This window comes from Streptomyces sp. NPDC001222, assembly GCF_042896945.1.
Classification (GTDB): domain Bacteria; phylum Actinomycetota; class Actinomycetes; order Streptomycetales; family Streptomycetaceae; genus Streptomyces; species Streptomyces gibsoniae.
Window position 1 is genome coordinate 55,430 of the sequence record NZ_JBIAXT010000030.1, and the last position, 54,956, is coordinate 110,385.

A 54,956-nucleotide genomic window follows, 5' to 3' on the forward strand; every position below is an offset into this window, starting at 1 on the left:
CGGGGGGTGGTCCACAGCGAGAAGCCCGGCGACCCGCGGCCGCCGGGCAGGGGTGTGCCGTACAGAGGGGCGCCCTACATGTTGATCATGTGGCCGGACAGGCCGTGGACGGCCTCCTTGACGGCTTCGCCGAGGGTGGGGTGCGCGTGGACGTTGCGGGCGACCTCGTGGATGGTGAGGTCCCACTGCTGGGCGAGGGTGAGTTCCGGGAGGAGCTCGGTGACCTCGGGGCCGATGAGGTGGGCACCGAGCAGTTCACCGTGGGTGTCGTCACTGATGATCTTCACAAAGCCGACGGGCTGCCCCAGGCCGTGGGCCTTGGCGTTGGCGGTGAATGGGAACTTGGCGACCTTGACGTCGAAGCCCCGCTCGCGCGCCTGGGCCTCGGTCCAGCCGAAGCTGGCGACCTGCGGCTGGCAGTAGGTGGCCCGCGGGATCATGGTGTAGTCCAGCTCCATGGTCTCCGCGTCCGCGATGGTCTCGGCGGCCACGATGCCCATGGACTCGGCGGCGTGCGCGAGCATCAGCTTGGCGGTGACGTCCCCGATCGCGAAGATGTGCGGCACGCTGGTGCGGCAGCGCCCGTCGACCTCGACCGCACCGCGCTCCGTCAGCCGCACCCCGGTGTTCTCCAGGCCGTAGCCCTGGACGTTCGGCGCGAAACCGATGGCCTGGAGGACCTTGTCCGTCTCCAGTGTCCGCCGCTCGCCGCCCTTGTCGACGGTGACGCGCACCCGGGGGCCGGAGTCGTCGATGCTCTCGACGGCGGTCCCGGTCAGGACCTCGATCCCCAGCTTGCGGTAGTGCTTGGCCAGTTCCTTGGAGATCTCCTCGTCCTCCAGCGGGACCATACGGTCCAGGAACTCGACGATGGTCACATCCACGCCGTAGCTGCGCAGGACGTAGGCGAACTCCACGCCGATCGCGCCCGCCCCGGCGATGACAATGCTGCCGGGCAGGGTCTCGCTCAGGATCTGGCTCTCGAAGGTGACCACCCGCTCCGACAGGGCGGTCCCGGGCAGCAGCCGTGGCCGGGCGCCGGTGGCCAGGATGCAGTGGCCGAACGTCACCGTCTCGGTGCGCCCGTCCGCCAGGGTCACCACCAGGGTGTGGTCGTCGGTGAAGGTGCCGCGCCCGTCGAACTGGGTGATGGCGTTCTTCTTCATCAGGTAGTGAACGCCCTTGACCCGGCCGTCGGCGACCTTACGGCTGCGCTGGAAGGCCGCCCCGTAGTCGACGGCCACCTCCCCGCCGATGCTGATCCCGTACGCCTTGGCCTCGTTCGCGACGAACTGCACCATCTCGGCGTTGTGCAACAGGGCCTTGGAGGGGATACAGCCCACGTTCAGGCACACGCCTCCCCAGTACCGCTCCTCGACCACCGCGGTGGACAGACCCAGTTGCGCGCTACGGACCGCGGCGGTGTAGCCACCGGGCCCCGCTCCCAGAACAAGAACATCAAAGTGTTGGCTCACAAGCGATCGATCCTTCTCCGATGAGCCTCGGTACGCAACCTCAACTGCCTTCCGCAGGACAGGAGATGTCTGCCCCCGCCCCTTTGGTGGACCCGCCGGTCAGGGTTCGCGGTGCTCGTGCGCCGCCTGTTCCAGCGCCGCCGCCTCGGCCTCGGCCAGCCGCTGTTCGGCCGCCACGTCGATGGACCGGGTCAGCAGCCAGTAGAGCAGCGCGGCGACCGGCAGCCCGACGAACAGGGAGATGTCCGCTCCGCCGAGTGCGCGGGCGGCGGGCCCGACGAAGAGATCGCCCACGGAGAAGAACGGCACCATGACGGCGAACCCCACCAGGTACGCGACGATGCCGTGCAGACCCCAGCGCCCGTAGATCCCACGGGGGTTGAAGATCTCGGCGATGGCGTAGTGGCCGCGGCGCACCACGTAGTAGTCCATGAGGTTCACCGAGGTCCACGGGATGAACAGATAGAGCACCAGCAGCAGGAAGTTGTTGAAGTTCTGCAGGAAATGGGACGTCGCGGCCAGCGCGCCGACGAGGGAGAGCGCCGCGGTGAGCCCCAGGGTGACCAGCCGCACGGCCAGCGTCGGCCGTACCTTCGTGAAGGAGTCGATGCCGCTGATCAGCGTGAGCGATCCGCCGTACATGTTGAGCGCCGTGACGGACACCAGGCCCAGCGCGGCGAACAGCAGCACGACGGCGCCGAAGCCGCTGAAGACCGTGTCGCCCGCGGCGTCGATCGAGCGGATCGTGTCGAAGTCCTTGCCCGCCCAGGCGGCGAGCAGGGTGCCGAGGGTCATCAGCCAGACGCCGCCGAGTGCCGAGCCGAAGTACGTCCAGTAGAAGGTCTTGCGGACCGTCACGTCCGGCGGCAGGTAGCGCGAGTAGTCCGAGACGTAGATCGCCCAGCTGATCTGGTAGCCGGCGACGACACCGAACTGGGCGAGGAACGGCGTCCACCGGAAGCCGCCGAGGTCGAACGAGCCCGGCGGGTAGTGCAGGTTGACCAGGACCCCCACGGTGAAGATCCCGAAGACGACCAGGAAGGTGTACGTCAGGATCCGCTCGGCCCGGTGGATGATGTCGTAGCCCACGAGCGCGATCACGAGGGCGACCAGGGTGACCACGACCACCCACAGCTTGACGCTGCCGTGGACCGTGGTGTGCAGCGCGTCGCCGGCGAGGATGGTGTTGAAGACGTTGAACCCCGCGTACTGCACATAGGCGAACAGCCACACCAGAAGGGCCCCGACATATCCGAACTGGGGCCGCGACTGGATCATCTGGGGCAGGCCGAGCTGGGGGCCCTGGGCCGAGTGGAAGGCCATGAAGAAGGTGCCGATGACGGTGCCCGCCACGATCGCGAGGAGCGACCACAGGAGGTTGCCGCCCTCGGTGATGCTGATCAGACCCACCGCGAGGGTGGCGATCTGCGCGTTGGACATGAACCACAGCGGGCCCAGATGCCACAGCTTGCCGTGCCGTTCGTCCAGGGGGACATAGTCGATGGACCGGATCTCGAGGCCCGAGACCCGGGGCTCTGAAGCAGTCGTCACGGCGCCTCCCGCGTGCTGATCCATCCCTGCGGCCACATTCGCCCCCCGGACGTCGCGGGTCAAGGCCGCCGACCACCCGGACCGTGAGGCGTGGTCCGGGTGGTCATGCCCTACGGCATCAGCGGGCCCTTCGTCAGGGGAACTGCGTGACCTTCGACGGAACGGTGTCGGTTCCCGACGTGGGGGCACCGGTGTCGTTGACGACGTGGGCGTACTGGCCCTTCCCACCCAGGGAGATCACCAGCAGGTCGTGCATCCTGATCCCCGGTCTGACGGGCACCTGGAAGCCGTGGGCCTGGACGATCGTCGGATCGGCCGTGTAGTTGCAGTAGCTGCCCAGGCCCCAGGCCTCATGGACGTTCACCGTGTCGGCGACCTTGTAGGCGGCGTAGCCGACGATGCCGTCGTGGGTGACGGCGGCGGCGTTCGGGGCGTCGTAGGCCTTCTCGTTCTGGAAGAAGATCGTGCGGCCCCGCTCGCCGCTCCACAGCACGTCGTACTTGTTGAAGTGCTCGACGAAGAGTCCCGTGGCCAGGACGTCGTCGCCGTTGACGCGCAGACCGTAGTCGGCCCGGTTGGTGTCCCAGCCGACCCCGTCCCCGTGGTCGGCGCGCCAGAGCCAGGTGTGGTCGATGACGACGTCGTCGCTGTTGACGACGACGGAGTTGGTGGCCAGCCCCGGGCCCGCGCCGCCGATACGGATGAAGACGTCCTGCACGGTGGTGGGATCGGCGGAGTGGTCGGCCGTCGAACCGGCCGGGCCGATCTGCAGAAGTGTGTCGGAGTTGACGGGGCCGGCGTCGATGAGGAAGCCCGCGAGCCGTACTCCGTCGACGTCCGCCACATGCATCGCGTCGATGCCGTTGTCGGGGACGAGGGTGGCCAGACCGAGGCCGAGCACGACCGTGTCGGGCCGTGTCACGTCGATGGTCCGGTCGAGGTGGTAGATGCCCGGGGTGAACAGCAGGTTGAGGCCCTGGGCCAGCGCGGCGTTGATCGTCGCGGCGGTCGCGCCCGGCTTGACCACGTAGAACTGGTCCAGCGGGATCGAGGTGCCCGCGTCGGTGGGCCAGGACACGCCACGAGCGTCGGTGCGCTTCGCGGGCACGAAGATCTTGTAGCTGCTCCCGTCCAGATACAGGAACGGCTTCTCGCGGGAGACCGGGGTGGTGTCCAGCGTGGTGTACGGGCCGGAGTCGAAGTTGGTCGCCGGGGCGCCCTGGACGCCGGTGAACGTCATGTTCCACACACCGTTGGTCCAGCCGCCGACCGAGCTGTCACGGGTGTACCACTGCTGCTGGGAGTACGGCCCCACCGTGCCGTCGATCTTCGAGTCGGCGATATAGCCGCCGGAGGCCCAGCCGTAGCCGTTCGGGGCGAGGTTGAGTCCGCCCTGAACGTGAATGCGGCGGAACGGCGCGGCCTGCGCGACGGCCCACCGGTCGGTGCCGTTGGCAGGCTTGAGGGCGAGGTTCTCCGCCGAGCGCCAGAAGTTCTGGGTGGCGTTGCCGTTGAACCAGCCCGCGTCGACGGTGATGTCACCGTTGATCTGAGTGTCGTCGGGATTCAGCCCGAGCCCCGAGATCGAGGTGTAGAAGCCGAGTTGGGCGTTGATGCCGTTGTAGGTGCCCGGCTTCAGCAGGAACTGGTACCGGCCGGAGCCGAACTGGCTCGACTCCTGCTGGGCGAAGACCTGGTCGAACTTCTGCTGGAGATTGGGCGTGGACGGATCCACGACGATGACGTTCGGTCCGAGGTCGCCACCGCCCTGGACGGGGGGAGTGCCGCCCGACGAGGCCGTGTGGACCGTGACCTCCCACAGGGAGTAGCCGTAGCCGGTCGCGCGGACCGTTCCGTAGATCCGGAGATAGCGGCCCGAGCCGCTCACGTCGTACGACGCCGTGCCACCGCTCGCGCCGGTCACGCTCTTGAGCGTGGTCCAGCTTTGGCCGTCGTCCGAGGCCTGGATCTGGAACTCCTTGGCGTAGGCGGCCTCCCAGGTCAGGTCGACCTTGCACAGGTTCTGTACCGATCCCAGGTCGACCTGCACCCACTGCGGATCGGAGGCCTGGCTCGACCAGCGGGTGCCGGTGTCGCCGTCGAAGGCGGCGGAGGCGGGGGTGCCCGCGTTCTCCGTGGAGGAGGCGGAGGCGGGCCTGCCCTTCGCGGCGTCGGCAGCGTCGCAGGAGGGCGCGGTGGTGCCGGAGGTGCCGAAGACCTGGAACTCCCAGAGGGAATAGCCCCACTGGGTGGCGCGGTGGACGCCGTACATCCTGACGTATCGGCCCTGTCCCGACACGTCGAGGGTGTCGATGCCGCCGTCGCCCCCGGTGACGGACTTGAGGTCGGTCCAGCTGCTGCCGTTCTGGGAGGCCTGGATCTTGTAGTCCTTGCCGTAGGCGGCCTCCCAGTTGAGGACGACCTTGGTGATCGTGGCGGTGGCGCCGAGGTCGACCTGGAGCCACTGCGTGTCGCCGGCGGTGGACGACCAGCGGGTGCCGGTGTCGCCGTCCACGGCATCGGCGGCGGGCGTCCCGGCGTTCTCGTCGGAGGACGACGTGGCCGTTCTGCCCTGGGACAGCGGGGTCTCGGCCGCAGCCGCGGCGGCGGCCGGGGAGGGGACGGCGGGCAGGGTGAGGAGCGCTGCCGTGGCGGCCAGCGCGACACCCAGGGATCTGAGTCTCATGTGGGGTTCCCTGCGGGTGCGGTGAACGGGTGGTCACGACGAGCGGTGGCGTGCGGTGGCGCGCGGAACGGCGATGTCTGGTGCGCAGATGGGCCCGGAACGCGGCTGCCTGTGCCGCCCCGATCGGCATGGAGTGTGAACGGGCTCAGGAGTCTGCTTAGTTCACGACTTGATTTAACTGATGAGGCTGGACACCGGGCAAGCCCCCGGACGCAGGAATCTTTTCAACTCCTGGTCACGGGGGCGTGGTTGGAGGGAGGGTGGGTGTTCAAGCAGTGGCGCCGGTGGGGGTGTCGATCCGTCCCCCGGAGTCCTTGACGCAGCCCCCCGGGAGTCCGGACGACCGGTTCAGGGCCGCGAGGGTCTGCGCGGTGACGGACGGGCGGGGGAGGGGGGCGTCGGGGCGGTCCCCAGGTCTGCGGACTGGGTCGGTTGGGATCGGGTTCCGGTCGAGTGGGATCGGGCCGCGGCCGGTTGGGATCGGCCCCCGGTCGGGTGGGAGCAGATTCTGTACCGTTCGAGTGCCTTGTTCAGCTCCATCAGGAGGGGCTCCGGCAGGACACCGTCCTGCGCGTACCTCAGGATGTGTTCCGCCACGACGCGCAACTTGGTGTTCGTGCGCTGTGAGACATCCCGCAGGACGCGCCAGGCCTCCTCGGGTGCGATCCGCCCGATGGCGACCACGGCGCCCATCGCCTGATCGATACGGGCGTGCGAGGAGACGGCCTGGTGGAGCTGTGCGTTCTCCTCGAGGAGCCGTTGGTGCTCCATTGCCAGGTCGGCGGCGGACAGCAGCCGCAGCGGGTGCCGGTCGGATATCGCAAAGAACGCCATGGTGTGTTCCCAGGTCGGACGGGCGGTCGCGGTTACAGCTTCCCCCAGGCGGGCGTCGTAGACGAATCGGTTCCGGCCTCCGTGCGCGGCCGGACGCCCGGCGCGACCCTCCCGGCGCCGGCCGCCCGGCAGCTCCGATGTCCGGGTTGTGAGTTCACACAGTGCTGCGGATCGTTACGTTCGGTCACGATGCTTCCGGGGCCCAGTTGCGCGGCTTGCGCGAAGAGGTCGTCGCTGAGGTGCTCGACGGTCTCCCAGCGGTCCCATCCAGCGAACCCGCCTTCCCGTCCCATGCGGGCGGGGGCGCCTTGCGAAGGACTGCCACCGCGAGCCGCACGGCAAGGTCGAGGCCGTCACCGGTCACGGGGGACGGGGACGGGCCGATTTCGACGGATCTACCTCGACCGGCAAGAGCCACGCCCTCCTTTGATTCACCGGGCAACCCGGCGAACGCTGGAGGTCACAGCACTAGGCGCTGCGCGGCCGACGGGCCGTCTTGCGGGCCGAGGTCTTCTTGGCCGTGGTCTCCTTCTCGGTGTCCTTCGCGGTCTTCTTCGCCGCGGTCTTCTTCGCGGGTGCCTTCTGCGTCGACTTCCCGGATGCCGTCCTCGCGGCCGCGCTCTTCTTGGGCAGCTCGTGGACCTCGGCCTCCGCCTCCTCGCCCCGGGACGCCTTCGCCTGGGCCACGGAGTCCCGGAGCGCGGTCATCAGATCCAGCACCGCGCCGGTCCCGACCTCCGGCTCCGGTGCCTCGGGCGGGGCGTGGCCCTCCCGCTTGGCCTCGATCACCTGCTCGAGCGCCTCCGTGTAGTGGTCGACGAAGTCGGGGCCTTCGAGGCTGTCCCGGGTCATGCGCCCGATCAGGTGCTCGGCCTCGGCGATCTCGTCGTCGGAGAGCGCCACCTCCTGCGGGGCCAGTTCACGGGGATCGCGGATCTCGTCCGGCCAGCGCATCGCGTGCAGCACGATCGCGTCGTCGCGCACGCGCAGCAGGCCGAGCCGCTCCCGGCCGTGCCAGGCGAACTTGGCCACCGCCACTCTCGACGATCGCTCCAGCGCCTTGCGCAGCAGCGCGTACGGCTTGGTGGCGACTGCCCCCGAGGCCTGGAGGTAGTAGCCCTCGCCGATCCGGAGGGGGTCGATGGACTCGGCCGGCACGAACGCGGCGATCTCGATGGCCCGCGCCGTCGGCAGGGGCAGTTCCCTCAGTTCCTCGTCGAGGACGGCGACGACCTGGTCCTTGGCGATCTCGTACCCCTTGCCGATCTCGTCCTGCGGGATCTCACGGTCCTCGATCTCGCAGAACTTGCGTACGCGCACCCGGCCCATGTCCTTCAGGTGGTACTGGTGGAAGCGGACACTGTGGTCCTCGGTCGCGGGGACCACGTTGATCGGGATCGTGACCAGGCCGAAGCTGATCGCTCCTGACCAGATGCTCCGGGGCATCGCAGACCTCTCCGTGACGTGCCCCGAGGCCACCAGCCTACGAAGTGCTCCGCCGGGCGGCACGGCGGAGTGCTCCGCCGGGGCGGGTTCGGTGCCGGTGGGGAGCGCTCGGTGAACTGCCGGGGAAATCTTGGTGTCCGTCCTGGCGTCCGAGCTGTTCGGGCGCGGGGTGCTGCCTAGCATGAGCCCATCGCGCCGGTGCCCTGCGGCAACCGGGCGCGTGGTCACGTTCGTACGTCGCCCGGGGAGGCGTTGGGAAATGCCGGTGCCCGGCCTCGGATCACGGCCGGCCCGACTCCGGGCGGTCGGCACACTCCTCCTGGTGCCGGCCCTGGTGACGGCGGTGCTGGTCGGCATCCTGTCCCCGGACCATCGCGCGCGGGCCGCCGCCGACGGGCTGCCGCACACCACCGTCGAGGTGTCGCCGAGCGCCTGCGGCCGCGGCTGGAGCCGCCCGGTGTCCGGTCTGCAGGTCTTCGACATGCACAACACCTCCGACGGCGCCGCCGAGGTGTATCTCCAGGACGCCCGCACCCGCGCCGTCTACGGGGAGATCGAGGGACTCGCCCCCGGCACGACCCGGCCGTTGACCGTCCGGCTCGGCGCGGGTTCGTACACGTTCACCTGTCTGCCCGACGACGCCGAAGCCGTCACCGGTCCCACCGTCCACATCGCCGGGGGGACACCCGGGCCCGCGGCGGCCCCGATCACCGAGCACGATCTCATCCCCCTCGCGATCGACTACCAGAAGTGGGTCGCCGACGGCCTGGACCAGGTCGTGCGGCTGGCCGGACGGCTCCAGGACGCCGTCGACCGCGGGGACCTCGACGCGGCCCGCAGGGCCTGGCTCCCCGCCCACCTCGAGTACGAGCGACTGGGCGCGGCGTACGACGCCTTCGGTGACGCGGACGCGCAGATCAACGGCACCGACGCGGGGCTGCCCGGTGGGGTCCACGATCCGTCCTTCACCGGCTTCCACCGCGTCGAGTACGGGCTGTGGCACGGCGAGTCCGCCGCCGGTCTGCGCGCTCCCGCGGGCGCCCTCCTCAAGGCGGTCCGCGCCCTGCGCACCGACTGGGCGCAAGCCCGGATGGACCCGGCGCAGTTGGGTCTGCGGGCACACGAGATCCTGGAGAACACCGTGCAGTTCGAGCTGACCGGACGCACCGACTACGGCAGCGGCAGCACCCTCGCCACCGCCCGCGCGGGCATCGACGGCACCCGCGCCGTGCTGTCCCGGCTGCACTCCCTGCTCACCACGCGCGACCCCGGACTGCCGGCTCTCGAAAGGGAGTTGGACCGCGCGGCACACATCCTGGACGGCTTCGCCCACGACGGCCGCTGGACCCCGCTCGACCGGCTGGACCGGGCGCAGCGCGAACAGGTCGACGCGGTCCTCGGCGACCTGGTCGAGCGGCTCGCCCCGGTGGCGACGCTCTGCGATCCCCGGAGGACGGTATGAGCACCCCGCCCCCCACGAGCCGCGTCGGGCGGCGCGGGTTCCTGCGCGGGGCGGCCCTCGCGGGCGCCGGACTCGCCGCCGGCGGAGCCGCCGCCCCGTCGGGTGACGTCGGCACCGGCGCGCCCTCCGTCGTCCCCTTCCACGGCCCGCACCAGCAGTCGGTGCTCGCCGCCCCGCGCCGGGTCACCGCGTTCACCTCCTTCGACGTGACCGTCGACAGCCGCAAGGAACTGGCCGATCTCCTGCGCACCCTCACCGCGCGCGCCCGCTTCCTGACCTCCGGCGGCACGCCCCCGCCCCTCGGTATCACCGGCCCGCCCGCCGACTCCGGCATCCTGGGCGGCCAACTGCCGCCGGGCGCGCTGGCGGTGACCGTCGGTGTCGGCTCCGCCTTCTTCGACGACCGCTTCGGCCTGGCCGCACGCCGCCCGCGCCGGCTGACGGCCATGCCCGCCTTCCCCGACGACGATCTCAAGTTCGAGTGGTGCCACGGCGACCTCAGTCTCCAACTGCACGCCGACGACTCCGACACCGTGCTGCACGCCCTGCGGGACATCGCGCGGCACACCCGCGGCGCCATGCAGGTCCGCTGGCGTCTCGACGGTTTCGCCAGTCCGCCGCGCCCCTCTGGCACCCCTCGCAACCTGCTGGGCTTCAAGGACGGCATCGCCAACCCCGACCCCACCGACGCGCGCATGATGAACCGTCTGGTGTGGGTGGACCGGGGCACCGGCGAGCCGGACTGGGCTGTCGGCGGCAGCTACCAGGTCGTACGGCTGATCCGGATGCTCGTGGAGTTCTGGGACCGGGTCTCGCTCAGCGAGCAGGAACGGATGTTCGGCCGGGCTCGGGAGTCCGGCGCGCCCCTCGACGGGAACACGGAGCACGACATCCCCGACTACCCGAGCGACCCCAAGGGTGACGTCATCCCGCTGGACAGCCATATACGGCTGGCCAACCCGCGCACGGCGGCCACGGCCGACCAGCGGATCCTGCGCCGCGCGTACAACTACGACGCCGGCACGGACCGCAACGGCAACCTCGACATGGGCCTGCTGTTCTGCTGTTACCAGCAGGACCTCGCCCGCCAGTTCGAGACCGTGCAGCGCCGCCTCGCGGGCGAGCCCCTCACCGACTACATCTCGCCCTTCGGCGGCGGCTACTTCTTCGCGCTCCCCGGTGTGCGCGACGGGGCGGACTGGTACGGACGTGCCCTCCTGAGCTGAACCTGTTCAGACAAGTGAGTGCACTCCGTCGGGATCTCGGGGTCAACAGACGGTCAAGACTTCCCCTGGCTTCCCTGACTCGCTGTTCATGTACACGCCACCATCACTCCGCCGCGTTGCCGTCCACCGGGCGGATCATCCCTGACCGTATGTGGCAATGACGTTCGTGTCCGGAAGGTGAACCAGCATGGCCAGCAGGGGAAGACGAGCAACGACACGGAGCATCGGCGCGCTCGCGGGCGCCGCCGCGCTGACGCTCCTCGGCGCGCACGCGCCCGCCTGGGCCGGCGCGCCCGACGGAGGCCGGGGCTCCTCCTCCACGGCCACGCCCATCAAGCACGTGGTCGTCCTCTTCGACGAGAACGTCTCCTTCGACCACTACTTCGCGACCTACCCCAAGGCCGCCAACTCCGACGGCACGAAGTTCACGGCGTCCAAGAAGACCCCGAAGGACGTCGACAACCTGCGCACCGCCGGGCTTCTGACGAAGAACCCCAACCAGTACGCGCCCAAGCGGCTCACCCCGTCCCAGGCCATGACCTGCGACCAGAACCACGCCTACGGGCCCGAGCAGTACGCGTACAACGGCGGCAAGAACGACCAGTTCGTGCAGAACACCGACTCGGGCAAGTGCTCCGGCACCCTGTTCGGCGAGCCGGGCCTGGTCATGGACTACTACGACGGCAACACCGTCACCGCGCTGTGGAACTACGCCCAGCACTACTCCCTGAGCGACCGCTCCTACAGCTCGGTCTACGGCCCCTCCACGCCCGGCGCGCTCAACCTGATCTCCGGCCAGACGCACGGTGTCGTCTCCATGGACCCCGCCTCCGGCACCGAGAACCCCAAGCAGACCGCCACGCCGGACTCCTACACCGTCCAGTCGCCCGACGCCAAGGGTGTCGGCACGGTCGTCAACGACCCCGACCCGGCCTATGACGACTGCGCCGGCAAGGACCACACCAGCAAGAACGCGCTCGCCTCGATGCAGGGCCGCAACATCGGCGACGTGCTCAACTCCAAGAAGGTCACCTGGGGTTGGTTCCAGGGCGGCTTCCGGCCGTCCACCGCGTGGGACGGCAAGCAGGGTGACTACGCCAAGTGCGACACCACGCACACCAACGTGGGCGGCGCCGCCGCGGTGGACTACAGCCCCCACCACTCGCCCTTCCAGTACTACAAGTCGACGTCCAACCCGCACCACCTGCCGCCCAAGAACGTCGACGAGATCGGCCACAACGGGCAGGCGAACCACAACTACGACCTGACCGACTTCGACGCGGCCCTCAAGGCGGGCAAGCTCCCCGCCGTCAGCTTCGTCAAGGCCCCGGAGTACCAGGACGGCCACGCCGGCTACTCCGACCCCATCGACGAGCAGCACTTCCTGGTCCAGCAGATCAACGCCCTCCAGAAGTCGCCGCAGTGGAAGTCGACCGCGGTCGTCATCGCCTACGACGACTCCGACGGCTGGTACGACCACGCCTACGCCAAGCCCAGCAACGGCTCGAAGGACACCTCGACCGGCTCCAACGGCAAGGCGACCGACAGCCCCGCCTGCCAGGCCGGTCCGGCGGCCGTCGGCGGCTACGCGGACCGCTGCGGTCCGGGTACCCGTCAGCCGCTGCTCGTGGTCTCCCCGTACAGCAAGGTGAACAAGGTCGACCACACGCGCACCGACCAGTCCTCGATCGTCCGCTTCATCGAGGACAACTGGCACACCGGCCGGGTCGGTGACCACTCGTTCGACGCCGCGGCCGGTTCGCTCGCGGGCATGTTCGACTTCCGGCACCCCAACAACAGGCAGGTGCTGCTGAACGCCGACGGTTCGGTGAAGTCGGTCGGTCCGATCCGCCCCGTCAAGGCGGTCGCCACCAGCATCACCCCGGGACCGGCCATGCAGAACACGGCCGCGACGACGGACGCCTCGTTCCCGGCCGTCCCGGTGGGCATCGCGGCGGGCGCCCTGCTGGCGGCCGGTGCGACGGGCACCTACCTCACCCTGCGCCGCAGGGAGCGCCGTAGCGCCTGACGCGGCACGGCTTGGGCGGGCGGCGGTTCCGGTGATCCCGGGGCCGCCGCCCGCGGCTTTCACCGGGCGCCGATGACCGCCCCGCTGTCCGCCCGCAATGCCTCTACCAGCTGCCCGTGCAGCTCCGCCGGCGCCACCAGGCAGCTGTCGGATCCGGCGCTCCAGGGCCGCCCCTCGGCATCGGTGACCAGGGCCCCCGCCTCACGGGCGACCAGAGCGCCCGGCAGCAGATTGGCGTCGTCGCGCCCGAACTCCCAGAAGGCGTCGAGGCGTCCGGCCGCCGTGTCGGCGATCTGCCACGAGGTGGGACCCAGATTGCGGACGGCGGCCACCCGCGGAAGCACGGCGGCGAGCGACCGTCCGGCCTGCGCGGCGGCCTCCGGCTGCGAGATGATGAACGGGGGATGGGTGGTGGCCACCACGGCGACGGCCGGGTCCGTCTTGGCCGACGGGTTGATCGGCACCCCATTGCGGGTGGCACCCTCGCCGAGGGCGGCGAGGTAGGTCTCCTCCAGCAGGGGCGCGTGCAGGGCCGCCGCCACGGGCTCGCCGTCCCGCACCAGCGCGAGGCTCACACAGAACTGCGGCAGGCCCTGGAGGAACTGCACCGCGCCGTCGACGACATCGACGACCCACACCTCGCCCTCGGCGGGCAGCGCGGCACGGTCCTCCCATTCGTCCGCCCAGCCGACGCCGGGCCGCAGCGCGTCCAGGTGCCGGCGCATGACGGCGACCGCCGCTGCCTCCAACGCGCCATAGACGGCGGTGAGTTCGTCGAAGGAGGTGACGGGTGCGGGCCGCGGCGTGGCCAGCAGCAGCTCGCCCACCTCCTGGACGGCGGCGGCCATGGGGGCGAGCAGGTTCCGGTACGTCATCGTGGGCTCCCGTGCGAGTTCGGATCGACGGCACGATCGTCCGCGGTTCCGGCTGCCACGGATCCTCCCGCGGGGTTCGAGTGAGCGATACTGCCATTCATGTCCCAGGAAATGGCGCAGCAGGTGCTCGACGAGCGCGATCAGCGGCTGGTCGCGGCGCTGCAGTTCGACGGGCGGCTGACCGCCGAGCGGGCGGGCGAGGTTCTCGGCATCAGCCCGCGGACCGTCCACCGGCGCTGGGCGGCGCTGATCGCCGACGGCGCCTGCCGGGTGGTCGCCCTGCCCGCCCGGCCGGACTCGGTCGGCGCGCTGTTCCTGCGGATCCGGGTGCTCGGCGGCCGGCTGGACGCCCTCACGGCCGCGCTCGCGGCCCGCCCCGACATCCCGTTCATCGATGTGTCGACGTCCGGCGACGAGATCCTCGCCATCTCGTGGACGCGCCCCGGCACCCGGGACCACCTGGTGTTCCGTGATCTGCCCGCCACTCGGGCCGTCACCTCGGTGGCCGCGGACACCGTGCTGCACGCGTTCGCGGAGGCGTCGGACTGGCGGCACGCCGTTCTCAGCGACGCCGAACGCGCGGCACTGACACCGGTACGGCAGCCGGGAGCCGCCGCGGCGGGGCCGGTGGACGACATCGACCGAGACATCCTCGCGGCGCTGGAGGACGACGCCAGGGCGCCGGCGGCGGCCGTCGCGGCCCGCACGGGCCATCCGGACTCCACGATCCGGCGCCGGATCGCCCGGCTCTCCCGGAGCGGCCGCCTGCTCACCCATGTCGCGGTCGATCCGAGGCGGCTCGGGCTGTTCATCGACGCGAACGTCATGATGCGCGTCGCGCCCGACCGCCTCGACGGGGTGGGGCGCGCGCTCGCGGCGCACCCCGCCGTGCACGGCGCGTTCGCCACCACCGGGGCGTCCAATCTGCAGGTCGCGGTCTGGCTGCGCGATCTGGAGGACCTCTACCGGTTCATCACCCGGGACCTCGGCGCCCTGGGAGTCGACGGCGCGGAGACCGTGCTCGTCGGCCAGGCGGTCAAACGCCCGGGCAGGACTCCGGCCACCCGGACCGTGTGAGCCGGGTGCGGCGGGGGACGGACCGGGTTCACCCGGTCCGTCCGGCTCCGGGCCACCTGATTCCGGCCGTCGCCGAATGCATGGCCCGTCCCCGCGCGGGTACGTGTCGGGAACGCGTCGTCCGGAGCCGGCGGTTCCGGACGCCTGCCCGCCACAACCTGGGAATCTGCCATGGACATACCCGAGAAGACCCCCCGCCCGAACGCGGCGCAGGTGGCGCTGGACACCCTTGTGGTGGACGCCGCCGACACCAAGGCGCTGGACACGCTGGCCGGAAGCGAAGTGCTCGTACCCGTGCCGGACGACGCCACGGAGGAGGACGCCACCAATCCCAACGCCGTGGCGCTGCCGGTCCTGGAGCAGCCGGACGGAGAGCAGACGGTACCCGTGTTCACCTCCGAGACGGAGATGACCGATCTGCTGCCGTTCGTCTCGCGCTACCGGCTCGTGCCGCTCGGCGCGCTGGCCTCCCAGTGGCCCACCGGCGATCTCACGCTCACCATCGACGCCGCCTCGCCGCACGGCCTGACGCTCAACTCCGACGGGGTCCGCACGCTCCTGGCCCGCCCGTAGGGTGACCGGCCGGCCGGGGTCCCGCCACAGAGCGCCTGTCCACCCGGACAGGGGCGGTGGCCCGGGCCGTCCTGGCCGCCGCACGCGATCCACCCCGCAGGGGCGGACCGGGCCCGCCTCACAATGACGCCATGAGATGGATCTCCGGCGTGGCCGGTGTACTGCTCCTCGGGAGCGTCCTGGCCAGCATCCTGCGCACCCTGGTGGTGCCCCGCGGCCTCTACTCGGCGCTCGTGTACCGGCTGTGGCGGGTGCTCCGCGTCCTGCTGCGGCTGGGGGCCCTGCGCGGCGGCTACCAGGCCATCGACCGTACGCAGACCTGGCTCGGGCCGCTGATCCTGATGGGCATGCTCGCGACCTGGCTCGGCGGGGCCCTCGTCGGCTACGGACTGCTGCTGCACGCCTTGTCCACCCTGAATTGGGCCAACTCCTTCCGTGAGGCGGGATCCAGCCTCTTCACGCTCGGCTTCGCCAGCGGTCAGCGGCTGCATCTGTCCGCCGTGGACTTCCTCGCGGCGGCCACCGGGCCCGTGGTCATCGCCCTGCAGATCGCGTACCTGCCCACCCTGTACGCCGCCTACAACCGCCGTGAGCTGGAGGTCACCCTGTTGCAGGCCCGGGCGGGCGAACCCTCCTGGGGGCCGGAGATCCTCGCCCGGCAGTGGCTGGTCCAGACGGAGACCGCGATGTCCGACCTCTACCGTGCCTGGGAGCGGCTGGCCTCGGACATCGGCGAGAGCCACTCCACCTACCCGGTGCTGGTCTCCTTCCGATCTCCCCGCCCGTACCGGCACTGGCTGATCGGACTGCTCGCCGTCATGGACGCGGCGGCCATGCAGCTCTCGCTCGCCCCGCGCTCCGCGCCGCCGGAGGCCCGTCTGGTGCTCCGGGCCGGCTTCACCGCCCTGCGGGACATCGCCCGCTCCGTACGCTTCCCCTTCGACACGGACCCGGCACCGGACGCGCCCATCCACCTCACCTTCGTGGAGTTCGAGGCGGCCGTGGCGATGGTGGAGGCGACGGGCTTCCCGGCCGAGAGGTCCGCCAAGGAGGCCTGGCCGCACTTCCACGGCTGGCGGGTCAACTACGAGGCGATCGCCTACGAGCTGTGCCGCCGCTCCGACGCCGTACCCGCCCTGTGGAGCGGCCCGCGCGACTTCGTCGCCGCCCCGCTGCCGCCGTTGCGCCCGGCGGACCGGCGGCCCGAGGACCGAGGTCGGCCGGAACTGCCCCCCAGGGCGGGGTAGCCCGGGCCCCTGCGGCGGGAAGATCCCAGGGGAGCGGCCCGACTAGGGAGGGGAATGGTCGTGAGGGTCATCCTGCTGGGCACGGCGGCCGGTGGTGGCTTCCCGCAGTGGAACTGCGCGTGCGCGCTGTGTACGGCTGCCCGTGACGGCAAACTGCCCTCCCGCAGTCAGGAGTGTGTCGCCGTCACCGGCAACGGGCGCGACTGGTGGCTGCTGAACGCCTCACCCGACATCCGGACGCAACTGGCGGCCAACGCCCCGCTCTGGCCCGGCCCCGGGCCCCGGGACAGCCCGGTCAGAGGTGTGCTGCTCACGGACGCGGAGGCCGACCACGCCATGGGCCTGGGCGTGCTGCGCGGTGGGTCGGCCCTGAAGGTGTACGCGGGGCCGCCGGTGCTGGCCGCGCTGGCGCCCCTGCGGGCGGCCCTCGGCCGCTACACCGGGTGGGAATGGGCGGACGCCCTGACCGACGGAGGTTTCGTCCTGGCGGGCGGACTGGTCGTCACCGCGCACCCGGTGGGCGCCAAGGCGCCCCGCTACCTCCCGGGTGCCGCCGCGGACGCCCCCTGGGTGATCGCGTACCGCATCGAGGACCTTGCCACCGGCAGGGTCCTTGTGTACGCGCCGTGCGTGGGCGCCTGGTCGCCGGTGCTGGACGAGCTGCTGGAGACGGCGGACTGCGCGCTGCTCGACGGCACGTTCCACGCCGCCGACGAGATGGGGGCGGCGGTGCGCGCGCCGGCCGGACAGGCGGCCATGGGGCATCTGCCGGTCGCGGGCGCGCACGGCAGTCTGCGTCAGCTGGCCCGGCATCCCGGCCCGCGCCGGATCTACACCCACCTCAACAACACCAACCCGCTGCTCGACCCGGCGTCGACGGCCCGGCGCCAGGTGGCCGAGGCGGGGGTCGAAGTCCTCGTGGACGGGGCTGAGTTCGTCGTCTGACCGAACGGTCAGGCCAGGGGTGCCCCGGCGTCCAGCGTGCGGGCCAGGGCCTCGCGTTGCAGGGGCAGCACCTGGGTGTGCAGGGCGCGGCCCTTCTCGGTCAGCGCGACCCAGACACCGCGGCGGTCCTCCTCGCACACGGAGCGCACCAGCAGGCCTTCCTTCTCCAGCCGTCCCAGCAGCCGGGACAGGGCACTCTGGCTCAGATGGACGCGTCCGGCGATGTCGTGCACCCGGTACAGCTCGCCGTGTCCGGGCGCCTCGGTGGCGAGGATGTCGAGCACCTCGAAGTCGCTGGCTCCGAGGCCGTACGGGTGAAGCACCCGGTCGATCTCGCACAGGGTGCGGGCGTGCAAGGACAGGATGTCCCGCCACCGTTCCTCGAGCCGGGCACCGGCCGTTTCCACCGCCATACCTGCACGGTAACAGAGATCGACCCTTTTGTTTATTGTGCAATTAGTGTGCGGGCAAGCGAAATCCGCAGCGAGGGGGCCCCGGCCCGGGCACGGCCACCCCCTCGTCGTGTGCGTGGTCGCCGATCTCAGGCCACCGGGTCCTGCATCAGCCCCACGAGGTTGCCGTCCGGGTCCTTCAGCGAGGCGATCAGCCGGCCGTTGCCGACGTCCTGGACGTCCTGGAGCAGCTCGGCCCCGGCCTCCAGCAGGGCCGCGAGACGCGTCCGGATGTCCGTCACCTGCCAGTAGGGCACCGGGCCGGTCATCCCCTTGGCATGGCCGTTGGGGTCGAGGCCGATGTCCTGCCCGGCGGCCTTGAACCCGACGTAGTACGGCTCGTCCGCGTAGGGCTCCACCTCCAGCAGCGCGCTGAACACGGCCTTCGACCGGGCGAGATCCTTGGCGGGGTAGATGATCGTCTGGACGCCGGTGGTCATGGGCGTACTCCTCCGGGATACGGGATCCGGGACACGGGATCCGAGATAGGTGGGTCCGGCGTCGGGTGCCGGTGGTCTCACGTTAGGACGGGGGAGTGCGGGAGTGCTTCTCCGAAACTGACCGGTCTCTCCCCGCGGACCGTCGGATCACGTCGACTCGCGCTTCACCAACTCCGTCGGCAGGATCACCGCCGGTTCCTCCCCGCCGATCTGGGCCGGCGGCACCCGAACCGTCTCGCTGCTGATCCGGCCCCACGGCCGGCGGACGGTGGTGAGCGCGGGACCGGCCGTCGGCGCCGCCGGGGAGACCTGCCGGTACCTGTCGGGCCCGGCCGACGGGAACCACGAGCTGACCGCCTGGGTACGCTCCAGCGGTGGCCCGAACGCCGCGTGCCTGGCCGTGAAGAACTGCGGCGGTGCCGAGCAGCGGACCGACCTGCCGGTGTCGGCGAGCGGCTGGATCCGGATCGTCACCCCTGTCCGGGTCACGAACAACCAGTGCACGGTCGGCATCAACTCCCATGGCCACGTGGGCAACCGGGTCAATGCCGACGACCTGAGCCTGACCCCCGGCACCTCGGGCCTGTCCGTCAAGGGCACCGACATCTCGTCCCTCGCCAAGAGCGAGGAACTCGGCGACGTCTACCGGACCGGGTCCGGCACGGCCGGTGACGAGGCCACCTGGACCGCGGTCCCCGGCAACGGCTGGGACCCCACCGACCCGTCCTCCGGCAACGGCTGGGAGAACCAGGCCCTGTTCGGCCACGACGACCGGGCGCTGCCCGCGATGAACTGGATCGGCCACCGGCTGAACCACCGTGGCCCACGAGCCGTCGTCTACCACCCCTTCTCGAACAGGCGCGCAACCTCGGCGATGCGGACCTCGTCCCGGCGGTACAGGGTGTGCCGGCAGATCCTCTTGGTGCGCAGCAGGCCGAGGGAGGCGAGGATCCGCAGATCGGTGGCGGCGACGGACCGGGCCACATGGAGCTTCTCGGCGACCGCCGCCGCCGTGACCCCGTCCTCGACGAGGTCGAGGCGGCGCTGTGGCGGGAAGTGCGCGACCGGGTCCTTCAACCACTCGAGAATCCGCATCCGTCGCTCGCTCGCGGGTGTCTTCAGCATCTCGTCCCTCCGTGCCCGCCCTCCTGACCACTGTGGCGTGCCGGTCGGGCCCGGGCCGAGGGGGGAACGGGCCGAAGTGGCAGCACGGTGAGCCACGTCACGCAGGTGGCCCGGCCATGAGCCCCTCGTCCCCGCGCCGCCTGTGCGCGGGCCGCTCGCGCACCGGGTTACCCTGTTCCCCGGCCGCGATCACGTCCCGCGGCGCGGTGGTGGGGCCCGCCGTACCCGAACCGCGGCAGTGCTGCCGCCAACGGTCCCTACTTGCGATCGAGCGTGCCCGTCCGGCAGGGCCCCGGCGAGTAGGAGCAGTACTTCCATGACAGTCCCGCACCCCAAGAGCGCCGACCGGGCCGGTACCCCCGCGCCCGAGCCCGCTCGGGCACCCTCACCCTGGCAGGGGCAGGGTGAGGTCGTGGCCGTCGTCGCCCTCGGCGGCGCCATCGGGGCCACCGCCCGCTACGCCGCCTCGCTGCTCTGGCCCGCACGGACCGGCGGATTCCCCTGGACCACCTTCGGGATCAACATCGTCGGCTGTGCCGTGATCGGCGTGTTCATGGTCGTGATCACGGAGGTGCGGGCCGCCCACCGGCTGGTGCGCCCCTTCTTCGGCACCGGAGTGCTCGGCGGCTTCACCACCTTCTCGACGTACGCCGTCGAGATCCAGAGACTGGTGGACGCGGGCGAGCCGCGCACCGCGCTCGCCTATCTGTTCGCCACCCTGGCCGGGGCCCTCGCCGTGGTGTGGTTCGCGATGAAGTCCACGCGCGGGCTCCTGGCCTGGCGGCAGCGATGAACGAGACCCCCGGACGGCGCCCCACGGAGGCGGCGATGACCCGACTGACCGGCAGGGCCCTGCGGCTGACCGTCTACATCGGCGAGCACGATCGATGGCACCGCAAGCCCCTGTACGCCGAGATCGTGCACCGGGCGCACGCCGCGGGTCTGGCGGGCGCCAGTGTGTTCCACGGTGTCGAGGGCTTCGGCGCCTCCTCGCTCGTCCACACCTCGCGGCTGCTCTCCCTGAGTGAGGACCTGCCGGTGGCCGTGGTCGTGATCGACACCGAGGAGCGCGTCAGAGCCTTTCTGCCGCAGCTCGACGAACTCGTCACCGAGGGGCTGGTGACCCTCGACGAGTGCGAGGTCATCACCTGCACGGGACGCGGGGGAACCCCGCGCACGACGGCCGGAGAAGGCGACGCGGGGGCCGGACACACCCCCGCCGAGGACCGGAACGGCGGGCGGCCGGACGAGAAGGGTAAGAATTCGTTGTGAATTGGCTGCTCGTGATCGTCGGCGCCGCGGTCGGGGCTCCCTTGCGCTATCTGACCGACCGCGCGGTGCAGCTCAGACATGACACCGTCTTCCCCCGGGGCACTCTCGCCGTGAATGTCGCGGGATGTCTGATCCTCGGTCTGCTCACCGGGGCCGCGGCGTCCGGTCATGCCTCGCCCCATCTTCAGCTCCTGATCGGCACAGGCCTGTGCGGGGCGCTGACCACATACTCGACCTTCTCGTACGAGACACTGCGTCTCACCGAGACCGGGGCGGGGTTCTACGCTGCCGCCAACGTCGTCGCAAGCCTGACGGCGGGCCTCGGCGCGGCCTTCGCGGGCGCCTCGATCGCCGGGGCGGTATGGCCCCGCTAGGCGGTCGTCGCCCGTACGTAGTACAACTTCCTGAGCACCACCGTCTACAGCACTGTCGACCAACTCCTCAGAACTGGATCCCATGAGCGTCATCAGCGTCGGTCAGGCCGTCGTCCTCGGAGTCGTCGAGGGGGTGACCGAATTCCTCCCCGTGTCCTCGACCGGTCACCTCAAGATCACTGAGGGGCTCATGAAGATCCCCGTCGACGACCCGGCCGTCGTGGGTTTCTCGGCCGTCATCCAGGTCGGCGCTATCGCGGCGGTGCTCCTGTACTTCTTCAAGGACATCGTGCGGATCGTCTCCGCCTGGTTCCGGGGCCTGTTCAACCCGCGTGAGCGGTACCACCACGACTACAAGTTCGCCTGGTGGGTGATCGCCGCGACCATTCCGATCGTCGTGGTGGGCCTGGCCGCCAAGCCGCTGATCGACGGTCCGCTCGCCTCCCTGTGGGTGGTCGCGGGTTCGCTGATCGTCGGTTCCGGTGTGATGTGGGCGGCCGACCAGATGGGCCGGCACAAGCGCGGTGAGGACGACACCTCCTTCAAGGACGCCATGCTCGTCGGCAGCTCCCAGATCCTCGCCCTGCTCTTCCCCGGCTTCTCCCGCTCCGGCGCCACCATGTCCACCGCGCTCATCCTCGACCTGGACCGGGTCGCCGCCACCCGCCTGTCCTTCTTCCTCGGCATCCCGGCCCTCACCGGCGCCGGAATCTACGAACTGAAGGACGCCCTGGGCGCGGGCGTGGGCGCCGCGCCGCTCGCCGTCGGCACCATCGTGTCGTTCGTGGTCGCCTACGCCTCCATCGCCTGGCTTCTGAAGTTCGTCGCCAAGCACTCCTTCAACGCGTTCGTGATCTACCGGATCGTCATCGGTGTGGGTCTGCTCGGGCTGCTCGCGACCGGGGTCCTGAGCTGAGCGCCGCCCGTCGTCGCTGATCACCGCCGTGTCACCCAGGGGCGGGAAGCCGTTGCCAGGCTTCCCGCCCCTGGCGTCACCCCGGCCGGGCACCCCTTGACAGTCCCGTCGCGTAACCCGCAGGATCACCCCCGTGAACCTGTCAGACAGCCAGACAGGTGGCGGGGCTCCGCGGCGCATCAGCGCGATGGAAGCGGTCCTCACCCACCTTCGCAGCGCCATCGAGCGCGGCGACTACGCGATCGGCGACAAGCTCCCCTCCGAGGCGGAGCTGTGCCGGACCCTCGAGGTCAGCCGGCCCGTGCTGCGCGAGGCCCTGCGGGCCCTGCAAGTCATGGGCCTGACCGTCTCCAGGACCGGCAAGGGCACCTTCGTCGTCGCGAACGCCGTCGAGGACCCGACCTTCGGCGACTACGCGGCCAGCGATCTGCTGGAGGTGCGCCGCCATGTGGAGATCCCGGTCGCCGGGTACGCGGCGCTGCGCCGCACCCCGGAGAACCTCGACCACCTGGCCCATCTCCTGGACCGGATGGAGCGGGAGACGGACACCACCGCGTGGGTCGCGATGGACACCCTCTTCCATCTCGCCGTGGCCGAGGCCGCCCAGAACCCGGTCTTCCGCCGGGTGATCGAGGAGATCCGTGACGCACTGGCGCGTCAGTCGACCTTCCTCAACCAGCTGGGCGACCGCCGTGAGCAGTCCAACCGCGAGCACCGGGCGATCGTCGAGGCGCTGACCGACGGTTCCGAGCACGGCGCCGTCGAGGCCATGGCCCACCACCTCGACCGCGTCGAGACGACCCTCACCGACATCCTGCGCCCCGGGCGTACGGATCTCCCCACGGAAGGCGGACCCGAGGCGTGAGCGAGCAGCACCTCAAAGACGAGACACGCCCCTCGTCCCATCACGTCGACGCCGGAGACGCGGGCTACAGCAAGTCCCTGAAGTCCCGGCACGTCAACATGATCGCCATCGGCGGTGCCATCGGCACCGGCCTGTTCCTCGGCGCCGGGGGCCGACTCGCCGACGCCGGCCCCTCCCTCTTCGTCGCGTACGCGATCTGCGGCGTCTTCGCGTTCCTCGTCGTGCGCGCGCTCGGCGAGCTGGTCCTGCACCGCCCGTCCTCCGGCGCGTTCGTGTCGTACGCCCGTGAGTTCCTCGGCGAGAAGGGCGCCTACACCGCGGGCTGGATGTACTTCCTGAACTGGGCCACCACCGGCATCGCCGACATCACCGCGGTGGCCACGTACACCCACTACTGGGGCCTGTTCTCGGACATCCCGCAGTGGGTGATCGCGCTCGTCGCCCTGGCCGTGGTGCTCACCGTGAACCTCATCTCGGTGAAGATATTCGGCGAACTGGAGTTCTGGTTCGCCATCGTCAAGGTCAGTGCCCTCGTGGTCTTCATGGCGATCGCCATCTTCCTGCTGGTCACCCGGCACCCGGTCGACGGCACCACCCCCGGACCGTCCCTGATCAGCGACCACGGCGGTGTGTTCCCCCATGGCGTGCTACCGATGCTGCTGATCATCCAGGGGGTCGTCTTCGCCTACGCCTCCGTCGAGCTCGTCGGTGTCGCCGCCGGTGAGACCGAGAACCCCGAGAAGATCATGCCGAAGGCGATCAACTCGATCATGTGGCGCGTCGGCCTCTTCTACGTCGGCTCGGTCGTCCTGCTGTCGATGCTGCTGCCCTGGAACAAGTACACGGCCGGGGAGAGCCCGTTCGTGACGGTCCTGTCCCGCATCGGCGTCCCCGCGGCCGGCGGGGTCATGAACCTCGTCGTCCTCACCGCGGCCATGTCCTCCCTCAACTCCGGCCTCTACTCCACGGGCCGCATCCTGCGCTCCATGGCGATGTCCGGCTCCGCGCCGAGGTTCACCGGGGTCATGAGCGGTCGCCAGGTTCCGTACGGCGGCATCCTGCTCACCAGCGGTATCTGCGTCCTCGGTGTGGGCCTCAACTACGTGGTCCCGGCCGACGCGTTCGAGATCGTGCTGAACTTCGCGGCGATCGGCATCCTGTGCACCTGGGGCATGATCATGCTCTGCCATCTGCTCTTCTGGAAGAAGACCCGCGACGGGGTGCTCTCCCGGCCCGGCTACCGCCTGCCCGGCTCCCCATGGACCGAGATCGTCACGCTCGGCTTCCTCGTCTCCGTGTTCGTCCTCATGTACGCCGACGGCGGCGCCAGCCGCACCACCGTGCTGTGCCTGCCGCTGATCGCCGCGGCCCTGGTGGCCGGCTGGTACGGCATACGCGGCCGGGTCGCCCGCGCTGAATCCCCCAAGGTGAATCCGTGAACCACGCAGTACTGCACGGAAGTGCGCCGGCCGAGGCTCCCGCGATCCGGGAACCCCTGCACGCACCCGTCGCCCATCTCGTCCGCGGTGGCGTGATCGAGGGCATCCACTACGGCTCGGTCGTCGTCCTCCGCGCCGACGGCACGGTGGAGCTCCAACTCGGCGACATCGAGGCCGCCTTCTACCCGCGCTCGGCGCTCAAGCCGGTGCAGGCGGCGGCGATGATCCGGGCCGGGCTGCCGCTCGACGGGGAGCTGCTGTCGCTCACCGCGGCCAGCCACTCCGGCGAGGAACGGCACCTGGCCGGCACCCGCCGCATCCTGGAGCTGGCCGGCGCCACCGAGGACGACCTCGGCAACGTCCCCGACCTGCCGTACGACACGGTCGTGCGTGACGTCTGGGTGCGCGAGGGACGGCTGCCGTCCCGGCTCGCGCAGAACTGCTCCGGCAAGCACGCGGCCATGCTCTACACCTGCCGGCTCAACGGCTGGCCCCTTGAGGGATATCTCGACCCGGGCCACCCTCTCCAGCAGGCCATCGCCGAGATCGTCGAGGACCTCACCGGCCAGGCGATCGCCAGGGTGACCGTGGACGGCTGCGGCGCCCCCCTGTTCTCCGTCTCGCTGCACGGGCTCGCGCGCGCCGCGGCCCGGATCACCACCGCACCGGCCGGCACTCCGGAGGCACGGGTGGCGGACGCGATGCGTGAGCACGCCGAGATGGCCTCCGGCTCCGGGCGCGATGTCGCGGCGCTGATGCGTGCCGTGCCCGGACTGCTGGCCAAGGACGGCTTCGAGGGCGTCCAGGTCGCCGCGCTGCCCGACGGCCGGGCCGTCGCGGTGAAGATCGCCGACGGAGCGAACAGGGCCCGGGTCCCGGTCGCCGCGGCGGCCCTCGCCCGGGCCGGGGTCGACCCGGCGGCGCTCGCCGAGTTCGCGGGCGAGCCGCTGCTCGGCGGCGGCCGGCCGGTCGGTGGCGTACGCCCGGTCCGCGCCCTCGACCCGCTCACGCCCGACGCCCACGTCTGACGCCCCCGCCACCGACCACCTCAGGAAGAGGAACCGCACCACCATGACCGCCGCAGCCCACCGCAGCGAGCACGACCTGCTCGGCCACCGCGACGTACCCGCCGAGGCCTACTGGGGCATCCACACCCTGCGCGCCAAGGAGAACTTCCCCATCACGGGGACGCCGATCTCCGCGTACCCGCATCTGATCGACGCCCTCGCCGCCGTCAAGGAGGCCGCCGCCCTCGCCAACGAGGAACTCGGCCTGCTGGAACCGAAGAAGGCCGCCGCCGTCGTCGCGGCCTGCCGCGAGATACGCGACGGCAAGCTGCACGACGAGTTCGTCGTCGACGTCATCCAGGGCGGCGCCGGCACCTCGACCAACATGAACGCCAACGAGGTCGTCGCCAACCGCGCGCTGGAGCTGCTCGGCCACGCCAAGGGCGAGTACCAGCACCTGCACCCCAACGAGGACGTCAACCTCGGCCAGTCCACCAACGACGTCTACCCGACCGCCGTCAAGATCGCCACGGTCTTCGCGGTGCGCGGTCTGCTGAAGGCGATGGCCGTGCTCCAGAACGCGTTCGCGGGCAAGGCCGTCGAGTTCCGCGACGTGCTGAAGATGGGCCGCACCCAGCTGCAGGACGCGGTGCCGATGACGCTGGGGCAGGAGTTCTCCGCGTACGCCGTCATGCTCGACGAGGACCGCAGCCGCCTCGCCGAGGCCGTCGAGCTGATCCACGAGATCAACCTCGGCGCCACGGCGATCGGCACCGGCCTCAACGCCCCCGCCGGATACGCCGAGTCGGCCCGCCGCCACCTCTCCGACATCACCGGCCTTCCGCTGGTGACCGCCGCCAACCTGGTGGAGGCCACCCAGGACTGCGGTGCCTTCGTGCAGATGTCCGGCGTGCTCAAGCGGATCGCCGTCAAGCTCTCCAAGAGCTGCAACGACCTGCGCCTGCTGTCCTCGGGCCCGCGCGCCGGTCTGAACGAGATCAACCTGCCGCCGGTGCAGGCCGGTTCGAGCATCATGCCCGGCAAGGTCAACCCGGTGATCCCCGAGGTCGTCAACCAGGTCGCCTTCGAGGTGATCGGCAACGACGTCACCATCACCATGGCCGCCGAGGCCGGACAGCTCCAGCTGAACGCCTTCGAGCCGGTGATCCTGCACTCCCTCTCCGAGAGCATCACGCACCTGGAGCGCGCCTGCCTGACCCTGGCCGAGCGGTGTGTCGCCGGGATCACGGCCAACGAGGAGCAGCTGCGGGCCGCGGTGGAGAACTCCATCGGCCTGGTGACCGCCCTCAACCCGTACATCGGGTACGAGGCGGCCACCGACATCGCCAAGGAGGCCCTCGCCACGGGCCGAGGGGTCGCCGAACTCGTCCTGGAGAAGGGCCTGTTGCCGGCCGAGCGGCTCGTCGGCCTGCTGCGCCCCGAGGTGCTCGCGGGCAGCAGCTCACCGAAGCTCTGACACGCCGCCGACCAGGGAGAACACGCCTCGGGGCGGCCGCCGGGCGCGGCCGCCCCGCCGTGACGAGAACGCCGTCGTGGTGTACGGGATCCAGAACATGACCATGAGGTACCTCGGGTGAGCGGCTGGCTCGGCGGGACGGCACGATAGTGACCATGGCCCCCTCGCTGACCTTCCAGCCCGTGCTGGAACGCATCGCCGAAGAGATAGAGCAGCGGCCCGGGCGCGGCCGGGCCGCCGACTACATCCCCGCGCTCGCCGCCCTGGACCCGCATCGCTTCGGCATGGCGGTCGCCGAGCTGGACGGCACGGTCTACGGAGTGGGGGAGTGGCGGCAGCCGTTCTCCGCGCAGTCCATCACCAAGGTCTTCACCCTCGCCCTGGAGCTGGCCCGGGAGGGCGACGAACTGTGGGAGCACGTGGGCCGGGAGCCCTCCGGCAACCCGTTCAACTCCCTGGTCCAACTGGAGTACGAGAACGGCATCCCGCGCAATCCCTTCATCAACGCGGGCGCCCTCGTCGTCACCGACCGGCTGCACAGCCGTACCGACGACGCGGCCGGCACCCTGCTCGACTTCCTGCGGGCGGAGAGCGGCAACCCGGAGCTGGGCTTCGACCAGGAGGTCGCCGCTTCCGAGACCGCGCACGGCGACCGCAACGCCGCCCTCGGACATTTCATGGCGTCCTACGGCAACATCGGCAACCCGGTGCCGGCCCTTCTCGACCAGTACTTCCGGCAGTGCTCCATCGAGGCGTCCTGCGCGGACCTCGCCCTCGCCACCGGCTTCCTGGCCCGTCACGGCATCCGCGCCGACGGCACCCGGCTGCTGACCCGCAGCCAGGCCAAACAGATCAACGCGGTGATGCTGACCTGCGGCACCTACGACGCGGCGGGTGACTTCGCCTACCGGGTCGGCCTGCCCGGCAAGAGCGGGGTCGGCGGCGGGATCATCGCGGTCGTGCCCGGCCGCTGCACGCTGTGCGTCTGGAGCCCAGGCCTGGACGAGCGCGGCAACTCGGTGGCGGGCGTCGCGGCACTGGACCGGTTCACGACCCTCACGGGACTGTCCGTGTTCTGAACGAGCCGCCGGGCGCGTGAGGGTTCCGGTTACACGGCGGTCACACGCAGGTCGCCACCCTGAGGGTAGAACGTCGCCTTCCGTCCATTCGGTGTTGACACGCTTCCCGAGTGTTGGCCATGGCTTTCCCCGTCGATCTCCGCCGCTGTCAGGCACTTGGCCTGGCCGGTACCGCCTTTCTAGCGTTGGGCGGTGGGACCGCCGGGGCTCTGCCGGTCGCGGATCTGGTCTCCCCCGAGTCCGGGCGCGCCGCCCTCGGGCTGGTGGGGGTCTACTTCGGTGTGGTGCTGCTGATCGCGGCGTGGGCGCTGCTGGGCCGGGTGATCCGCGGCCCCGAGCCGCCGACGCCGCGCGCCCTGCTGCTCGTCCTCGCCGTCTGGGCCGCACCGCTGCTGCTCGCCCCGCCGCTGTTCAGCCGGGACGTCTACAGCTACCTCGCGCAGGGCGCCATGGTCCACGCCCATATAGACGTGTACGCGCACGGACCCGCACAGCTCGGCGGGCCGATGGCGGACGAGGTCGCACCGGTGTGGCGGGACACCGCGGCCCCGTACGGGCCGGTCTTCCTCGCCGTCGCCTCCGGGCTCTCCGGCCTGACCCGCGGCGAACTGCCGGCCGGGCTGCTCGGTATGCGGCTGGTCGCGCTCGTCGGCGTGGCCCTGATGGCGGTGGCGCTGCCCCGGCTGGCCCGCCAGTGCGGCGCCGACCCGGCGGCGGCGCTCTGGCTCGGCGCCCTCAACCCGCTGGTGCTGCTGCATCTGGTGGCCGGTGCCCACAACGACGCCATCATGTTGGGCCTGCTCGGCGTCGGCCTGCTCGCCGCGCGCGGCCGGCTGCATATCCTCGGCGTCGTCCTGATCACGCTCGCCGCACTGGTCAAGGCCCCGGCCGCGCTCGGCCTGGTGGCCGTCATCGCGCTGCGGCGGCAGGTCGGTGTGATCCGGGCGGTGGTGACGACGACGGTGGTCGCGCTGGCCACGACGGTGGTGGTCACGGCCGTCGCCGGTACGGGCTACGGCTGGGTGGCGGCCCTGAAGACACCCATCTCCCCGCACAACTGGTCACCCACCAGCGTCCTCGGGCGGGTCACCGGGCGGCTGCTCGACAACCTCGGCAGTGACTTCGCACCCCTCGCGATTCCGGTGTGGCACGCGGCCGGATTGTTGGCGACAATGATCGCCGTGCTGCTCATCTGGCTGCGGCTGCGGCCCACCCCGGTCTACGCGCTCGGCCTCAGCCTTGCCGTCGTGGCCGTCCTCGGCCCCGCGATCCGCCCCTGGTACGCCCTGTGGGGACTGTTCCTCATCGCCGCCGCCGCGCCCAGCAGCTCCGTGCGCCACCGGGTGGCCGCCGCCACCGCGGTCCTCGCGCTCGCGGTGCTGCCGAGCGGTTCGGCCCCGGACCTCGCCCAGGTGCTGCTGGCCGTCTCGGGCGGCGTCCTCGCGATCGTGGTGCTCTGGCAGGCGCACCAGGCGGCTCAGGCGCCGGTGCTGGGACGGACCGCGTGAGAGCGCCGCACACCGAGAAGGGCCGACTGGCCCTCGTACTGACACTCGCCGCCGCCGTCGCCGTCTTCACCGCCACGGTCCCGCTCCTGCGGGACTGGTTCGACCTGCGTGTGTACTACGGGACCGTGCACACCTGGATCCACCACGGCGGGCACATCTACGACTACCGGGTGCCGGGGACGACGTACGGCTTCACCTATCCGCCGTTCGCCGCCCTGAGCATGCTGCCCATGGCGTACGTCGGCCTCGGCACCGCCATCGTCCTCGCGCTGCTGCTGAACCTGGCGGCCGCCGTCCTCGTGCTGTGGATCCTCCTGGGCCGGGAACTGCGCCGCCACGGCTGGTTCGGCTGGGCGCTCGCCGCCTGCGCGCTCGCGCTGCTCGAACCCGTCCGGGACACCTTCAGCTTCGGGCAGGTCAATCTGCTGCTGCTGGCACTCGTGCTCACCGACGCCTGGCTGCTGTCCAGCGGGCGTGAGCGCTGGGCCGGGGCGGGTATCGGACTCGCGGCGGCCGTGAAGCTGACGCCCGCGGTCTTCATCGGCCTGCTGCTGCTCGCCCGGCGCTGGCGGGCCGCCGCCGTGGCGACGGCGGTCACCGTCGGCGCGACCCTGCTCGCGGCCTGGGCGGCACCGGGCGCCTCCCGCTTCTACTGGACGCACGCCGTCTGGGACACCACCCGCGTCGGCCGCCTGGACTATGTCTCCAACCAGTCGCTCCAGGGCATCCTGGCCCGGCTCGCGGCGCCCGACGCCCCGAGCCACGCGGCCTGGGCGACGGCCGTGGTGCTGGTTCTCGCGGTGTGGGGGTGGCGTACCCACCGCGCGCTGCGGGCCGGCGACTGGCGGGGCGCCTTCGCCCTGACCGGGCTGGCCGCCTGTCTGGTCAGCCCGATCACCTGGGTGCACCACCTCGTCTGGCTGCTGCCGTCCTTCGCCGTGCTGCTGCGCGCCCGCCGACTGCGCATCGCGGCCGTGCTGTACGTGCTGCTGTGCAGCAGCGTGGTGTGGCTGTGGTTCGACGACGCGTCCGGCATCGACGGCTTCCTCGGCAGCAACACCTACACCTGGATCACCCTCGGGCTGCTGCTCGGACTGCCGGTCGGTCAGGCGCCCGGCGAGCGTCTTCTCCTCAGCCACAACGTCAGCCCGGCCGCCGCGCCCGCGCTCACGCCCACCGCACCCGCGAGCACTCCCGGGGCGGCCCAGCCGGCCGTGTCGCGGTCCGGGGCCGCCGTCCTCGGCAGCGCGGCCGGGCCGGCCCGTGACACGGTCGGCCTTTCGGGTGACAGCGAGCCGACCGGAGTCACCCGCCCGACGGCGGCGAAGCCCCAGTCGAGCAGCGAGCGCGCCTCCTCGTAGACCGCGAACCCACCGCCGACCTGTGGGTTCATCACGGTCACCAGAAGGGTGTGGCCGCCGCGTCGGGCGGCGGCCACGAGCGTGTTGCCGGCATGGCTCGTGTAGCCGTTCTTGATGCCGATCAGTCCCGGGTAGGGCTGGACGCCGTTGCGGCCGGTCAGCAGCCGGTTGGTGTTGGCGATCTCGTACGTCTGGCCCTCGTCGCCGGGGAAGCTCGACTCGGCGGTGGCGCAGTAGCGCGCGAAATCCGGGTTCTGCAGTCCGGTCCGCCCGAACACCGCGAGGTCGTAGGCCGAGGACACCTGGCCGTCGGCGTCGTACCCGTCGGGGGAGACCACATGGGTGTCCAGTGCGCCCAGGGCACGGGCTTTGGCCTGCATCTGACGGACCGTGGTCTGCACTCCGCCGTGGAGTGCGGCCAGCACATGGACGGCGTCGTTGCCGGAGTTCAGGAACACCCCCCGCCACAGGTCGCTGACCCGGTAGGTGTCGCCCTCCTTCACCCCGACGAGGCTGCTGCCGGGACCGACGTTCGACAGTTCCCGCGCGGTGACGGTGTGCCGGGCTTCGGCGGGCAGTCCCGGCAGCACGGTGAGGGCGAACAGTGTCTTGAGGGTGCTGGCGGGCGGCAGCGGGCGGTGCGCGTCGTGCGCGGCCAGCACCTGCCCGGTGCCCGCGTCGGCGACCAGCCACGACAGCGCCGACGTCTCGGGGAGTTCGGGCACCCCCGCGCGTTGTCGTACCTGCGTTCCCGACGCGTACAGGAGGGAGGTTCCGGGAGCCGTGGGCCGTGGGATGTCGGAGTCGGGGCCCGCGACGGCGACGGCGGGATGGGGCGAGAGGGCCGCCGTCCAGGCCACGCCGAGAGCGCAGCAGGAGAGGACGACGCGGGACGAGAATCCTATGGTCATACTCGCCACCTTGGGGCGGTCCTGGTGGCCGCGCCTGGGCAGCTTGCGCCGAGTGGCGGCATCGGACACCCGGATGCCTGACTCCGCGGCTCGCCCTGCGGGGCCGTCAGGTCGTCGGCAGGGTGGGCTGAATCAGGCGCAGGAAGGTCGCGTTGTCGGGCGCGGCCCGCATCCGCTCCAGGAGGGTCTGAAGGTTCGTCTGCCCGTCCCGCGACCTCAGGACCCGCCGCAGTCCGTGTACGGTCGTCAACTCGGCTGCAAAGAGCAGGAGTTCCTCGCGGCGGGTACCGGATCCGGCGATGTCCACAGCCGGGTGGATCCGGTGGGCGGCCAGCTCCCGGTCCAGCCGCAGTTCCATGTTGCCGGTGCTCTTCAGCTCCTCGAAGAAGAAGTCGTCGGCACGGGAGCCGGTCTCGACCAGGGCGGTGGCGAGGATCGTGAGCGAGCCGCCCTCCTCCGCCAGCCGGGCGGCGCCGAAGAGCCGCTTCGGGCCCTGCAGGGCGGCGGCGTCGACGCCACCGCTCAGGGTGCGGCCACCGGAGGCTGCCGCGTTGTTGTGCGCCCGGCACAGCCGGGTCAGCGAGTCGAGCAGAATGACGACGTCCTCCCCCTGCTCGACGAGCCGCTTGGCCCGCTCGACGACCAGTTCCGCGAGCGCGATGTGCTCCTTCGGCGTCCGGTCGAACGTGGAGGCGTACACCTCGCCGCGCACCGAGCGCCGCATGTCGGTCACCTCCTCGGGCCGCTCGTCGAGCAGCACCACCATCAGGCGGCACTCAGGGTGGTTGGCGGCGACGGCCGCGGCGATCTGCTGGAGCAGTACCGTCTTGCCGGTCCTCGGCGGGGCGACGATCAGGCCGCGCTGCCCCTTTCCGACGGGCGCGAGGAGGTCGACGACGCGCCCGGACAGGCCCGCCGCGGGGTGTTCGAGCCGCAGCCGCTCGCGCGGGTGCAGCGGGGTGAGGTCGCGGAAGTGCGGGCGTCCGCGCAGCTGCTCGGGCGTACGGCCGTTGATCTGCGTCACCTCGGTGACGGCCCGCCCGGCGCGGAGGCCGACGAGGGTGTCGCCCTTGCGCAGGCCGTGGCGGCGGACCAGGGCCGGGGAGACCTGGGGATCGGCGGGCGAGGCCTGGCCGCCGGCGGCGCGCAGGTGCCCCTTCCCGCCGTGGTCGATGTCGAGGACTCCCGTGACGGACTGCGGCGTCTGCTGCTGTGCCACGGGAGGGGGCTGGAGTGTGGTGGTCATATGAGGTCCTTTCACGGACGGAGAACAAGAAGGGAGAAAGGGAGGGCCGGGAGGCGGCATGCTCACACCTCGTCGCGGCGGGGAACCTCACCTCGGGTACAGCCGAAGAGCGCTGGCCGAGAGGTGATGCGGGAAAGCCGGTGCGCCGGTCGATGACGACGGCGGACAGAACGGCGAACTGCGGGGAACGGCACCGGCGCCCTAAACGGGGCGTACACAGGTGCTGACCGCACTGTAGCACTCGACGTCTGGGTGTGCACCGCTGCCGGGGTGTCGCACACCGCCGACAGGTCGCCGTGCACCCCCGTCAGCGCGTGGGCGGCGCCGTCTATTCCCCGGGGCGTGTTCCCAGGGTCCCGATCCTGGGCAGAATCGATCGTCGTACGGCGTCGGCCCGCCCCCGCGACAAGGAGTCACCGGTGGACACCTCCTCCGCCGCACCACATCGTCTGGATCCCGCCGGTGGCTGCCCGCACGCCGACAACGCGCGGCTCCTCGCCCGGGGGTCCGTCGCGCCGGTCCTGATGCCCGGGGACATCGAGGGCATGGCCGTACTGGGGCACGAGGCGCTCAGGGAGTTCCTCGCGCATCCCGACGTCGCCAAGCACGCCCGGCACTTCACCGCCCTGCGCGGGGGAAGGATCGCCCAGGGCTGGCCGCTCATGACCTTCGCGGCCGTGCGGGGGATGACCACGGCCGACGGAGACGACCACCGGCGGCTGCGCTCGCTCGTCAGCCGGGCGTTCACGGCCCGGCGTGTCGCACAACTACGGCCCAGAGTCGAGGAGTTGACCGACAGCCTGCTCGACGACCTGGTCCACGCGGCCCTGTCCGACGGTGGAGCGGCCGATCTGCGTCGGCACTTCGCACTGCCCCTGCCGATGCGGGTGATCAGCGAGCTGCTCGGCGTGGCGGACCACTACCGGGACCGGCTGCACCGGCTGTCCAGCCAGGTCGTCGCCACCGACATCGGTCCCGAGCAGGTCATCGCCGCCAACAGCGGATTGGTCGCCGTCCTCGACGAGATCGCCGCCGCCAAGGCCGCGGAGCCCGGGAACGATCTCATCAGCGCGCTCATCGCCGCCCGCGACGAGGACGGCGACCGGCTCAGCCGGCAGGAGCTGACCGGCACCCTGGTGCTGATGATCATCGCCGGCCACGAGACCACGATGAACCTGGTCACCAACGCCGTACGGGCCCTGTGCGGCCATCCTGACCAGCTGGACCTGGTGCGCAGGGGGCAGGCGGGCTGGGACGACGTCGTCGAGGAGACCCTGCGCTGGGACGCGCCCGTCAGCTACTTCCCGTTCCGCTACCCCGTGCGGGATCTGACCGTGGACGGGACCGTCATTCCGCAGGGGACACCGGTGCTCGCCGGATACTCCGCCGCCGGACGCGACCCGGCGGTGTACGGCGCGGACGCGGACCGGTTCGACGTCACGCGGCCCGGGCGCAGCGGCACGCCGCGGCATCTGTCACTCGGGCACGGCGCCCACTACTGCCTGGGCGCGCCGCTGGCCCGTCTGGAGGCCGGGATCGCGCTGGAGCGGCTGTTCACGCGTTTCCCGGACCTGGAACTCGCGGTTGCCGAGGACGAGTTGATCCGCCACGCCAGTTTCGTCGGCAACAGCGTACGGACGCTGCCCGTGCGTCCTCGGCCCTGAGCCGTGGGCCGTGGGCCGGTCGTACGGGGGCCGGGGCGGTGCGCCCCGGCCCCCTGGTGTACTCAGCAGTACAGGTTGGAGCCGGGGCTGACGCCGAGGATCGAGGTGAACCGCTGGTAGGCGTCGACGCGGCTCTGTACCTGGGCGGGGTTCCTGCCGTCGCACTCCAGCGAGCCGTTGATGCTGCGGATGGTCTGCCCGAAGCCGGCCTGGTTCACCATGGCGTTGTGCGGGGTCATGGTGCCGGGGCCGGACTGCGTGTTCCAGTACCACAGGCCCGTACGCCAGGCGATGGCGGAGTCGTTCTGCACGAGCCACGGGTTGTCGAGCAGATCGATGCCGAGCGCGTCGCCCGCGGCCTTGTAGTTGAAGTTCCAGCTGAGCTGGAGGGGACCTCGCCCGTAGTATGCGGCCTGACCGGCCGGGCAGCCGTAGGACTGGCTCCAGTCGCAGTAGGTGGGGTAGTTGGCGGTGTTCTGCTCCACCACGTAGACCAGTCCGCCCGTCTCATGGCTGACATTGGCCAGGAAGGCCGCGGCCTCCTGCTTCTTCACCGTGTCGCTGCCGGTGTTCGCGAACCCGGGGTAGGAACTCAGGGCCTGTACCAGCCCGCTGTAGGTGTAGAACGAGTTCCGGTTCGGGAACATCTGGTTGAACTGGGCCTCGCTGACGACGAATCCGGACGGATTCGTGTTCCCGCCACCGCTCGCGGGGGCGTTCCACTTCTGGTTGGCCCCACCCGAGCAGCTCCAGATCTGCAACCGGGTGCCGTTGGCCGAGTTGTTGTCGCGGACGTCCAGGCACTTGTTCGCGGCCGGGTTGACGATGTCGTGGGCGGCGGTGACCACCCACTGCTGGTTGGCGCCGCCCGTGCAGTCCCACAGCTGGACCGCCGCCCCGTCGGCCGTGCTCCGGTCGACGACGTCCAGGCATTTGCCGAGTGCCCGCAGCGTGCCGTCGCCGGGGTTGGACCAGAGCTGGGCATTGGTCCCGTTGCAGTCGTAGAGCTGTACGGCGGTTCCGTTGGCGCTGTTGGCTCCCGCCACGTCGACGCACTTCCCGGCCAGGCCGGTGATCCGGCCGTCGGCTGCGTGTGCGGGCGTGGCGGAGAACAGGGCGGCCATCAGGACCGCGACGACGGCCCCGACCGTGAACCGGCCGAGGACCGCGCGTATGAGCGTGAATCGTCTGAAGGGGAGCTGGGCCGTGGTCATCGTTGTCGACACCTCGTGGGGGTTGGCCAGACAGGGGCGCGAACTCCGTGCGTATGCACGGGATGTGACGGCCCGAAAGCTAAAGGTCTGAACCAAGTGCGTCAAGAGGTGAAGCGGAACAACGTTGTCACCGGGGCTGGGCACTCAGAAGGCGAAGGGCGTGCCACTCGACCCGACACGAACCGGCGGTCGAGTTCGAAGACTCCGAAGCCGAAGCCCTGGGCGGAGACGGTGCCGTCCGCCAGTTCCACACCCGACGTCTCCAGCGCGTGGCCGACCGCGGGGCGCGCCGCCGTGCTGCCCCTCGCCCGCCGGCTGCCCCACCCGCCCGTACCGGCCGCGACGGCACCGGCCGGCTCCCCCGGGCCGGCGGGCACACCGCCGGACGGCCGCCCGCGGACGCCTGACCGGACGACCGGGGAACCGGGTCCGCGCGGTCTCCGGGCGTCCTAAGCTGGTGTGATGTTCTCCCCGCACGGTCCCAGCCTGCGTGAGCTGGCCGTTCAGGCGCTGTCCTCGGTCGAGCGCGGCTACGACCTGCTCGCGCCCAAGTTCGATCACACCCCGTTCCGGACGTCGGACGCGGTGCTGGACGCCGTCGAGCGCGCGCTGGAGACGATGGGTCCCTTCGGCCACGGACTGGATCTGTGCTGCGGTACGGGGGCGGGGACGGACGTGCTGCGCACGGTCTGCCGCGAGAGCGTCACCGGGGTCGACTTCAGTGCGGGCATGCTGGCCGTCGCGCGGCGGCAGATGCCGGCCGGCGGGTGGCCGAGGGTGGACTGGGTGCGAGGCGACGCCCGCGCCCTGCCCTTCGGTCCCGTCTTCGATCTCGTCGTGAGCTTCGGCGCCTTCGGTCACTTCCTGCCGGGCGAGTTGCCCGGGCTGTTCACGCAGGTCCACTCGGTACTGCGGCCGGGCGGACGGTTCGTGTTCCCGATCGGGGCCCCGCCTCGCCCGGCCTCACCCTGGTACTGGGCGCTGCTCGGTTTCGACACCGCGATGCGCGTCCGCAACGCCCTGTGGCGCCCGCCGTTCGTGATGTACTACCGGGCGTTCCGCCTCGGCGACGTCCGGCGTGAGCTGAGCCGCGCCGGGTTCACGGTGGAGCATCAGGCGCTGCCGGACTTCGGCCGCCGGCCGGACGGCAGCCCGCGCTGCCGGCTGCTCGTGGCCACGCGGGCGGGCGGCGGGGCCCCCGGCGGAGGTCAGCCGGCCGCCGGCAGGGTGAACTCGTAGACCAACGCCTCGCGTTGCGCCTCCACCACGAGATCGGTGATCTCCAGCGGCCGGTCCCACTGGTCGTGCACGCGCCGGGTCACCCGCACGGTGGGTGGCAGCGGGGTGATCCCGTCACGGTGGTGCAGGGTCAGACCGGCCGTGCGCATCCAGTCGTAGGCACGCCACAGTTCGGCCGAGGCCCTGCCGTCCGCCCGATCGCGGTAGCGGGCCAGTTCCGGCACCTCGGCGACGGCGACGGCGGAGAACGAGGTGACGGCCGTCCGCGTCCCGCTTCCGTCCGCCGCGGCGGACGTATAGCGGTGGACGAGGGTGGGCCGCCGGGGCGCGAGGCCCAGCTCCCGGGCGTGCTCGGGGGAGGGGACCTCCCAGGTGACGGTCGCCCGGCCGGGCTCCGCGCCCTGAGCGCCCACGGGAAAGGCCAGCGAGGGCACGTGCTCGGCCGTCGCGCCGGGCAGAACCGCGTGGCTGCCGCGCCGGTCGGTGGCGACCAGTCCGGCCCGGCGCAGGATCTGCAGGGCCTGGCGCACGGTCTCCCGGCTGACCTGGAAGTGCGCGGCCAACTGCCGCTCACCGGGCAGCCGTTCCCCCGGCGGGATGCCGCCGTCACGTAACTCGCCCAGCAGTTCGGTGGCGATCCTCCAGTAGAGCGGTTCCTCGGGCGGGTGAGGAAGGGGGTGGTCGGACGGGGTGGTGCGGGCCATGTCCGCGCCTCCTGGTGACAAGACGTAGCCGTGTGGAATCAGTGCGCGACCACATCTAGCATTGGTCTAAACCACCAGGAAAGGGCCGATCGGCACTTCGGCCGAATCCGGCCCGTGTCCCGCGTCACCGGGAACCGGAGTTCCCGAAGCGTTCCTGACACCTTCTCAGAACCGGGCGGGCAGCCAGCGCAGCTGGACCGCCTGCTGGTGGGGTCCGCCGCCCTCATGGTCGTTGAAGTCGTAGACCTCGATCGTCTTGTCCTCGTGCGCCCACGCGTTGAACGCGGCGAAGACCGTGGAGGGCGGGCACGTCTGGTCCTCCAGCGCCGCCGAGAACAGCGCGGGCGCCCGGCCGCGCGCGGCGAAGTGGACGCCGTCGAAGTACGACAGGGTCCGCAACACCCGCTCGGTGCGGCCACGGTGCGTCTTGAGGTAGGTGCCGATCTCCCGGTACGGCTGGCGGTCCGTGAGGGTCGTCGCGCGCGGGAAGTCGCACAGGAACGGCACGTCCGGCGCGATCGCCACCAGGTCCGGTACGAGACCGCCGACCGCGATCGTGATGCCGCCGCCCTGGCTGGCGCCGACGGCCGCGGTGCGTGAGGCGTCGGTCAGCGGGTGGGCCCGGGCCGCCTCGACGGCGCGCACACCGTCCGTGAACAGCCGCCGGTAGTAGTACGTCTCGGGATCCTCGACGCCTCGCGTCATGAACCCGGGAACGGCCGGCGCGCTGCCCACCGGGTCGGGCGTGTCGCCGCCGCCCCACGTACTGCCCTGCCCGCGCGTGTCCATCACGAAGTGCGCGAAGCCCGCCGACGCCCACAGCAGATGCATGTGCGGCAGCGCACGCCCGCCGCCGTAGCCGACGAACTCCACGACGGTGGGAAGCGGATCGTCCGCGGCGGCCGGCACGGTCAGCCAGCCCTTGACCGGGTGGCCGCCGAAGCCGGCGAAGGTCACGTCGTACACCTGGACCGTTCTCAGTCCGGTCGCGACGGGCTCGAAGCGGGCGTCCAGATCGTGTTCGCGGGTCTCCTGCAGCGTCTTCGTCCAGAAGACGTCGAAGTCCGAAGGCTCCACCGAGGCGCTCCGGTAGTCGCAGAGCTGGTCGAGAGGCAGGTCGAACAGGGCCATGGAGGACCGCCTTTGACGTCACGGATGCGGGCGATCACACCGTACGGTGGCGTCCGGGGCGCCGCCAGACCGCCCGTTCGCCGACGCTCGGTCCCGGCTGTTCACGCCGTGCGCCGTCCCCAGTCCGGCCCCGTGCGGGCCCATTCGTCCTCCCACTCCGCCATGCGGTGCCGCTCGGCGATCCGGCCGATCACCGCGCGGCCCAGGAAGACCGCCCCGGCCACGCCGGCCGCGGCCCACACCCCCGCTGTCAGGCCGTGCTGCCACACCGCGGCGTCACTGGGCGGCGGGGAGACTCCGTGATCCTTCGCGTCCAGCCAGACCCGCACCCGGTCGCCGCTCAGCGAGCCCGCCGGGACCTTCGCGACCGTCGTCCGGGTGCCCTTGCCGGGCTCGGTCCAGCGCACCGGCACCCGGTACAGGGGCTGCTTGGCGCCCTGCGCCGAGGGAGTCGCGGCGGGGGCGTCCTGGAGGAGCACCGCGGGCACCTGATGGCGTTCCGCGCGCTGGGCGGTCTGCGTCGTGTGTGCGTCGCCGTACGCCCACCAGCCCACGGCCGTGCCGACGAGCGGCGCCCCGACGCACAGCAGCAGGGCGAGAAGGAGCGACGTCCATGCCTCGACGACATCCGAACGCCGGCGCAGCGGATTGCGCCGCCAGCGCCAGCCGCGCATCCGGGTTCGCATCTCGACCTCCTTGCCGCCACGTCCCGCTCGTGGAGGGGCCGAGCCCCCTGGGGAACCCGCACACCGCCCCCGGCCACGATCAAGGAGCCCCTCGGCGCAGCACCGCACGACGGCGCCCGCGGTGCACCGGCCCACCCCCGAGGGGCAGGCCGTACGGCACCCCCGCCGCCCGCGCCTGGCGGCGACGGCGGCCCCGACACGCCCCGCATCGGACCCGCTCCTGCCGGACCGGCCGCACCGCCGACCCCGGGCCCGGGGCGGCCGTGGACGGACCGGCGCGAACGCGACGCGGACGAGCTCCGAACGCGCCGCGGACGCGACACTGGATGCGCCGACATGAAACGGCCTTTTATGCCGATTCTCCTCCCCGGCGAGGTTCCCGGCCATGTGGCCCCGAAACCTGTGGCGCGGCCGATGGCGCGGCGGGCGGGCGCCCATTCCGTCCGGAGCTTCGAGCGCTCGAGGGTTCAGCCGAAGCGTTCGATACGGATGCGGTCCACCGGCTGCCCGGCCTCGACCAGCAGCCGCGAGGCATGCTCCACGAACGCGTTGGAACCGCACACATAGGCTTCCCACCCACTGGGAGGCGCCTCGGCCATGAGCGGCGCCACATGGGCCGCGGACATACGCCCCACCGGCGTTCCCTGGGGCGCGCTGCGGGTGAAGACGGGCGTGGTCTCGACGCCGTACTCGTCCGCGTAGATCAGATCCTCCGGTCCGCGGGCCGAGACCAGCAGCCGTAGCGGCACGTCCAGACCGCGTGCCCGGTGGTGGCGCACCATCGACATCAGCGGGACGACCCCCGAGCCGGCGCCGATGAGCAGCGCGGGCCGGTCGCCGGGCCAGGCGAAGAAGCCGCTCAGCGGGCCGCGCATCTCGATCCGGTCCCCGGGCTCGGCCACGGTGTGGAACCAGCCGGACACCTCGCCGCCCTCGACCTGGTCCAGGGTCAGTTCGATGTGCCCGGTGTCGTCGGGGGGCGACGCGATCGAGTAGTGCCGCTGCGCGACGTAACCGTCCCCGGCCCTCAGCCGCAACAGCAGGTGCTGGCCGGGCAGATGTCCCGCCCAGCCGGGAACCGCGAACCGGAAGGTCGCGGCGCGCGGTGTCTCCCGGCGGATCTCGGTCAGCGTCGCGGTGCGCCAGTTCGCGGCGGTGCTGCCGCTCACGGCGATCCGCCCGGGTACGGCGAACCGTGTGGGCGGCAGAAAGCGGCCGATGGTCACGCCCGGCTCAGTCACCTCAGTCACCGGAGTACCGCTGCTCCTCCCACGGGTTGCCCCGCGCGTGATAGCCGTTCTGTTCCCAGAACCCCGGCTCGTCGTGGTCGAGGATCCTCAGGCCCGCGATCCACTTGGCGCTCTTCCAGAAGTACAGGTGCGGCACCACCAGCCGGGCCGGGCCGCCGTGCTCGGCCGGCAGCGGCCTGCCGTCGTACTCGAAGGCGATCCAGGCGCGCCCTCCGGTGAGGTCGGCCAGCGGAAGGTTGGCGGTGTACCCGGTGTGGGAGTAGGCGACGGCGTGCGTGGCCGTCGCCCCCGGCCGTACGGCCTCCAGGAACGCGTCCAGCGACACGCCCCCGAAGCGCACCCCGAACTTCGACCAGCCGGTCACGCAGTGGATGTCACCGCTGTACGCCGACGCGGGCAGCGCATGCGCCTCCGCCCAGGTCCAGGTGCGCGGTTCGACCACCTCGCCGTCGATCCGGAAGGACCAGTCCGCGGCCGTCAGCGCGGGGGTGACCTCGGCGGACAGGACGGGCCAGTCGTCGCCCGCGTCGTACTGGCCGGGCGGCAGCCCGGGGTCGGTGACGCGCGGGCGCCCGGTGAAGCCACGGGTGACGTGCATGGTGGGGTGGTGCCTCTCCAGGCGGCCGGACGGGACCGCCGGCCGGGCGCGATCGATGCGGACGCCCTCCACCGTACGCGCCCGCGCACGGTGCTCCCGCCCCGGCCGATCCCGGTCGTTGCCGGCGTGTGAACTCTCCGACGGCCTGGGAATAGCCGCCACATGATCGTCCTTGGCCAATAGTGGCCGGTGCCGGTGGCTCCTGGACCCGCGGTCCGGCGACAGCGAAGGAGAGTGAGGCAGTACATGCCCAAGGCGTATGCGTACACGCGGAACGGCGGCCCGGAGACCGAGACGTTCGTAGAGGTGGAGCGGCCGAGCCCCGGCCCCGGACAGATACTCGTCGCGGTGCGCGCGGCGGGCGTGAATCCCGTCGACTGGAAGCTCCGTGGGGGCCTGAGGCTGCCCGGCGACACGGGAGAGCCGAGCTTTCCCGTCGTCTTCGGCGGCGAGGCGGCCGGGACCGTGGAGGAGATCGGCGAGGGCGTGACCGGTTTCACCCCAGGGGACGCGGTCTTCGGCAACACCGTGTCCGGTGGATACGCCGAGTACGCCCTGCTGTCCGCCGCGGTGACGGCGCATCTGCCGGCGGGGCTGTCCTTCACGGACGCCGCGGTCCTGCCCATCGCCGCGGCCACCGCGTACGACGGGATCCGCCAGCTGGACCTGCCCGCCGGTGCGACGCTGCTGGTCACCGGCGCCGGCGGGGGAGTCGGGGTCGCCGCCGTACAGATCGCCCGTGCCTTCGGGCTGCGCGTGATCGGCACGGCGAGCGAGGGCAAGAAGGACTTCGTCGAGCAGCTCGGCGCCGTGTATGTCGCGCCGGGCCCGGAACTGGCCGGGCGGGTGCGGGCCGTCGCCCCGGACGGAGTGGACGGTGTCTACGACCTCGTCGGCGGTGACGTGATGGAGGAAGCCGCCGCACTGCTGACCGACCGGTCGAAGCTTGTCTCCGCCGCGGCGCGCCTGGAGGTCGGGCGGCTGGGCGGGGCACCCGTGAGCCGGGCCCGCACCGCTGCCGTGCTCGACGAGGTCGCGCGTCTGGTGGTGCGCGGCGACCTGGCCCCCCACGTCACCCGGACCTTCCCGCTGGAGCGCGCAGGCGAGGCGCTGCGCGCCGTCGAGGAGGGCCACGCCCGGGGCAAGGTCGTGATCGAGGTCGGCGCATGAGTGACATCCGGCACGTTCTCGACAACCCCGCGCTCGCCTCGCTGACCGGCCCCCACGCCCACTTCGCCGAGCGCCGGGGCCGCGTCCTGCGCTACCCGACGGACGTCTCCCCCTGGGTCGGGCTGCCCGACGACCCGGGCGCCGACGACTGGGCCGACCTCGCGGCGCTCGCGGGTCCGGGCGCCGAGGCTCCGCTGCCCGGTTTCCGCGGCGAGCTGCCGCAGGGCTGGGACATCACCTTCGACCTGGACGGCGTGCAGCTCGTCGACGACGGGATCCCCGCCGCTCCCGAACCGGAGGCCGTACGACTCACCGCGGCCGATGTGCCGGAGATGCTGGACCTGGTCGAGCGCACCCGGCCGGGCCCCTTCCTGCCGCGCACCATCGAACTCGGCACCTATCTGGGCATTCGCCGGGGCGGCGCACTGGTCGCGATGGCCGGAGAGCGACTGCACCCGCCGGGCTGGACGGAGATCAGCGCCGTGTGCACCGATCCGGCCGTCCGGGGCCAGGGGCTGGCGACCCGGCTGATCCTCGCGGTGGCGCACGGCATCCGCGAGCGCGGTGAGACGCCGTTCCTGCACACCGGCGCGGCCAACACCAACGCCATCCGGCTCTACGAGTCCCTTGGGTTCAGGCTCCGCCGCAGGACGAGGTTCCTCTCGGCGCGGGTACCGGAGACCGCGGTGGACGAGCGGACGGTGGGGGTCTGACGGTGGCGGTGTGACGGTGGGGATCTGACGGTGGGCATCTGACGACGCCGGGAGGCCGTTGACCGGTACCCCCGGGTCCCAGGGGTACCGGTCAACGCCCGGCAGGATTGACGTTGTTGTAGCGCAGCAGATACGCGGCGAAGCGTCGCAGGTCCTCTTCCGGCCAGCCCGCGAGCCGCTCCCCGAAGGCCTCCCGGCGGCTCTCGGTGACCTGGGCCAGGATCCGCGTCCCCGCCTCCGTCAGATACAGCACCTGGACCCGGTGGTCGCCGGGATCGAGCCGTCGCTCGATCAGTCCGGCCCGCTCCAGGGCGGCCACCTGGCGGCTGACTGTGGACTTGTCCAGCGCGTAGTGGTCGGCCAGGTCGGTCGCCCGGGTCGAGCCGCCGCTCTCCTCCAGATGTCCGAGGAGCGTGTAGGAGACGAGCGAGAGTTCCGGATGCATCCGGCCGGCCGAGGCGCGGGCGCGCCGGGCGAACGTCGTCAACTCACGATGGATCGTCTCGACGGCCGCGCCGGCCGCAGCAGCGGTGTCCGTCGCGTCGGCCGCGTCAGCGGTGTCCGTCGCGCCGGCCGTACGAGCAGTGTCCGTCACGTCGGTCTCCTCGGCCGTTGCGGGCGTGGCCGCGCCCCGCTCGGGGCCGGCGGCTGCGTCGGACGCCTCGACTGCCTGCACGGGAGCCTCCCTGGGTCGTTCTGGTTGTAGAGTACAACCGGAATGCGGAGGCGGCCTTCGTCACCCGCCGCGCTCCGGCGTACGGCCGGTCATTCCCCTCCTGCTAGGGTGACCGTCCTGGCCGCGGATCATCCCGGCCGGTGTTGGCCGAGGAGGTGAGACCCATTTCCGCTGTGTCGGCTCGGGTGCTCTCACCTCATGTCAGCGCGGATCACCACCGTTAGGTGACCGCGAGAGCGCCCTTCGGTCAACCGAAAGGCTTCTCGGCTCCATGCCTTCCATGTCGCGATCCCGCGTCGTCTCCGCTCTGCGCTCCGCCGGTTGTGTCTTCGCCGAGGACGAGGCGGAGTTGATCCTCACCACCGCCCGCACGCCCGACGAGGTCGCCGCCATGGTCGACCGGCGGGTGGCGGGCCTTCCGCTCGAACAGGTCCTGGGCTGGGCGGAGTTCCACGGACTGCGCATCACCGTGGAACCCGGCGTCTTCGTGCCGCGCCGGCGCACCGAGTTCCTCGTACAGCAAGCTCTCGCGCTCGGGCCGGACGCCCGCGTCGTCGTGGACCTGTGCTGCGGCTCCGGAGCGGTCGGCGCCGCACTCGCCGCCGCGCTCGACGGCCCGGAACTGCATGCCGCCGACATCGAGCCGGCCGCGGTCCGCTGCGCCCGCGGCAATGTCGCCGCGTACGGCGGCCGGGTCCACGAGGGCGATCTGTTCGCCGCGCTCCCGGACGAACTGCGCGGCCGAATCGACCTCCTGGCCGCGAACGTGCCCTATGTGCCCACGCACGAGGTGCCGCTGCTGCCGTCCGAGGCCCGGGACCATGAGCCCCTGGCCGCCCTCGACGGAGGCTCGGACGGCCTGGACATCCTGCGCCGCGTCGCCGCGGAGGCGGCCCGGTGGCTGGCGCCCGGCGGCTCGGTGCTCGTGGAGACGAGCGAGCACCAGGTCCCCGGGGCCGTGGAGGCGTTCACCGGCGGGGGGCTGCGGACCCGGCTCGCGGTCTCGGACGAGTGGTACGCCAACGTCCTGATCGGGACCAGAGCGTTCTGATCGGCGAGAGGGTTCAGCGCAAGAACGTCCTGATCAGTGTGAGGGCGGCCTGTTCGGCGCAGGCGATCTCCTGACCGGCCGGCATCGGACGGTGACGGGATCGAACCGAGCCGAACCGCCCACCCCGCACAGCGATCGCGTGCGGGGCGCCCGGGCCCCATTGTGCAACTAGTTGCATAAAGGCCCCGTCCTCGTCTACAACAGAACCAGGACACGCCGGACGGAGGGCCCGATGAGCCGCTACCCGCATCTGCTGACCCCGCTCGACCTGGGCTTCACCACCCTGCCCAACCGTGTGCTCATGGGCTCCATGCACGTGGGCCTGGAGGAGGCCGAGCGCGGCTTCGAGCGCATGGCCGCCTTCTACGCCGCCCGGGCACGCGGCGGGGTGGGGCTCATCGTCACCGGCGGCATCGCGCCCAACGACGCCGGGCGCCCGTACGAGGGCGGAGCCAAGCTCACCACCGACGCGGAGGCCGAGCAGCACTCCCTCATCACCGAGGCCGTGCACGAGGCGGGCGGGCGCATCGCCCTGCAGATCCTCCACTTCGGCCGGTACGCCTACCACCGCGACCTCGTCGCGCCCAGCGCGCTCCAGGCCCCGATCAGCCCGTTCGTCCCGCACGAGCTCAGCGACGCCGAGGTCGAGCAGACGATCGACGACTATGTGCGCGCCGCCCGCCTGGCCCGCCAGGCCGGTTACGACGGCGTGGAGATCATGGGCTCCGAGGGCTACCTCATCAACGAGTTCATCGCGGCGCAGACCAACCGCCGCGAGGACCGCTGGGGCGGCTCGTACGAGAACCGCATGCGCTTCCCCGTGGAGATCGTGCGCCGTGTCCGCGAGGCCGTCGGCGAGGACTTCATCATCATCTACCGGCTGTCCATGCTCGACCTGGTCCCGGGCGGCTCCTCCTTCGACGAGGTCGTCACGCTCGCCAAGGCGGTCGAGGCAGCCGGAGCGACGATCATCAACACCGGCATCGGATGGCACGAGGCCCGCATCCCGACCATCGCCACCTCCGTGCCGCGCGGGGCGTACGCATGGGTGACGAAGAAGGTCATGGGCGCCGTCTCGGTCCCCCTCGTGACCACCAACCGCATCAACACCCCCGAACTGGCCGAGCAGTTGCTCGCCGAGGGATACGCCGACATGGTGTCCCTGGCCCGCCCGATGCTCGCTGACCCCGACTTCGTGGCCAAGGCCGCCGACGGGCGCCCCGAGGCCATCAACACCTGCATCGGCTGCAACCAGGCCTGCCTGGACCACACCTTCAGCGGGCAGATCACCTCCTGCCTGGTCAACCCGCGCGCCTGCCACGAGACCGAGCTGGTCCTCTCCCCGACCCGACTGCGCAAGAGGGTCGCCGTGGTCGGTGCCGGTCCCGCCGGCCTGGCCTGCGCCGTCTCGGCCGCCGAACGCGGCCACCAGGTCACGCTCTACGACGCGGCGAACGAGGTCGGCGGACAGCTGAACGTGGCCCGCAAGGTGCCGGGCAAGCAGGAGTTCGACGAGACGCTCCGCTACTTCCGCACCCAGCTCGACCGGCACGGCGTGGACGTCCGGCTGAACACCCGGGTGGCCGCGGCGGACCTCGCCGGGTTCGACGAGATCGTCGTCGCGACCGGCGTCACCCCGCGCACCCCCGAGATCCCCGGCATCGACCATCCCCGCGTCCTCGGCTACCTCGACGTCCTGCGGGACGGAGCGCCCGTCGGTGACCGCGTCGCCGTCCTGGGCGCGGGCGGCATCGGTTTCGACGTCGCCGAGTACCTCACCGACACCGGCGACAAGGCGAGCGAGGACCCCGCGACCTACTTCCGCCACTGGGGCGTCGACATGGACTACGACGCTCCCGGCGGCCTCGGGGCGCCCGAGCGGCCCGCTCAGCGGCGCACCGTTCACCTGCTGCAGCGCAAGACGTCCAAGGTCGGCGCGGGACTCGGCAAGACCACGGGCTGGATCCACCGCGCCGAGCTGAAGCACCGGGGCGTCACCATGGTGCCGGGCGTGCGCTACGACCGGATCGACGACGCGGGCCTGCACGTCACCGTGGACGGTGAGAGCCGCATCCTGGAGGTGGACACGATCGTGCTCTGCACGGGCCAGGAGCCCAGCCGCGGTCTGTACGAGGAGCTGCAGGCCGCGGGCCGGACGCCGCACCTCATCGGCGGCGCCGACGTGGCGGCGGAACTGGACGCCAAGCGAGCGATCAAGCAGGGCACGGAGGTGGCCGCGGCGCTCTAGCTCTCATGAGCGCTGCGCGCCGCCTCCCTAGGATGGCCCCATGTCACTCCCGCACGCGATCCTGACCGCCCTGCTGGAGAAGCCGTCCTCAGGCCTCGAACTGACTCGTCGGTTCGACAGGTCGATCGGCTACTTCTGGTCGGCGACCCACCAGCAGATCTATCGCGAGCTGGGACGGCTGGAGCACGACGGTCTGATCCGTGCCCTGCCGACCGAGCAGCCGGCCCGCGGGCAGAAGAAGTCCTACGAGGTTCTGCCCGCCGGCCGCGCCGAACTCGCCCGCTGGGCGGCCACGTCCCAGGACCCCAAACCGATGCGCGATGTGCTGCTGCTGAGGTTGCGCGCCGCGGCGGTGGTGGGCACCGAGGGCATCGAGGGCGACCTGCGTCACCACCTCGCCCTGCACCAGCGGCAGTTGGCCGAGTACCAGGAGATCGAGAAGCGCGACTTCGGGCCGGGCAGGGACTCGGAGCGGGACCGCATCCAGCATCTCGTGCTGCGGGCCGGCATCGATCTGGAGACGTTCTGGATCCAGTGGCTGACCCACGCCCTGAACGAGTTCGAGTCGCTGCCCGGACCCGCCCCTGATCTCGCTTAGCCGTACCGCTCCCGTCGTCGAGTAGAGGCCGAGTGGGGCACAAGGGCTGAACAGGCTTTGGGCCATGGCTGACGATCTCGGCTTCACTCTCTCCCGGAGCGCTGCGAGCGATGTTCGCCGCTGCCGGGCGGGGATACGTATGCTGGAGCCGCAAGCGGCGTGAACTCGCTCGCCCTGCAAGGGAGTTCGTGCCGTCGGCGCAGTTCGCTGTCGTCGCTGATACCGCGCCGACGAGTCGGCCGAGCGCCGGGCCCCCGTCCGGTCCCGGCGCTCGGCCGCATCATGGGTGCATGCTCGTGTCGCGCCCTCGCGCCCTCGCGCCCTCGCGCCCTCGCGCCCTCAAGCCCTCAAGCCCTCAGACCATCGGGTCAGTCGGGCGCGTCACTCCTTTCGGTACCCGTACGCCTCCGTGGCCGCCGCCTCCACCGCCGCCAGATCCGCGCCCGTCGAGGCCGTGACGACCGCGGCGACCGCGCCCTCCACGAAGGGGGCGTCCACCAGCCGGGTGTTCTCGGGGAGTTCGTCGCCCTCGGCCAGCAGTGCCTTCACGGTGAGCACGGCACTGCCCAGGTCCGCGAGCACGGCGACCCCGGCCCCCCGGTCCACGGCCGCGGCCGCCGCGGTGACCAGGTCGGGGCTGGTGCCGAGCCCGCCGTCGGGCGTGCCGCCCGCCGGGGCGATGGGCACCGTGCCGGCGCCGCCCGCCAGCCCCTTCGCCAGGTCGGCGACCGACTCGGCGACGGCGGCACTGTGCGAGACGAGCACGATGCCGACCAGCTTCTCCGACGTGTCACTCACCGGCGGCCTCCGCGAGTGCGGCGATCAGCAGGGCCGAGGAGGTGGCACCGGGGTCCTGGTGCCCGATGCTGCGCTCTCCCAGATAGCTAGCCCGGCCCTTGCGGGCCTGCAACGGCGTCGTCGCGACGGCGCCCTCCTCGGCGGCCGCCCGGGCCGCGTCGAAGGAGCTGGCCAGCGCGTCCACCGCGGGTACCAGGGCGTCGATCATGGTCTTGTCGCCGGGCGCGGCGCCGCCCAGCGCCATCACCCCGTCCACGCCCGCCCGCAGCGCCTGGGCCAGCTGCTCCTCGGTGACCTCCTCCGCGTCCCCGAGCGCCTTGCCGGCGCGGCGCAGCAGCGTCCCGTACAGCGGGCCGGAGGCGCCGCCCACCGTCGAGATCAGCTGCTTTCCCGCGAGTTGGAGGACCGCGCCCGGCGCGGCCGGCACGTCCTTGTCCAGAGCGGCGGCGACCGCGCGGAAGCCACGTTGCAGGTTACTGCCGTGGTCGGCGTCGCCGATCGGCGAGTCGAGCGCGGTCAGTCGATCCGCCTCGCGGTCGACGGAGGCGGCGGTCGCCGTCATCCAACGGCGGAAGAAGTCGGCGTCGAGCACTGGATCTCCTTGCGTGGTACGGACGTTGACCTCACTCACGGTCCGGGGCAGCCGTGCGCCGGACCATCACATGCCCCAGCGCAGGCCCGGCGTGCTGACCGGGGCGTCCCACAGCCGCAGCAGCTCCTCGTCGATCTGGCACAGGGTGACCGACGCGCCGGCCATGTCGAGCGAGGTGACGTAGTTGCCGACGAGGGTGCGGGCGACCGCGACGCCGCGCTCGGCCAGTGCCCGCTGCACCTCGGCGTTGTAGCCGTACAGCTCCAGCAGCGGGGTGGCACCCATCCCGTTGACCAGGACCAGTACGGGGTTGCGCGGCGGCATGTCGTCGAGGACGGCGTCCACCGAGACGTCGGCGATCTCGCGCGCGGTCATCATCGCGCGCCGCTCACGCCCCGGCTCGCCATGGATGCCGATGCCCAACTCCAGTTCGCCCGGCGGGAGATCGAAGGTCGGGGTGCCCTTCGCGGGCGTGGTGCACGCGCTGAGGGCGACACCGAAGCTGCGCGCGTTCTCGTTGACCTGCCGGGCGATGGACTGCACGCGCTCCAGCGGCTGCCCCTCGTCCGCCGCCGCCCCCGCGATCTTCTCCACGAACAGGGTGGCACCGGTGCCGCGCCGCCCCGCCGTGTAGAGGCTGTCGGTCACGGCGACGTCATCGTTGACCAGCACCCTCGCGATCTGGATGCCCTCGTCCTCGGCGAGCTCGGCCGCCATGTCGAAGTTGAGCACGTCACCGGTGTAGTTCTTGACGATGAACAGCACGCCGGCGCCGCTGTCCACCGCCGCCGCGGCACGCACCATCTGGTCCGGAACGGGGGACGTGAATACCTCGCCAGGGCAAGCTGCCGAGAGCATGCCCGGCCCCACGAATCCGCCGTGCAGGGGCTCGTGGCCCGAGCCGCCGCCGGAGATCAGCGCGACCTTCCCCGCGACCGGGGCGTCGCGCCGTACGATCACCCGGTTCTCCACGTCGATCGTCAGTTCGGGATGCGCGGCCGCCATGCCCCGCAACGCGTCCGAGACCACCGTCTCCGGGACGTTGATCAGCATCTTCATGGGAGCCTCCTGACGTGCCTGGCAGTCTTCGGTCTCGGTGGCCGTGAGCCCTGGGCGGCGAGCCACTGTCGGCAGTATCCGTGTTCGAGGGGCGCTGGTCACGTGCGTGGACGTTCTTGGGCGTGTACGGGGGCGGGGGCCGCGTACGGGGACGGCCCCGAGGTGGGTACGGGGACGGGCCGGAGGCGCGTACGGGAGTCCGGAGGCCGCCCGCTCCCTCTCTGTCGGTGGCACCCAACCGGGTTACCTCGGGGCCGAGTTCGCGATCCCCGGCGTGTACGGCATCGACCGGCGCAGCCACCGCCGACCGGACCCGGGAGTGGGCCCCGCACCCCGCAGACGCCCTCCGCTCGCGGCGGCGCAGCCCGGCCGGGCGGGGGGCCGCGGGCGCCGACGGCGGGGGACCGGCGTCGCGACGGGGTGAACGTTGTCGACGTGGGTACTAGCGTGGCAGGCGTCGACGTCTCGGCCTGGAGGGACCTGTGATGACCGTGCCCCGGATCCTGATCGTCGGTGGTGGATTCGCCGGAATGGAGACCGCGCGCAAACTGGAGCGCCTCCTCAAGCCCACCGAGGCCACGATCAGGCTTGTCACCCCCTACGACCACCAGCTCTATCTGCCGCTGCTCCCGCATGTCGCGGCCGGCATCCTGACCCCGCAGTCGGTCGCGGTCAGCCTGCGCCGGCTGCTGCGCCGTACCGTCATCATCCCCGGCGGCGCCGTCGGCGTCGACCCGGCCGCCAAGGCCGTCGTGGTGCGGAAGATCAACGGCGAGACGACCGTCGAGCACTACGACTATCTGGTGCTGACGCCCGGCAGCGTGACGCGGCAGTTCAACATCCCGGGAGTCGATGAGCACGCGGTGGGCATGAAGACGCTCGCCGAGGCCGCCTGGGTCCGTGACCACGTCATATCCCAGCTCGACCTCGCCGCCGCCAGCTCCGACCCGGTCGAGCGCGAGACCCGGCTGCGGTTCGTGGTCGTGGGCGGCGGCTATGCCGGTACCGAGACCGCCGCCTATCTGCACAACCTGACCACCGCCGCCGTCAAACGCTACCCGGGCCTCGACCCGGCGCTCATCAAGTGGCACCTCATCGACATCGCGCCCAAGCTCATGCCGGAGCTCGGCGACCGGCTGGGCGCACGGGCCCTCACCATCCTCAGGCGGCGCGGCCTCGACATCTCCCTCGGGGTCTCCGTCGCGGAGGCCACCCGGGACAAAGTCACCTTCACCGACGGCCGTGCCCTGCCGTGCCACACCCTCATCTGGACGGCGGGGGTGGCGGCCAGCCCGCTGATCGCCACGCTGGACGCCGAGACCAACCGCGGCCGGCTGGTGGTCCGCCCCGATCTGACCGTGCCGGGCCTGGACGGCGTCTTCGCCCTGGGGGACGCGGCCGCGGTGCCCGATCTCTACAAGGGGACCGACGCGGTCTGCCCGCCGACCGCCCAGCACGCGATGCGCCAGGGCTGGGCCGCCGCGAAGAACGTGGCGGCGGCGGTGCGCGGCACACCGCTGACCGACTACCGCCACCGGGACATGGGCCTCGTCGTCGACCTCGGCGGCCTCCAGGCCGTCTCCAAGCCGCTGGGCGTGGAGATGACCGGACCGCTCGCGGAGTTCGTCGCGCGCGGGTACCACCTCGGCGCCCTGCGCACGATTCCGGCCCGTATGCGCACCATGACAAACTGGACGCTCAACGCGCTGGCAGGCTACGACTTCGTCCGCACCGGCTTCCAGGCCGGCCGGCCCGCCACGCTCGCGGACTTCGAACGGACCGACGCCTACCTCACACCGGACGTGATCACCTCCCACACGGCGCCCAAGTCGACCGGCTGAGCGCCGGGGGCGGACGCCGCCGGGCCGGCACTGTCACCACGTCAGGGGCGCCCCCGGCACCGCGTGAGGGGCGCCTGCCTTCGGCTTCCGGCCTGCACGCCAAGCGCACGTCCAAGCGCGAACGGGATTCCGCCACGGACCAGGACGGCCACAGCCGAGGAGCCCGGCGGCGGCCGTCCGGCCCGCCGCCTCATGCGCCGCCGCCGCCCCGCTCCCAGCGGCGACGCCCGGTCGACGCACTGGTCCGGGATCCGAGATTGCCGTGCGCCTTCAGCTCGTGCGGGGTGAGGCGGTGACGGCTCCTCGGCACCTCGTCGGGTTCACGGTTCTCCATGACCGTACCCACCGGGCCTCCTTCGGGCAGCCTCGGCTGCTCCTCCGGGCGGGGCGGTGCGGGCTGCCGGCGCCGCAATCGCACGCCCATCCAGAAGGCGCCGACCAGCAGCGCCACCACGACCAGGCCCGCGAGGAAGGGCCAGAGGCCGAACTGCAGACCATGGGGAACGGCGAGGTCCATCGACACGGTACTCATGGCGCGACGGGTACCCCCGGTTCCCGCGGTGAACCCGGACGGCCTAGGCACACCCGGGTTTGGCCGGGCCGCCACCGGCTACCCGCTCCATCGTGACGATGACATCCCAACAGGAGGTCTACCGCTTTCTGGAGGATCGCTTCGCCTGCGCGCTGGCCTGCACCGAGTGCGCGCGGGCGTGCGTCCTGCGCGCGAGCCTCGCGGAGACGGAGGGCCCGGACGACCAGGAGCTCCTGCGCCGCAAGGGCATCATGTGCGCGGAGGTCTGCGAGGCGACCTGCCGGGTGCTGTCCGACCAGGGAGCCCAGGACGAGGCCCGCATCCGCGGCGAGGTGGAGCGGTGCCGGGCCGTCTGTCTGGAGGGCGCACATGTCTTCGACACGGCCCCTCGCGGCGAGGAGGTCGCCCGGGCCTGCCGGGCGTGCGCCCGGGCCTGTTCGGCCTTCCTGGCGACACTCGGCTGACGGGACCGGCCGGAGCCGTCGGACCGGTGGTGCGAGCCGGTGCATCGGCATTCCCAATTTCTGGAACACGTTCTACGGTGTGCGCCGACAGAACCCGGCCTTGGGGAGCCAGGAGGCGCCGTGCATCTCGACTACACACCCGAGCAGCAGCGCTTGCGCACCGAACTGCGCGGCTACTTCGCCGAACTCGTCCCGCACAACGCCTACGCCCGCCGCGGCGACCCGGCGGCCCAGAAGCGCTTCTACCGTGACACCATCCGCCGACTGGGTCGTGACGGCTGGCTCGGCGTCGGCTGGCCCAAGGAGTACGGCGGTCGCGGACTGGGCGCCATGGAGCAGTTCATCTTCTTCGACGAGGCGGCGCAGGCGGGCGTACCGCTGCCGCTGATGGCGCTCAACACGGTCGGCCCCACCCTCATGCGGTTCGGCACGGAGGAACAGAAGGCCCGCTTCCTGCCGGCGATCCTCTCCGGCGAGATCGACTTCGCGATCGGCTACAGCGAACCGGACGCGGGCACGGACCTGGCGTCCCTGAGGACGCGCGCGGTACGGGAGGACGGCGGCGGGGAGTACGTCGTCAACGGCCAGAAGATCTGGACCACCAACGGCGACACGGCGGACTGGGTGTGGCTCGCCGTGCGCACCGATCCCGACGCCCCGCCGCACAAGGGCATCACGATGCTGCTGGTGCCGACCACCGACCCCGGCTACTCCTGCACCCTCATCCGCACCCTGGCCTCGCACGACACCACCGCGAGCTACTACGAGAACGTCCACGTCCCCGTGTCCCGTCGCGTCGGTGAGGAGAACCAGGGCTGGCGGCTCATCACCAACCAGCTCAACCACGAGCGCGTCACTCTCGCGGCCCACGGCACCATGGCGATCCGCGCGTTGCACGACGTGCAACGCTGGGCCATGGAGACCAAGCTCACCGACGGCCGGCGGGTGATCGACCTGCCCTGGGTGCGGCGCCTGCTCGCCCGGACCCACACCAGGCTGGACGCGATGAAGCTGCTCAACTGGCGGATGGTGAGCGCCGTCCAGGACGGCACGCTCACCCCGCAGGACGCCTCCGCGGTCAAGGTCTACGGCTCCGAGGCCCGCCGTGACGCCTACGCCTGGCTCATGGAGATCGTCGCCGCCGCCGGAGCGCTGAAGGAGGGATCGGCGGGGGCCGTGCTCCACGGCGAACTCGAACGCGGCTACCGCTCGGCCGTGATCTTCACCTTCGGCGGCGGCAACAACGAGATCCAGCGCGAGATCATCTCCTGGATCGGCCTGGGGATGCCCCGCGTCCGCCGCTAGTGCTCTTGTGTGACGAGGATTTCTAGTTGGCACAAGAGAGGGATAGTTGGCACCGAGGTCGTTGCCGGGGAGGCCAGGGCGGTGAGCCGTGACGCGGTGGTTGGAACCTGGTCACGCATGGTGGCTCCGCCAGCAACGGTCGACGTGCAGATGAGCCGTCGCACCCGGTCAGAACCTCGGTCGCGGTGGCAGATTCGCTGTCCAGGACGCCCACGGTTCCAAGAAGGCTGTCTCCTTGGTGCCGACAAGCGTGTCTCGCGGGACGGAAAACATCAGGTCGAGGGCCCAGCATGGGGCCGACTACCGTGTCCCGGCACAATGACGCACCTACCACGACAGCACGGATGAACTCGCCCAGGAACACGTCCGGCGGGCATGGCAACCGCACTGGTACGTACGGGGCCGCGGATCAAGTCGAGGACGTCCTGCTGGGGAGCAGAAGGCGATCGGTTTCCGCTGTGCCGACCGGGGCTACGCGGCCGCGGTCAGGCCTGGTCGGCGGGAGCCTCGAAGTCCGGGGCCTCG

49 protein-coding genes and 2 pseudogenes are annotated in these 54,956 nt (G+C 71.5%); 29 read left to right on the forward strand and 22 right to left on the reverse strand.

Annotation, left to right across the window (positions count from 1 at the left end; translation table 11 throughout):
* Positions 1–74: 74 nt before the first annotated feature.
* The 5 genes from lpdA to ACFY2Z_RS31580 all read right to left on the reverse strand — a co-directional run bounded on the left by lpdA (position 75) and on the right by ACFY2Z_RS31580 (position 7,992).
* Positions 75–1,475: a dihydrolipoyl dehydrogenase gene (lpdA, locus tag ACFY2Z_RS31560; protein WP_390747476.1), complete on the reverse strand. Its 1,401-nt coding sequence runs from the start codon at positions 1,473–1,475 to the stop codon at positions 75–77.
* Between the two features lie 99 nt (positions 1,476–1,574).
* Positions 1,575–3,026, reverse strand: coding sequence for a purine-cytosine permease family protein (locus ACFY2Z_RS31565; protein WP_390747477.1), 1,452 nt, complete (start codon positions 3,024–3,026; stop codon positions 1,575–1,577).
* A 133-nt stretch (positions 3,027–3,159) separates the two neighbouring features.
* Entirely contained in the window at positions 3,160–5,712 is a 2,553-nt protein-coding gene (locus ACFY2Z_RS31570; RefSeq protein WP_390747478.1) for a discoidin domain-containing protein, read from the reverse strand.
* Positions 5,713–6,060: 348 nt separating this feature from the next.
* The gene (locus ACFY2Z_RS31575; protein ID WP_390747479.1) at positions 6,061–6,546 is read right to left on the reverse strand and encodes an ANTAR domain-containing protein; all 486 of its coding nucleotides are present in this window, start codon (positions 6,544–6,546) and stop codon (positions 6,061–6,063) included.
* A 468-nt stretch (positions 6,547–7,014) separates the two neighbouring features.
* On the reverse strand, positions 7,015–7,992 hold the full coding sequence (locus ACFY2Z_RS31580; RefSeq protein WP_390747480.1) for a Ku protein: 978 nt from the start codon (positions 7,990–7,992) through the stop codon (positions 7,015–7,017).
* A gap of 259 nt (positions 7,993–8,251) precedes the next feature.
* Here ACFY2Z_RS31580 and ACFY2Z_RS31585 point away from each other — a divergent pair, with 259 nt between their 5' ends.
* The 3 genes from ACFY2Z_RS31585 (at position 8,252) to ACFY2Z_RS31595 (ending at position 12,709) form a co-directional block, all read left to right on the forward strand.
* Positions 8,252–9,454, forward strand: coding sequence for an EfeM/EfeO family lipoprotein (locus ACFY2Z_RS31585; protein WP_390747481.1), 1,203 nt, complete (start codon positions 8,252–8,254; stop codon positions 9,452–9,454).
* A complete protein-coding gene (efeB, locus tag ACFY2Z_RS31590; protein WP_390747482.1) occupies positions 9,451–10,680 on the forward strand; it encodes an iron uptake transporter deferrochelatase/peroxidase subunit in 1,230 nt (409 codons plus the stop codon). Before ACFY2Z_RS31585 ends, efeB begins: the two co-directional genes overlap by 4 nt.
* Before the next feature lie 187 nt (positions 10,681–10,867).
* Entirely contained in the window at positions 10,868–12,709 is a 1,842-nt protein-coding gene (locus ACFY2Z_RS31595; protein ID WP_390747483.1) for a phospholipase C, read from the forward strand.
* 59 nt (positions 12,710–12,768) lie between these two features.
* Here the strand turns inward: ACFY2Z_RS31595 and ACFY2Z_RS31600 are convergent, their stop codons facing one another.
* Complete coding sequence (locus ACFY2Z_RS31600) at positions 12,769–13,584, reverse strand: inositol monophosphatase family protein (RefSeq protein WP_390747484.1); 816 nt, start codon at positions 13,582–13,584, stop codon at positions 12,769–12,771.
* A gap of 99 nt (positions 13,585–13,683) precedes the next feature.
* On the opposite strand from ACFY2Z_RS31600, the gene ACFY2Z_RS31605 reads away from it, so the two are divergent.
* The 4 genes from ACFY2Z_RS31605 (at position 13,684) to pqqB (ending at position 17,426) form a co-directional block, all read left to right on the forward strand.
* Complete coding sequence (locus tag ACFY2Z_RS31605; protein WP_390747485.1) at positions 13,684–14,661, forward strand: AsnC family transcriptional regulator; 978 nt, start codon at positions 13,684–13,686, stop codon at positions 14,659–14,661.
* A gap of 171 nt (positions 14,662–14,832) precedes the next feature.
* The gene (locus ACFY2Z_RS31610; RefSeq protein WP_390747486.1) at positions 14,833–15,234 is read left to right on the forward strand and encodes an SseB family protein; all 402 of its coding nucleotides are present in this window, start codon (positions 14,833–14,835) and stop codon (positions 15,232–15,234) included.
* Positions 15,235–15,365: 131 nt separating this feature from the next.
* Entirely contained in the window at positions 15,366–16,481 is a 1,116-nt protein-coding gene (locus tag ACFY2Z_RS31615; protein WP_390747487.1) for a hypothetical protein, read from the forward strand.
* 54 nt (positions 16,482–16,535) lie between these two features.
* Positions 16,536–17,426, forward strand: a complete 891-nt coding sequence (gene pqqB / locus ACFY2Z_RS31620) for a pyrroloquinoline quinone biosynthesis protein PqqB (RefSeq protein WP_390747488.1) — start codon at positions 16,536–16,538, stop codon at positions 17,424–17,426.
* A gap of 8 nt (positions 17,427–17,434) precedes the next feature.
* On the opposite strand, the gene ACFY2Z_RS31625 is transcribed toward pqqB, so the two are convergent.
* Both ACFY2Z_RS31625 and ACFY2Z_RS31630 read right to left on the reverse strand, forming a co-directional pair.
* Entirely contained in the window at positions 17,435–17,839 is a 405-nt protein-coding gene (locus ACFY2Z_RS31625) for a MarR family transcriptional regulator (RefSeq protein WP_390747489.1), read from the reverse strand.
* A gap of 128 nt (positions 17,840–17,967) precedes the next feature.
* Complete coding sequence (locus ACFY2Z_RS31630; protein WP_390747490.1) at positions 17,968–18,318, reverse strand: VOC family protein; 351 nt, start codon at positions 18,316–18,318, stop codon at positions 17,968–17,970.
* A 304-nt stretch (positions 18,319–18,622) separates the two neighbouring features.
* Here ACFY2Z_RS31630 and ACFY2Z_RS31635 point away from each other — a divergent pair.
* Positions 18,623–18,991 (forward strand): annotated as a pseudogene (locus ACFY2Z_RS31635) (arabinogalactan endo-1,4-beta-galactosidase); the annotation flags it as partial.
* 164 nt (positions 18,992–19,155) lie between these two features.
* Here the strand turns inward: ACFY2Z_RS31635 and ACFY2Z_RS31640 are convergent.
* Positions 19,156–19,443, reverse strand: coding sequence for an ArsR family transcriptional regulator (locus ACFY2Z_RS31640; protein WP_390747491.1), 288 nt, complete (start codon positions 19,441–19,443; stop codon positions 19,156–19,158).
* A 316-nt stretch (positions 19,444–19,759) separates the two neighbouring features.
* Here ACFY2Z_RS31640 and crcB (ACFY2Z_RS31645) point away from each other — a divergent pair, with 316 nt between their 5' ends.
* The 11 genes from crcB (ACFY2Z_RS31645) (at position 19,760) to ACFY2Z_RS31695 (ending at position 30,741) form a co-directional block, all read left to right on the forward strand.
* On the forward strand, positions 19,760–20,236 hold the full coding sequence (gene crcB / locus ACFY2Z_RS31645) for a fluoride efflux transporter CrcB (protein WP_390747492.1): 477 nt from the start codon (positions 19,760–19,762) through the stop codon (positions 20,234–20,236).
* 35 nt (positions 20,237–20,271) lie between these two features.
* On the forward strand, positions 20,272–20,715 hold the full coding sequence (locus ACFY2Z_RS31650; RefSeq protein WP_390747493.1) for a DUF190 domain-containing protein: 444 nt from the start codon (positions 20,272–20,274) through the stop codon (positions 20,713–20,715).
* Complete coding sequence (crcB, locus tag ACFY2Z_RS31655) at positions 20,712–21,089, forward strand: fluoride efflux transporter CrcB (protein ID WP_390747494.1); 378 nt, start codon at positions 20,712–20,714, stop codon at positions 21,087–21,089. Before ACFY2Z_RS31650 ends, crcB (ACFY2Z_RS31655) begins: the two co-directional genes overlap by 4 nt.
* 82 nt (positions 21,090–21,171) lie before the next feature.
* Positions 21,172–22,005 (forward strand): undecaprenyl-diphosphate phosphatase, encoded by an 834-nt coding sequence (locus tag ACFY2Z_RS31660; RefSeq protein WP_390747495.1) that lies wholly within the window; start codon positions 21,172–21,174, stop codon positions 22,003–22,005.
* Positions 22,006–22,192: 187 nt separating this feature from the next.
* Positions 22,193–22,870 (forward strand): FadR/GntR family transcriptional regulator, encoded by a 678-nt coding sequence (locus tag ACFY2Z_RS31665; RefSeq protein ID WP_390747521.1) that lies wholly within the window; start codon positions 22,193–22,195, stop codon positions 22,868–22,870.
* Positions 22,867–24,309: an amino acid permease gene (locus ACFY2Z_RS31670; protein ID WP_390747496.1), complete on the forward strand. Its 1,443-nt coding sequence runs from the start codon at positions 22,867–22,869 to the stop codon at positions 24,307–24,309. Before ACFY2Z_RS31665 ends, ACFY2Z_RS31670 begins: the two co-directional genes overlap by 4 nt.
* An 11-nt stretch (positions 24,310–24,320) precedes the next feature.
* Positions 24,321–25,337: an asparaginase gene (locus ACFY2Z_RS31675; RefSeq protein WP_390747522.1), complete on the forward strand. Its 1,017-nt coding sequence runs from the start codon at positions 24,321–24,323 to the stop codon at positions 25,335–25,337.
* Positions 25,338–25,380: 43 nt separating this feature from the next.
* A complete protein-coding gene (gene aspA / locus ACFY2Z_RS31680; RefSeq protein ID WP_390747497.1) occupies positions 25,381–26,793 on the forward strand; it encodes an aspartate ammonia-lyase in 1,413 nt (470 codons plus the stop codon).
* 155 nt (positions 26,794–26,948) lie between these two features.
* Positions 26,949–27,872: a glutaminase gene (locus tag ACFY2Z_RS31685; RefSeq protein ID WP_390747498.1), complete on the forward strand. Its 924-nt coding sequence runs from the start codon at positions 26,949–26,951 to the stop codon at positions 27,870–27,872.
* Between the two features lie 119 nt (positions 27,873–27,991).
* Entirely contained in the window at positions 27,992–29,380 is a 1,389-nt protein-coding gene (gene mptB, locus ACFY2Z_RS31690; RefSeq protein ID WP_390747499.1) for a polyprenol phosphomannose-dependent alpha 1,6 mannosyltransferase MptB, read from the forward strand.
* Positions 29,377–30,741, forward strand: coding sequence for a glycosyltransferase 87 family protein (locus ACFY2Z_RS31695; protein WP_390747500.1), 1,365 nt, complete (start codon positions 29,377–29,379; stop codon positions 30,739–30,741). Before mptB ends, ACFY2Z_RS31695 begins: the two co-directional genes overlap by 4 nt.
* Before the next feature lie 35 nt (positions 30,742–30,776).
* On the opposite strand, the pseudogene ACFY2Z_RS31700 reads toward ACFY2Z_RS31695, so the two are convergent.
* Together ACFY2Z_RS31700 and rho are read right to left on the reverse strand one after the other, a co-directional pair.
* Positions 30,777–31,652: pseudogene (locus ACFY2Z_RS31700) on the reverse strand (D-alanyl-D-alanine carboxypeptidase family protein); the annotation flags it as partial.
* A 106-nt stretch (positions 31,653–31,758) separates the two neighbouring features.
* Positions 31,759–32,898, reverse strand: coding sequence for a transcription termination factor Rho (gene rho / locus ACFY2Z_RS31705; protein ID WP_390747501.1), 1,140 nt, complete (start codon positions 32,896–32,898; stop codon positions 31,759–31,761).
* A gap of 419 nt (positions 32,899–33,317) precedes the next feature.
* Between rho and ACFY2Z_RS31710 the strand changes: the two genes are divergently transcribed.
* A complete protein-coding gene (locus ACFY2Z_RS31710; protein WP_390747502.1) occupies positions 33,318–34,562 on the forward strand; it encodes a cytochrome P450 in 1,245 nt (414 codons plus the stop codon).
* A 62-nt stretch (positions 34,563–34,624) separates the two neighbouring features.
* On the opposite strand, the gene ACFY2Z_RS31715 is transcribed toward ACFY2Z_RS31710, so the two are convergent.
* Complete coding sequence (locus ACFY2Z_RS31715; protein WP_390747503.1) at positions 34,625–35,776, reverse strand: glycoside hydrolase family 19 protein; 1,152 nt, start codon at positions 35,774–35,776, stop codon at positions 34,625–34,627.
* Positions 35,777–36,238: 462 nt separating this feature from the next.
* Between ACFY2Z_RS31715 and ACFY2Z_RS31720 the strand changes: the two genes are divergently transcribed.
* A complete protein-coding gene (locus ACFY2Z_RS31720) occupies positions 36,239–37,015 on the forward strand; it encodes a class I SAM-dependent methyltransferase (protein ID WP_390747504.1) in 777 nt (258 codons plus the stop codon).
* Here the strand turns inward: ACFY2Z_RS31720 and ACFY2Z_RS31725 are convergent.
* From ACFY2Z_RS31725 to ACFY2Z_RS31745, 5 genes are all read right to left on the reverse strand, one after another.
* On the reverse strand, positions 36,985–37,719 hold the full coding sequence (locus tag ACFY2Z_RS31725; protein WP_390747505.1) for a GntR family transcriptional regulator: 735 nt from the start codon (positions 37,717–37,719) through the stop codon (positions 36,985–36,987). The genes ACFY2Z_RS31720 and ACFY2Z_RS31725 overlap by 31 nt on opposite strands.
* Positions 37,720–37,884: 165 nt before the next feature.
* Positions 37,885–38,850 carry an acetylxylan esterase gene (locus ACFY2Z_RS31730; protein WP_390747506.1) on the reverse strand — a complete coding sequence of 322 codons (966 nt, stop codon included), beginning with the start codon at positions 38,848–38,850 and terminating at the stop codon, positions 37,885–37,887.
* Positions 38,851–38,951: 101 nt separating this feature from the next.
* Positions 38,952–39,536: a hypothetical protein gene (locus tag ACFY2Z_RS31735; protein ID WP_390747507.1), complete on the reverse strand. Its 585-nt coding sequence runs from the start codon at positions 39,534–39,536 to the stop codon at positions 38,952–38,954.
* 467 nt (positions 39,537–40,003) lie between these two features.
* The gene (locus ACFY2Z_RS31740; RefSeq protein WP_390747523.1) at positions 40,004–40,777 is read right to left on the reverse strand and encodes a ferredoxin reductase; all 774 of its coding nucleotides are present in this window, start codon (positions 40,775–40,777) and stop codon (positions 40,004–40,006) included.
* 1 nt (position 40,778) lies between these two features.
* Positions 40,779–41,384 carry a sulfite oxidase-like oxidoreductase gene (locus ACFY2Z_RS31745; protein WP_390747508.1) on the reverse strand — a complete coding sequence of 202 codons (606 nt, stop codon included), beginning with the start codon at positions 41,382–41,384 and terminating at the stop codon, positions 40,779–40,781.
* Positions 41,385–41,630: 246 nt separating this feature from the next.
* Between ACFY2Z_RS31745 and ACFY2Z_RS31750 the strand changes: the two genes are divergently transcribed.
* Both ACFY2Z_RS31750 and ACFY2Z_RS31755 read left to right on the forward strand, forming a co-directional pair.
* Positions 41,631–42,554: an NADP-dependent oxidoreductase gene (locus ACFY2Z_RS31750; RefSeq protein WP_390747509.1), complete on the forward strand. Its 924-nt coding sequence runs from the start codon at positions 41,631–41,633 to the stop codon at positions 42,552–42,554.
* Positions 42,551–43,267, forward strand: coding sequence for a GNAT family N-acetyltransferase (locus ACFY2Z_RS31755; protein ID WP_390747510.1), 717 nt, complete (start codon positions 42,551–42,553; stop codon positions 43,265–43,267). The genes ACFY2Z_RS31750 and ACFY2Z_RS31755 overlap by 4 nt, the downstream gene beginning before the upstream one ends.
* 91 nt (positions 43,268–43,358) lie before the next feature.
* Here the strand turns inward: ACFY2Z_RS31755 and ACFY2Z_RS31760 are convergent, their stop codons facing one another.
* The gene (locus tag ACFY2Z_RS31760; protein WP_390747524.1) at positions 43,359–43,766 is read right to left on the reverse strand and encodes a MarR family winged helix-turn-helix transcriptional regulator; all 408 of its coding nucleotides are present in this window, start codon (positions 43,764–43,766) and stop codon (positions 43,359–43,361) included.
* Positions 43,767–44,214: 448 nt separating this feature from the next.
* Here ACFY2Z_RS31760 and ACFY2Z_RS31765 point away from each other — a divergent pair, with 448 nt between their 5' ends.
* The 3 genes from ACFY2Z_RS31765 (at position 44,215) to ACFY2Z_RS31775 (ending at position 47,840) form a co-directional block, all read left to right on the forward strand.
* A complete protein-coding gene (locus tag ACFY2Z_RS31765) occupies positions 44,215–44,994 on the forward strand; it encodes a putative protein N(5)-glutamine methyltransferase (protein WP_390747511.1) in 780 nt (259 codons plus the stop codon).
* Between the two features lie 232 nt (positions 44,995–45,226).
* Positions 45,227–47,242, forward strand: a complete 2,016-nt coding sequence (locus ACFY2Z_RS31770) for an FAD-dependent oxidoreductase (protein WP_390747512.1) — start codon at positions 45,227–45,229, stop codon at positions 47,240–47,242.
* A 40-nt stretch (positions 47,243–47,282) separates the two neighbouring features.
* Positions 47,283–47,840, forward strand: a complete 558-nt coding sequence (locus ACFY2Z_RS31775; protein WP_390747513.1) for a PadR family transcriptional regulator — start codon at positions 47,283–47,285, stop codon at positions 47,838–47,840.
* A gap of 381 nt (positions 47,841–48,221) precedes the next feature.
* Here the strand turns inward: ACFY2Z_RS31775 and dhaM are convergent, their stop codons facing one another.
* The 3 genes from dhaM to dhaK all read right to left on the reverse strand — a co-directional run bounded on the left by dhaM (position 48,222) and on the right by dhaK (position 50,289).
* Positions 48,222–48,638 carry a dihydroxyacetone kinase phosphoryl donor subunit DhaM gene (gene dhaM / locus ACFY2Z_RS31780; protein ID WP_390747514.1) on the reverse strand — a complete coding sequence of 139 codons (417 nt, stop codon included), beginning with the start codon at positions 48,636–48,638 and terminating at the stop codon, positions 48,222–48,224.
* A complete protein-coding gene (gene dhaL, locus ACFY2Z_RS31785; protein WP_390747515.1) occupies positions 48,631–49,230 on the reverse strand; it encodes a dihydroxyacetone kinase subunit DhaL in 600 nt (199 codons plus the stop codon). The genes dhaM and dhaL overlap by 8 nt, the downstream gene beginning before the upstream one ends.
* Positions 49,231–49,296: 66 nt before the next feature.
* Positions 49,297–50,289, reverse strand: a complete 993-nt coding sequence (gene dhaK, locus ACFY2Z_RS31790) for a dihydroxyacetone kinase subunit DhaK (RefSeq protein ID WP_390747516.1) — start codon at positions 50,287–50,289, stop codon at positions 49,297–49,299.
* Positions 50,290–50,774: 485 nt separating this feature from the next.
* On the opposite strand from dhaK, the gene ACFY2Z_RS31795 reads away from it, so the two are divergent.
* On the forward strand, positions 50,775–52,130 hold the full coding sequence (locus ACFY2Z_RS31795; protein WP_390747517.1) for an NAD(P)/FAD-dependent oxidoreductase: 1,356 nt from the start codon (positions 50,775–50,777) through the stop codon (positions 52,128–52,130).
* A 190-nt stretch (positions 52,131–52,320) separates the two neighbouring features.
* Here ACFY2Z_RS31795 and ACFY2Z_RS31800 read toward each other — a convergent pair whose 3' ends face one another.
* The gene (locus ACFY2Z_RS31800) at positions 52,321–52,662 is read right to left on the reverse strand and encodes a DUF6479 family protein (protein ID WP_390747518.1); all 342 of its coding nucleotides are present in this window, start codon (positions 52,660–52,662) and stop codon (positions 52,321–52,323) included.
* Positions 52,663–52,760: 98 nt separating this feature from the next.
* On the opposite strand from ACFY2Z_RS31800, the gene ACFY2Z_RS31805 reads away from it, so the two are divergent.
* Together ACFY2Z_RS31805 and ACFY2Z_RS31810 are read left to right on the forward strand one after the other, a co-directional pair.
* On the forward strand, positions 52,761–53,126 hold the full coding sequence (locus tag ACFY2Z_RS31805) for a ferredoxin (RefSeq protein WP_390747519.1): 366 nt from the start codon (positions 52,761–52,763) through the stop codon (positions 53,124–53,126).
* Positions 53,127–53,246: 120 nt separating this feature from the next.
* Complete coding sequence (locus tag ACFY2Z_RS31810; RefSeq protein WP_390747520.1) at positions 53,247–54,431, forward strand: acyl-CoA dehydrogenase family protein; 1,185 nt, start codon at positions 53,247–53,249, stop codon at positions 54,429–54,431.
* The last annotated feature ends 525 nt before the right edge of the window (positions 54,432–54,956 follow it).

Bases quoted from the DNA above. Each gene is read 5' to 3' on its own strand.
- ACFY2Z_RS31570 (WP_390747478.1), bottom strand. From the start codon at position 5,712: ATGAGACTCAGATCCCTGGGTGTCGCGCTGGCCGCCACGGCAGCGCTC.
- ACFY2Z_RS31575 (WP_390747479.1), bottom strand. From the start codon at position 6,546: ATGGCGTTCTTTGCGATATCCGACCGGCACCCGCTGCGGCTGCTGTCC.
- ACFY2Z_RS31580 (WP_390747480.1), bottom strand. From the start codon at position 7,992: ATGCCCCGGAGCATCTGGTCAGGAGCGATCAGCTTCGGCCTGGTCACG.
- ACFY2Z_RS31585 (WP_390747481.1), top strand. From the start codon at position 8,252: ATGCCGGTGCCCGGCCTCGGATCACGGCCGGCCCGACTCCGGGCGGTC.
- efeB (WP_390747482.1), top strand. From the start codon at position 9,451: ATGAGCACCCCGCCCCCCACGAGCCGCGTCGGGCGGCGCGGGTTCCTG.
- ACFY2Z_RS31595 (WP_390747483.1), top strand. From the start codon at position 10,868: ATGGCCAGCAGGGGAAGACGAGCAACGACACGGAGCATCGGCGCGCTC.
- ACFY2Z_RS31600 (WP_390747484.1), bottom strand. From the start codon at position 13,584: ATGACGTACCGGAACCTGCTCGCCCCCATGGCCGCCGCCGTCCAGGAG.
- ACFY2Z_RS31605 (WP_390747485.1), top strand. From the start codon at position 13,684: ATGTCCCAGGAAATGGCGCAGCAGGTGCTCGACGAGCGCGATCAGCGG.
- ACFY2Z_RS31610 (WP_390747486.1), top strand. From the start codon at position 14,833: ATGGACATACCCGAGAAGACCCCCCGCCCGAACGCGGCGCAGGTGGCG.
- ACFY2Z_RS31615 (WP_390747487.1), top strand. From the start codon at position 15,366: ATGAGATGGATCTCCGGCGTGGCCGGTGTACTGCTCCTCGGGAGCGTC.
- pqqB (WP_390747488.1), top strand. From the start codon at position 16,536: ATGGTCGTGAGGGTCATCCTGCTGGGCACGGCGGCCGGTGGTGGCTTC.
- ACFY2Z_RS31625 (WP_390747489.1), bottom strand. From the start codon at position 17,839: ATGGCGGTGGAAACGGCCGGTGCCCGGCTCGAGGAACGGTGGCGGGAC.
- ACFY2Z_RS31630 (WP_390747490.1), bottom strand. From the start codon at position 18,318: ATGACCACCGGCGTCCAGACGATCATCTACCCCGCCAAGGATCTCGCC.
- ACFY2Z_RS31640 (WP_390747491.1), bottom strand. From the start codon at position 19,443: ATGCTGAAGACACCCGCGAGCGAGCGACGGATGCGGATTCTCGAGTGG.
- crcB (WP_390747492.1), top strand. From the start codon at position 19,760: ATGACAGTCCCGCACCCCAAGAGCGCCGACCGGGCCGGTACCCCCGCG.
- ACFY2Z_RS31650 (WP_390747493.1), top strand. From the start codon at position 20,272: ATGACCCGACTGACCGGCAGGGCCCTGCGGCTGACCGTCTACATCGGC.
- ACFY2Z_RS31660 (WP_390747495.1), top strand. From the start codon at position 21,172: ATGAGCGTCATCAGCGTCGGTCAGGCCGTCGTCCTCGGAGTCGTCGAG.
- ACFY2Z_RS31665 (WP_390747521.1), top strand. From the start codon at position 22,193: ATGGAAGCGGTCCTCACCCACCTTCGCAGCGCCATCGAGCGCGGCGAC.
- aspA (WP_390747497.1), top strand. From the start codon at position 25,381: ATGACCGCCGCAGCCCACCGCAGCGAGCACGACCTGCTCGGCCACCGC.
- ACFY2Z_RS31685 (WP_390747498.1), top strand. From the start codon at position 26,949: ATGGCCCCCTCGCTGACCTTCCAGCCCGTGCTGGAACGCATCGCCGAA.
- mptB (WP_390747499.1), top strand. From the start codon at position 27,992: ATGGCTTTCCCCGTCGATCTCCGCCGCTGTCAGGCACTTGGCCTGGCC.
- rho (WP_390747501.1), bottom strand. From the start codon at position 32,898: ATGACCACCACACTCCAGCCCCCTCCCGTGGCACAGCAGCAGACGCCG.
- ACFY2Z_RS31715 (WP_390747503.1), bottom strand. From the start codon at position 35,776: ATGACCACGGCCCAGCTCCCCTTCAGACGATTCACGCTCATACGCGCG.
- ACFY2Z_RS31720 (WP_390747504.1), top strand. From the start codon at position 36,239: ATGTTCTCCCCGCACGGTCCCAGCCTGCGTGAGCTGGCCGTTCAGGCG.
- ACFY2Z_RS31725 (WP_390747505.1), bottom strand. From the start codon at position 37,719: ATGGCCCGCACCACCCCGTCCGACCACCCCCTTCCTCACCCGCCCGAG.
- ACFY2Z_RS31730 (WP_390747506.1), bottom strand. From the start codon at position 38,850: ATGGCCCTGTTCGACCTGCCTCTCGACCAGCTCTGCGACTACCGGAGC.
- ACFY2Z_RS31735 (WP_390747507.1), bottom strand. From the start codon at position 39,536: ATGCGAACCCGGATGCGCGGCTGGCGCTGGCGGCGCAATCCGCTGCGC.
- ACFY2Z_RS31745 (WP_390747508.1), bottom strand. From the start codon at position 41,384: ATGCACGTCACCCGTGGCTTCACCGGGCGCCCGCGCGTCACCGACCCC.
- ACFY2Z_RS31750 (WP_390747509.1), top strand. From the start codon at position 41,631: ATGCCCAAGGCGTATGCGTACACGCGGAACGGCGGCCCGGAGACCGAG.
- ACFY2Z_RS31755 (WP_390747510.1), top strand. From the start codon at position 42,551: ATGAGTGACATCCGGCACGTTCTCGACAACCCCGCGCTCGCCTCGCTG.
- ACFY2Z_RS31765 (WP_390747511.1), top strand. From the start codon at position 44,215: ATGCCTTCCATGTCGCGATCCCGCGTCGTCTCCGCTCTGCGCTCCGCC.
- ACFY2Z_RS31770 (WP_390747512.1), top strand. From the start codon at position 45,227: ATGAGCCGCTACCCGCATCTGCTGACCCCGCTCGACCTGGGCTTCACC.
- ACFY2Z_RS31775 (WP_390747513.1), top strand. From the start codon at position 47,283: ATGTCACTCCCGCACGCGATCCTGACCGCCCTGCTGGAGAAGCCGTCC.
- dhaK (WP_390747516.1), bottom strand. From the start codon at position 50,289: ATGAAGATGCTGATCAACGTCCCGGAGACGGTGGTCTCGGACGCGTTG.
- ACFY2Z_RS31795 (WP_390747517.1), top strand. From the start codon at position 50,775: ATGACCGTGCCCCGGATCCTGATCGTCGGTGGTGGATTCGCCGGAATG.
- ACFY2Z_RS31800 (WP_390747518.1), bottom strand. From the start codon at position 52,662: ATGAGTACCGTGTCGATGGACCTCGCCGTTCCCCATGGTCTGCAGTTC.
- ACFY2Z_RS31805 (WP_390747519.1), top strand. From the start codon at position 52,761: ATGACATCCCAACAGGAGGTCTACCGCTTTCTGGAGGATCGCTTCGCC.